Genomic DNA, 57,011 nt, shown 5'->3' with positions numbered 1-57,011 from the left:
CACCGACGGACGTCTCGTCACGGGGCAGAACCCTCAGTCGAGCAAGGCTGTAGCGAGGCAGGTGCTGGCGCTACTGCAGCCGCAGGCCGAGACGGAAGCCAAGTAGGTTATTCATCCCTACATGCCGCTTTCATGTGAAATATGAAAATCGCGGAAAACCGCTTGACCTTCAAGTCAAGTTCGACCTTGGGATGCTCCTCAGCATCAATAACGCCCGACCTGAAAATGGACTCCTGACTCAGCCCTGGAAAATGTTCTGGATAAAGGAGAATCGATTTCCACCACTCGAATGAGAAAAATTTCGCCAGGCAGATGTCTGGGCCCGCAGGCTATTCCAACTTAAACATCAAAGTATCTTCATATGAAAATCAGAAATCTTGCGGCTGCAGCAGGTGTAATCCTGAGCGTCCTCTTGAATCCTTCATGGGCCGATGGCACATCGAAAACTATGCAGGCTGAAAGCACAACCATCAACCTCGCAGGACATGAGGTTCCCGTGGTCAGAGGCGGGCTGTATGACCGCTATCGCTCGAATCCTCCGCTTTCCGTCATTCAGCAGGAGGCTCCAGACGTTGACTTGAGCTGGTTCAAGGATCTCAAGAAGGAGAAGGTAGATATTGGCTTTGAATCCTACTCGCCAAACTTCTACTACAAGAACAGCAGGGTGACGGCCATCTTCACCGCCGACTTGGACAAGCTGCGGGAACTGATGCCTGCTCAAGTCCTGGAGAGGGTTCAACCCCTTCAGGTCTGGCCGGGCAGAGGCCTCATCGCACTCACCGCCTACTCGTATGGCTATTGCGACAACGACAGCTACAACGAGATTGGTCTTTCCGTCATCACAAATCGGCCGGGTAGCTCCAATCTTGGACCGCTTACCCTGGTGAGCCAGGCGATGTCGAACGATTTCTGGGGCTACGTACTGAAGCTTCCGGTAAATACCGAACTCGCCAGGGTACGGGGTGTGGTGGGCTACAACCTACCCAAATGGCTGACCGGCATAAACTACCGCGAAACCGACAAATCGGTTGTCGTCGAGATTCTTGACAGCGAAACGGGCAAGGTCGATGTCACCCTTGAAACCAAGAAGCTGGGCGACCTTTCGAGCAAGACCTCCATGGTCACGAACAGCTTTACAAATGTCGATCAGAATGGGCGATTGACTACTGGTTATGCGATTTCCCGTCAGCTTAGTCACACCTCCAGTACAAATGCGGAGTCGGTGAACCTCACGCTTACCGAGGGGAGCTTGTCGACGTACATTAAGGCGCTGAAGCTGGGGAAGATGATGAAATACGAGTACGTGCCAGAATTCCAAAGCGCGCTGTATTCCCCCAAGCCGCTGTGATCCTTCTGTCGTTGAGTCGACGCCGGTAGCCCCAACCGCCCAGGAGGGTTAGCCTCAGTGCGACATGAAGACTGGCAAGCCTGACTGGCGCAGCAGGGCGCGGGTGGTGCCACCCAGCACCAGCTCCCTCAGCCGGGAGCGGCCATAGCCGCCCGCGACCAGCAGGCCGGCCTGAACCTTGGCCGCAAGTTGTGGCAGCACGTGGTCGGGATCGCCCTCTCCGACCAGCAGACTGGCGTGGATGCCATGGCTGAGCAGCCACGCTGTCAGCCGATCCGCGCTGTCACGATAGGCCGCTTTCTCACCGGCAGCGCTGTGCTTGCCAGCACTGACCACCAGGACGGTAACGGCGCTGGCATGCACAAGCCACGGCAGTGCGTCCGCGACCGCGCGCGCGGCCTCCCGGCCGCCGTTCCAGGCGATGGCGACATGGCCGCCAAGTCGCGGGCCGGACGCGCCCGGCACCAGCAGGATGGGCCGGCCTGCATTGAGCATCGCGTACTCCGCGACCCCGGCCAGCAGAGCCGGCACATCGGCCTGCGCCGAGGGCGCTGCGGGCAGGATGAGATCGGCGAAGCGGCCCTCGTCGGCAAGCGCCCAGCCAGACTCGGCTTCGACAACGATGTGCCGGGTGGGAATGGCCGGCGACACTTGCCCGGTCAGCGTTTCGAGTGCGTTCCTGTGAGCCGCAGCCAGCTTGTGTAAATGGTTCGCGGCAAGCACGCCGTATTGCCCGGCTTCTTCGCCCGCCCCACGAAACGGCTCCAGGTGCGTTCCTGTTGCCGTCAGTCCGACCACGCTGCCGCCGGACTTTTCGGCAAGCCGTGCTGCCGTTTCAATGCGTGCGGACCGTGCAGCATCTTCGCTCAGGTCGACAAGGATGGTTCTGAAGTCCATGACGTGATTCCACTCTTTGGTTTGACCTTGCATCATCGTGAAAACAGCACCGGTGCGGTCATTGAGTCAAGCAGCGTACGCGTGACACCGCCCAGCACCAGTTCCCGCATGCGACCGTGTCCGTAGGCACCCATCACAATCAGGTCGGCATCGAAATCCGCCGCACGCGAAAGGATGAGTTCGCCGATGGTCAGGTCAGCCCCACCAGGACCGTGTTCGATTTCCACGGCGACGCCGTGGCGCTCCAGCACGCGTGCGGCGTGGCCGACCGGGGTGGCGTCGGCTCTTGCCTCCTTGGCCGCGGTCTGTGCGCAAAGAATGCGCGCCTGCGCGCCGGCCATCAGCGGCACGGCGTCGTGAAGCGCCCGCGCCGCCTCGCGGCTGCCATTCCACGCCACGATCACGCGCGTACCCAGCGTTGGAAACGTGCCCGCGCACGGCACCACGAGCGTCGGTCGGCCGGTCTCCAGCAGCAGCGATTCCAGCAGTTGCCGGGCCACCGGCCCTTCGGTATTGCCGGGGTCGTACTGGCCGGCAACGACCAGGCCGGCCTCGCGGGCCTCGCGCAGCACCGATGCCACCGTCCCCTGCTCCGCGGCGCGCCACTCCGCGCGCACCGGCATGGCCTGGGTTGCAGCCAGAAACTGCGCGCGGACGTCTTCCCTGACCTGCTTGCGCCGGGCCAGATCGTCCGCGACATATTGCTGCGCGCCTTCCATGAGGTAGAACCAGGCAGGATCGGGAATGAAACCGGCGTACATGCCGATCAGCCGGCACTGGCTGGCCGCCGCAAGTCGCCCCGCCACTTCGAGCCGCTGCCGTGCCTGCGGATTGCTGTCCAGATGCACCAGGATGCTGTCGTAAGCCATGATCGCCCTCACCCTCAACTACAGACCAGTCTAGGCAGCAAGGCCGAGCGGCGCTTGACCCGGATCAACGGGCCAGCATGCGGCGACATGGCTCAAGTTCGTCCTCATGTGCGGTGGAGGCTACTGCGAACAAAGGTATGAAAACCCGTCAAGCCATGCGGCCATCACTTCTGTCTGCGGTCAATTTCTCGCGGCGCCTGCCCCTTCGGGTTGACCTATATCAAGCGCTTATCGAGGCCGGCGCCTACGCTGAATGCAGCGCATCGCAACGTCGAACACACCCTTGCCCTTCAGGAGATCCATCATGTACCAGCGCATCCTGCTCGCCGTCGATGGCAGCCGTTCTTCCGACCTGGCACTGAGCCAGGCCATCATCATCGCCAAGGCAACCGGGGCCGAGGTCAAGGCGTTGTTCGTGGTAGACGACAGCGATGTGTTCTTCGAGGCCAGTTACTTCAACCCCAAGGAACTGGTCGACAACATCACCGCGCACGGCCGCAAGGCGCTGGATGCCGCCTCAGCCAGGCTCAGCGAAGCAGGCGTGCGCAATTCGGTGAAACTGGATGAAAAGCCGGTGGCGCCCGGCCGGATCTCGTTGACCATTGTCACCGAAGCCGATGCGTGGAATGCCGACCTGATCGTGCTTGGCACCCACGGCCGCCGCGGCGTCCGGCGCCTGCTGATGGGCAGCGTGTCGGAAGGCGTGCTTGCCAAGACCAGCAAGCCTGTGCTCCTGGTCCGCAGCGAAGTCGAAGGTTAGGCGCGCCATGCCCCACCAAACCATGCGTGCGATGGTCTTCGAGGGCGCAGGCCTGCCGCTGCGCCTCCACCACTTGCCGGTTCCCGAACCGGGGCCCGGCGAACTTCGCATTGCAGTGGGGGCTTGCGGGGTGTGCCGGACCGACCTGCATATCGCCGACGGCGACCTGCGCCATCCCAAGCCGGTGCTCATCCCGGGACATGAAATCGTCGGACGGGTGGATTTGTGCGGCGCCGGTGTCACCGCCTTCAAGCCGGGCGACCGCGTCGGTGTGCCCTGGCTCGGACATAGCTGTGGCCATTGTCGCTACTGCCTGCGTCATCACGAGAATCTTTGCGACGCACCGTTGTTCACTGGCTATACCCGCGATGGCGGCTATGCGGAGTACGTTGTTGCCGACAGCGGCTATTGTTTCCGGATTCCGCCCGGCTACGATGACGAACACGCCGCACCACTACTCTGCGCCGGCCTGATCGGCTACCGGACGCTGCGCATGGCGGGCGCAGCCAGCCATGCGCAGCGCGTCGGCATCTACGGCTTTGGCGCCGCCGCCCACCTGGTGACGCAGATCGCGGTGGCGCAAGGCCGCGAAGTCTACGCCTTCACCCGCACGGGCGACGCAGGCGCCCAGCAACTCGCCTATCAATCCGGCGCGTGCTGGGCCGGCGCGAGCGACCTCGAGTCGCCCGTGCCGCTGGACGCCGCGCTGATTTTCGCCCCGGTGGGCGGGCTGGTGCCCAAGGCGCTGCGCGCCGTGGACAAGGGTGGCATCGTGGTCTGCGGCGGAATTCATATGAGCGATATCCCAAGCATGCCTTACCAGCTGCTTTGGGAAGAAAGGCGCCTGTGTTCCGTAGCCAACCTCACGCGTGCCGACGGCTTCGCACTGATGGATATCGCCGCCCGGACCCCGCTGCATACGCACACCACCGCGTATCCGCTGGAGCAGGCCAACGAAGCACTGGCCGACCTGCGCGAGGGCCGGCTTACCGGCGCCGTCGTCCTGAAACTCCGTCAATAGATCCCTGGCAGATAGTTCGATGAGCCGTTACCAGACACGTTTTCAGGCACGTGAGCATGCGGGCTCAGAGCTCGCCTGGGCGTTGCGCGCGTATCGGGGAACCGGTGCCCTGGTGCTGGCGATTCCGCGCGGCGGCGTGCCGGTCGGGCGCGTCGTGGCCGACGCACTGGGCGCTGACTTCGACCTGGTGATGGCGCGCAGGATCGTTCCTGGCGTAGCACTGGACGACTCTGGCGCGACATGGTGCACGGACGCAATGGACGCAAGTGGCGGCGCCGACAGCCAGCGTGATGCCCAGTTCGACCAGCTTCGCAGGCAGCGCGCCGTGTATACGCCGGTTCGCAAGCCGGCGGATCCGGGCGGTCGCGTGGTGATCGTCGTGGATGACGGCCTGGTGAGCGGCGCAACAATGTATGCGGCCCTCGCCAGCCTGCGCAAGCGGCACCCTGCCCGGCTCATATGCGCGCTCCCGATCGCCACCCCAGCCGGGCTGGACCGGGTCCGCGCGCTTGCCGACGAAGTCATTTGCCTGGATACCCCGGACCGCATCGAGAACCTCTCGCACTTCTATCATGAGTTCCAGCTGGTCAGCGACGACCGCGTCCGGCAGTTAACAGGGATACCGCCAGCGCAACCCCAGACCCACGCCCGGCCAGGTGCGGTGGCGGGCGTGCCGTCGTTGAGCAAGGCGATGCTGATTCCGTATCAGACCACTCGGCTGCGGGCCATGCTCGAAACGGCGCCGAACCCGGTCGGCGTCGCGGTGATGGTGTATGCCGGTGGCGCGCAACGCCTTGCAGCCCGAAGCCATTACCTGGCACGCAAGCTGCGCGCGAAAGGATTCGCCACCATGCTCGTGGACCTGCAGCCTGACAGCCGCGTCGACGACGCACCGGAATCGGAGGTCGATGAGCTGGTGGCAAGACTGGACCAGACTTTGAGCTTCCTGCGTACCGGGACGCCCTGCGCAAGCTTGCCTGTGGGCCTGCTAAGTACCGGCACCGCAGCGGCGGCAGCCCTGCGCTCGGCCGCGTGCGGCGCGACGCAACTCAGCGCCGTAGCCTGTGTTGCGGGGCGGCTGGATCTCGCGGGCAGCGCAACCCTGCGGCAGCTTGAAATCCCTGCCTTGCTGATATGTGCCAGCGGCAATCCGAAAGACATCCAGATCAACAATCTTGCATTCGAACAGATGCATTGTCCGCGGCAACTGAGGCTCATCCCGACCAGCGGCCGCGGATTTGAAGACCGCAGGGCCCTGGAAGACATCGCGGCACTCACGATAGGCTGGTTCGAGCGGCACCTTGCGCCCCCATCTTGTCCCCGGCTGGGTTACGGCGGATGACCTGGCGGGTTGCTCCGGGCTGTGCCTGATGCGTGAGGCTCAGCCTCAAAGACCGGGCAACAATCTCGGGACCAAGAACGGTCAGCCCGTCCTTTGGCATGGGGCGAAAGCCGGCGCGGATCTCGATACTGCAGCGCCCTTACTCCACCCGCAGCATCCGCGCCTGTATCGCCGCTGCAAGTTCCATCAGTGGCTTGGCCAGCGCCGCCTCGACAGCACCGGCATCCTGGTGCGTGGATACGCTGACGTTCAGTACATGGACGGCATATTCGTCAAATCGCAATGGTGTTGCCATGGCCACAACCTGAGGCTGCCATGACGCCACGCAGTAGCCTTTCTCATGCACGGAAGACACCGCGGCATCGATTTCGCGTCGCAGCTCCCCCCAGCCGCGGCCGCGGTTCTTGTCGGCCATGGCCCTCATCATCGCGTTGAACGCCTCAGGTGCCAGCGTTGCGAGGTGCGCGCGGCCGAGAGAGGTCAGCGCCATCGGGATGCGCTGCCCGCTCACCACCGTGCGCAGTGACTGGCGCCGGTTGTAGCGGAACGACTCCAGGTAGATCATCTCGTCTCCCTCGGCGACCGCCAGTCCGACATTGATCTTGTGCCGCATGGCAACCTCGGCCATCATCGGCGCCGCGACCCTGAGAACCTGCGAGCCGTCGCGCATGGCATGCGCCATGCTGAGGACCGGCACACCCAGCCGGTAGGCCCGGCACTGCGGGACATACTCGAGCATGCCGGTCTCAATCAGCGACTGCGTCAGGCGGCTGACGGTCGAGCGGGACAAGCCGGTGCGCTCGGCAATCTCGCTGTTGCCGAGCATGGACGCGCCGGCGCGGAAGGCGCGCAGTACGGCAATGCCACGTTCGAGCGAGCGGTTGGGCGTCGCCTTGCCTTGGCCTGGTTTGATCCGTTCGATATTGACGGTGCTGTTTGGCATGACAGGGGATCACTGCGCACCAGTGACCGTTCTGGAAAGCGGCGTCCGGTGCATGCATTTGCTGGGTTGCACCCGCCGCAGGCAATGCTACTCGATGCCGATCTCCTTGTCCTTCACCGCTTGTGTTCGTCATGCCGGTGACCGCGTTGGCGCCGGGGCGCCGCTGCTCAGCCAAACAGGCTGACCACCGGCTCCGTCTCGACGTGCCAGATCTTCTGCGCCAGCCGGCGCGCGCCATCGGCGCCTATCACCGGCGCTGCCAGTTCGATCAGCTTGCCGTCGAGGTCGGCGTCGGACAGCGGGTCCTCCGGATCGCCCTTGCGATTTGGCTGCAAGTAGTCTGCCGTGGCCCCGTCCAGGGTTTCGATCTCAATCCTTGCCGCGCGCTTGCCAGGAAACCAGCCGTCGATTTCAGGGTCGACCTCGACAGTCATGCAGTCCATCAGCCGGCGCGTCTCGCTGTCCCACAACCGTTCCGGCGTGTAGGCCGACAAGCGCACGCTGCCATGCACCAGGGCGGCGGCGACGATGAACTTGAGGCTGAACTTGGCTTCGTTCTCGCTTCTGGGGTCGAGATAGCAGGCGATATCCAGCGCCGGACGATACGTGGCGACGCGGATGCGACGGATCTGGGCGGTGTCGATGCCCAGCTTCGCTTTCAGCGCCAGCGCGCCGTCGATTGCAGCAAAGGTATGGCCGCAGCCAACGTGGTTCTTGAAGGTCAGCCGGCAAATATGGAAGTCTTGCCCAAGCGTCGATGCCAGCCCGTTCCAGTCAGGGCCGTCCGACATCGCGCGCCCCATGCCGGTCTCACCGTCGAGCACATCGAGCGAACCGGTGATGCCGGCGATGGCGGCGCGGGCGGCCAGCAATCCGGCCTCCGCTGCGCGGCCTGCGTGCAGCGGCTTGGACATCGAGTCCATGCGGAACGCCTGCTGCAGCCCGGCTGCGAAAGTCGCCGCGGTCGCCAGCGCGTGGGCAAGCTGCTCCTCGTTCGCGCCATGGATGAACGCCGCGGCGGCCGCAGCGCCGAAGGTGCCGACAGTCGCGGTGCTGTGCCAGAAGCGATAGTGCGCCCGGCCCAGCACGACGCCGATGCGCGTTGAGACCTCATAGCCGACGACGATGCCCTTGAGCAGCGTTTCGCCGCTGGCGCCCGCGTCCTGTGCCGCGGCAATGGCGGCGGCAATGGTGGCGGCGCCTGGGTGATACATGGCATCACGGAAACTGTCGTCGATCTCGGCAGCGTGGGCGGCAGCGCCATTGAGCAGCGCCGCGGCGCGCGCCGTGGCGCGTCGCCCCATTGGCAGGGTGGCGTTGCCGCGGCCAAGCTCTTCTTCCAGCACGCGCTGCAGGCGCTGGACCGCATCGGTGCCGATGCCCGGGAACAGCGCCGCATGCCAGTCGACCAGCGCGCGCTTCGCATGATGCAGCACCTCGGCTGGCAGCGGTCCTGCCTTGATGGCGCTGAAGAAAGGCCCAAAGACCTCGGTTGCGTTCAAGATAGGTTCTCCTCAGCCGGCCTGCGCCGGCGTGTCGGGGAGCTGCTGCAGCCATGCCTGCAGCAGCCGGTTGACTTGTTGGTGGGCCTCATACTGGACCCAATGCCCGGCGCCCGGCACCACGCTGACACTGACTTCGGGCGCGTCGGCTGATGCGTGCCGCGAATCGCGGGCGATCCCGGCAATCGATTCGGGCGACATGGTTACATCCGTTTCGCCCCAGATCATCAATACCGGGCCGGGAAAGCGCGCCAGCGCCTGCTGCAATCCGCCCGCACGCGAGATCGACTTGCTATGGAAGCGGGTCGCACGACAGGCACGCGTGTGGATGGCCACGGCTTCGCTGTCGATGGCGGCCGGGTCGGCGAACATGAATGCCGCCAGATTGTCGCGCATCGCCGCGGCAAGCGCGTGCGGATCTTGGCAGCGGCGCCAGTCGACCAGCGCCCGCGTCATGCGGCGCGGACCGCCATGGCCGGCCGGCCCGAGCAACGCCAGGCGACCGACATCGATATCGCCAAGGCCCGCATGGGTCGCAAGGTGCGCCGCCACCAGCGCGCCGAAGGAAAAGCCCACCAGGTCGACACGGCCAGGCGATAGCTGGGCCAGCGAGCGGGCCAGGACCTCGACGAATCCCGGCAGGTCGGCGCGCGGCGCCGCACCTGAATCGCCAAAACCCGGCATGTCTGGCACCAGTAGCCGGCGGCTCCGGGACAACGGCCCGATATTGCGCGTCCAGTGCTGCCAGTTGCCATGGCCGCCATGCAGCAGCACGCTCGCCGGGCCGTCGCCAAAGCTTCGCCAGATGATCTCGCACCCATCGACCGAGGTCACCAGGGCACCGTCGCGCTCGTTGCACATGCCAGGGTCCCGTCAGGGCTTGTCGTTGCCGGCCAGCACCGCCACGCCATCGGCGGCCACCACACCCTGCCCTTCGGGCAGCACGAACACGGGATTCATCTCCGCCTCGGCCAGCCGGTCGCCAAGCGTGGCGACCATGCGCGAGAAGGCGACGATCGCGTCGGCCAGCGCTTCCACATCCGCCTTCGGCCGGCCCCGGAAGCCCTGCAGCAGCGGGGCCGTCTTCAGGCGGCCGATCATCGCCAGCGCGGCGTCGCGGCTCAGTCCGCGCTCGCCAGGCAGCAGCCGCAGCGTGGTATCGCCGAACAGCTCGGCAGTCACGCCGCCCATGCCGAGCAGGATCGCGGTGCCGAGTGCGTCGCGGTGCATGCCGAGAATCACTTCGACGCCGCCCTTGACCATTTCCTGCACCAGAAAGCGCTGCGGCGCGATACCCGTGGCCGACTGCACGTCGCTTGCCATTCTTGCCAGCCGGCTTGCCGCCTCCGCAGGCGGGACATTGACGGCCACGCCGCCGACATCGCTCTTGTGGGTGATCTCGGCCGACAGGATCTTCAGCACGACATTGCCGCCGAAGGCTTGCGCAGCCGCCATCGCCTCGGCGCCATCGGCAACCACAACCTCCTTCGCAACCGGTACGCCGAAACCGGCGAACAAGGTCTTGGCTGCGGCTTCGTCGATCGAGCCGGTGCCATAGGCGGCGAGATCCGGCAACGGCAGCGTGGGGGTGCCCGCTTCGCCGACCGCACCGAGCTTGCCGGCACGCAGCATCGCGTCGATCGCCACCGTGCACGCCTCCGGCGCGGAAAACGCCGGCACGCCACGGCGATTGAGCAGCGATGCGACTTCCGGCGCATGCGGGCTCACGTACGCAATCACCGGTTTGTCACTATGGGGCAGGCAGTCGCGAATGGCATTGGCCATCAGGTCCGGCATGGCCAGGCTGGACGAGCCCACGATGACTGCGACCGCGTCGTAGCTCGGGCTGTCGAGCAGGATGCGGATCGCTGCGCGGAGCAGGTCGGGCTGCAGCCCGGCCAGGGTCACGTCGATCGGGTTGCGGTCGAGCGCCGCGTGGTCGCCCTTCTGCAGCGCGCGCAGCTTCGCCGCGGTCGCTTCGTCAGGGGCCGGGGTCTCGAAGCCGGCTACGCCCAGGCTGTCGGAGACCAGCGTGCCGGCACCGCCGGTCGAGGTCAGGATCGCAACACGGTTGCCCGTCAGCTTGCGCCCGGTAGCCAGGGCCGCGGGCATGTCGAGCAGGTCCGAGAAGGTCTGCGCGCGAATCACGCCGACCTGTTCAAAGAGCGCGTCATACATGCGATCCGCACCGGCCAGCGCGCCGGTATGTGACACCGCGGCGCGCGCGCCACTCTCGGAGCGGCCGATCTTGAACGCCACCACCGGCTTGCCGGCGCGCGCCGCCTTCAGCGCCGCACGGCGGAAGGTCTCCGGGTTGCGCACGCTCTCGACATACAGCGCGATCACGCGGGTGGCCGCGTCATCGGCCATGTAATCGATAAAGTCGGCCAGATCCAGGTCGACTTCATTGCTGGTCGAAACCAGCTTGGACAGGCCGATGCCGCGCGCCGCGGCGCGCGACAGCAAGGCGCCGAGGATGCCGCCGCTTTGCGACACCACGCCAATGCTGCCGGCCGGGAACTGGTCCATCTCCAGCGCGCCGCTGGCCGACAGCGGGATGTTGTCGGTCAGGTTGACCAGGCCGATGGTATTGGGCCCCAGCAGGCGCATGCTGCCGGCCGCCTCGATCAGCTCAGCCTGGCGCCGCGCGCCCTCGGCGCCGGTCTCGGTATAGCCGCTTGCCAGCACGATGGCCGCGCCCGCGCCGCGCGCCGCCAGGTCGCGCACCGCCAGGTGCGCACGCTCGGCGCCCAGCAGCACGATGCCGACGTCCGGCACTTCGGGCAGCGAGGCAATGTCGGGATAGCAAGGCAGCCCGTCGATCGACTCGACCTTGGGGTTGACCGGGTAGATCGCCCCGCTGAACCCATGCTTGCGCAGGTAGGAAACCGGGCGGCCGGCAGTCTTTGCGGGATCGGCGGATGCGCCAATCACGGCAACGCTGCGCGGCGTGACAAGTCGTTGGATGGCATTCATGTGGTCAGGCCTTGCTGGCGGTCTTGTTCAGGAAAGCCAGCACGGAGTCGCGATGCTCGGTGCTGGTGTAGCAGATGCCCTGCGCCTGGCTGCCCTGGGCGAAGACCTGGTCGGCGGGCAGTTCGAAGGACTGGTTCATGATGCTCTTGCCCAGCGCGATCGCGGTAGCCGAGCTCTGGCTCAGTTGCGCCGCCCAGCTCAGCGCATCGTCGATCAGCGCTTCGGGCTTGCTCAGGCGGTCCGCGATGCCGAGGGCCGCGGCCTCCTGCGCCTCGACCTTGCGGCCCGTGAAGACCAGTTCCTTCGCTGCCGACAGCCCTACGCGGCGCGGCAGGAAATACATGCCGCCACCGTCCGGGATCAGGCCCCGGTTGATATAGGACCAGGAGAACGACGCCGCTTCGGACGCCAGCACGAAATCGCAGCACAGCGCGGTATCGGCACCCAGCCCGGCCGCGGCACCGTTGACCGCGGCGATGGTGGGCTTGGGCATGGTGTGGAGCAGTTTCACGGTGTGGTGGACCCGCTGCTGGCGGCTCCAGCCGTTGAAGCCCACTTCGCCGATGGGCGCCTCCATGCGGCGCTGCATGCCGGCCACGTCGCCGCCGGCGCAGAAGCCCTTGCCGTTCCCGGTGAGCACCAGGGCGCGGATCGCCTTGTCCGCCGCCACGCGCTCCAGGGCGTCGATGAATTCCGAGCGCATGTCGTCGCTCATGGCATTGCGCTTGTCGGGGCGGTTAAAGGCGAGCAGCGCGATGCCCGATTCGATCTTCAGTTCAATCAGGGAATAGTTGTCCATGGTCCTGTCCGGTGCTATGTGTGCGATCTGTTTTTTTACGAGTGCCGCGCTCAGTCGGCCGTGATGTGGGCATCCTTGATGACCTTGCTCCAGCGCTGGCTCTCGGCCTTGACGTAGCGGCCGAACTCATCTGGTGTGCCGCCACTGATGGCAAGCCCCTCCTGTTCGGCGCGCTTGCGGAACGCGTCGGTGTGCACGGCCTTCTTCGCCGCGACGTTCAGTCGCGTGATCACCGCCGGCGGCGTGCCGGCCGGCACGAACAGGCCATACCAGCTATCCGCCACATAATTGGGCACACCGCTTTCCGCAATCGTCGGAATCTTGCTCAGCGCCGGCGCCTGCGAGCGCTGCGCGGTCGTGACCGCCACCGCCCGAAGCTTGCCGCTCTCCAGGTGCGGCGCCACCGCGGCTGCCGTGGCGAACATCACATCGACCTGCCCGCCGAGCAGGTCCGTGATCGCCGGGCCGGCGCCGCGATAAGGAATGTGGTTCAAGTCGACCCTGGCCATGTTCTTGAACAGCTCGCCGGCCAGGTGCGCCGAAGTGCCGGCGCCTTGCGAGGCGTAGTTGAGCTTGCCCGGCTTGGCCTTGGCGGCGGCGATCAGGTCCTGCACGGTCTTGATGGGGCTGTCCGGCTTCACCACCAGCACGTTGGGCGAGCGGCCCACCAGCATGACCGGCGCGAACGCCTTCTCCGTATCGAACGGCAGTTTCTTGTGCAGGCTCGGGTTGACCGCGTGGGCCAGCGTCGCCATCACCAGCGTGTAGCCGTCTGGCGCGCTCTTGGCCACCGCATCGGTGCCGATAATGGTGCTGCCGCCCGGCTTGTTATCGACGATGACGGGCTGGCCAAGGTCCTCGCCCATGGTAATGCCCATGGCACGCGCCACCAGGTCCGTGCCGCCGCCGGGGGCGAACGGCACCACCATGCGGATCGGCTTGTCGGGAAAGGCTGCGAGCGCCGGCAAAGGCGCTGTCGCGGCCATGAGGAACGGGATAGCTGCCTTGGCAAGCCGGCGGAACAATCCGGTGCAGAACGGATGCATGCTTTGTCTCCTGGAACGAGTCGGAACGCCGCGGCCATCACACTGCATGCACCGGGCGCGTTTCTTTGTTGGAGACAGCTTAGGCCCAGGCGGGCGATTCCACACCCCCACAATTCCACTGCATGGAATTCATGGGACGCCATCCCGCGCGGTGCCGGGCTGCCAGGCGTAGTGTTCCGCGAGATCGGCCAGACCACTGGCCGTGCCTGCCTGCAGGCCGCGCCATGCCATCTTTGCCATTTCCGACAAAGAAGCGAAGAAGGAGAAGCTATGCGAATCCTGTTTGCGGCCACCGCAGCAGTGGCGATCATGGCGGGTTGTTCGAGCCCGGCGCAACGCATGGCCGATTGCCGGGCGCAGGGAGTCGGCCGCGATGCGTGCTATACAGCCGAACAGAACCGGCAAGCGGCTATTGGCGCGGCAGCGGAGAAGCAAGCCCTGGAGAACGCGCAGAAGGCGAACGGATTGAAAAGCAAATGAGAAGTGTCGGGCGAAGACTGCTGGTAGCCTGTGGCACCCGCTTCCCGAGGCGAAGGGGAACCGCTTAACTGCACCATCGACTTCCGCGGCAACCAATGCACCGTCCGGGCCGGCTCGCAGCTCCAGACCGTCGACCAGGCCAATGTCGCAGCCGTGCTCGGCCTGAAGCCGGAACAGGTGACGGCAGGCGCAATGGCAGGCTGCTATACATACAGCAGTCCACCCTCGCCAACTGGCACCGGGCACGCCCTTGCAGCGTGCCCGGATTGCAGACGCTTACTCGACCGCGATGCCTTTCTCGCGGATCACCTTGCCCCACTTGGCATAGTCCTGCTGGATGCGCTGGCCCATCTGCGCCGGCGCCTGGTAGTTGGCAATGGCACCGGCCTTCAGCAACTTGTCCTGTACATCCTTGTCGGCCAGGATCTTGCCGACCTCGCCCGACACGCGGTCCACCACCTCCTTGGGCGTTCCCGGCGGCGCCAGCAGGCCGCCCCAGGAAACGGCGTCGTAGCCCTTGAAGCCTTGCTCGGCAATGGTCTTGACGTCCGGCAGCATGCTCACGCGCTGCGGCGAGCCGACCGCGATGGCGCGCAGCTTGCCCGCCTGGATGTGCGGCAGCGCGGCGACGAGGTCGGCGTACATGATCGGGACCTGGCCACCGAGGGTGTCGCTGATCGCGGGCACGCCGCCCTTGTAGGGCACGTGCTGCATCTCGAAGCCGCCCATCTGCTTGAGCAGTTCCATGCTCAGGTGGCCGAAGCTGCCCGCGCCGGAGCTGGTGTAGTTGAGCTTGCCCGGCTGTGCCTTGGCCTGTGCGATCAGCTTGGGCAGGTCGGTCACGTTGGGCAGCAGCGTCGAGTTGACCACCACCACGATCGGCAGGTCATAGACGGTGGCCACGGGCGTGAAGTCCTTGGTCGTGTCGTAGCCCGCCTTCTTGTACAGGTGCGGCGCCAGCAGCGTGGGCGTGGCCAGCATCATCAGCGTGTAGCCGTCCGGCGCGCTCTTGGCTACCTGCGCTGCTGCGATGGAACCCGATGCACCGGCGCGGTTCTCCACCACGACGGGCTGCTTCAGGCGCTCGGCCAGCTTCTGGCCGACGATGCGCGACGCAGTATCCGTGGGCCCGCCCGGCGGGAACGGCACGACAAGCTTGATCGGCTTGCTGGGCCAGGATTGCGCGAAAGCGCTGCCGACCAGCAGCGGCACCGCGGCCAGGGCCAGAATGGCACGACGCCGGGAGTGGACCATACGGGTGAAATTTCGAGTGCGCACGATGTTGTTCCAGGTTGAATCAGTGCAGGGGAACCCAAGCCCCCCTTGCCGGGCAGGGCTGCGCGCACGCCCATGAGCGTCCGCGCGGCGCGAATACTCAGGCTTGCTGCGGTGCCTCGGGCAGCGTCAGCACGCCGCGGGCCTGCAGATCCTGCAGTTGCTCATCGCTCATCTGCAGCAGGTTCTGCAGTACCGCCCGCGTGCCCTCGCCCAGCGTCGGCGGCGCGTTGCGGATCGGCAGGCGCTGGCCATCCAGACGATATGGGGGCGCGAACACGTGCGTGCTGCCTGCCACGGGATGGGGCATCTCGCGCAGCAGACCACCCTCGCGGGTCCGTTCGCTGGTCAAAGCCTCGTGCAGTCCCGCCACCTTGCCGCAGGGAATGCCGCAGGCGGTCATGCGCTCCAGTAGCAGGTCGCGCGCAAAGCTGCGGATCAGGCCCGTGATCAGCGGGGTCAAGGTCTCGCGGTTTCTGGCGCGCTCCACATTGGTGGCATAGCGCGGGTCCTCGACGATGTCCGGACGCTCGATGACCTGGCGGCAGAACTTGTCGAACTGGCTGTTGTTGCCCACGGCGATGATCAGCGGGCCATCGGCGGCCTCGAACATGCCATAGGGCACGATGGACGGATGGGCATTGCCATAGCGGGCGGGGTCGCGCCCGAGCAGCATGGCGTCCAGGCCGTAGTAGCCGGTGACCATCAGCCCGCAGTCGTACAGCGCCATCTCGATCAGCTGGCCCTTGCCCTTGCGCTCGCGGCGGAACAAGGCAGCCAGCACCGCCTGCGCGGCAAACATGCCGGTCATCAGGTCCACCACGGCCACACCGAACTTCAGCGGCGGCGTGTCGGCTTCGCCGTTGAGCGCCATGAGGCCGGCCTCTCCCTGGATCACCAGGTCGTAGCCGGGACGCTTGGCCTCGGGGCCGCTGCTGTTGTAGCCGGAAACCGCGCAGTAGATCAGCTCGGGCTTGATCGCCTTGAGCTGTTCGTAGCCAAGGCCCAGCTTCTCGGCCCCGCCGGTCTTGAAATTGTGGATGACCACGTCGAACTGCGGCAGCAGGTCGTAGACAATCTGCACGCCTTCCTTGCTCTGCAGATCCAGCGTGATGGACCGCTTGTTGCGGTTCATGCTGTTGTAGTAGGTGGTCTCGGTCTTGCCGATGCGCATGCCCCAGTCGCGCGTGTCGTCGCCGCGGCCGGGGTGTTCCACCTTGACCACCTCTGCGCCGAAATCGGCCAGTACCTGGCCACACAGCGGCCCCGCAAACACGCGCGAGAGGTCGAGTACGCGCACGCCCTCAAGCGGGAAATCGATGCCTTGGGATTGATCAGGCGTCTGCATTGTTGGTCTCCATGGGCTGTTTCGAGGCACGAGCCGTCTGTGAATAATCGTAGCTTATGTCGGGCTGGCGTCACGCGATGCCGGCAGGGCTGCCACAGCGCAGCACGCTGGATGGCGCGTGCCGGAATCCCGAACGTCGGTACCGGCGATGAAGACCCAGCGTATCGCCGACGACGGTGCGACAGAAGGAAGCAGAAGCTCTTCCTCGGGCGTGAAAGGTCCCCATCGCGGTCAGCCTAGCATTCTTGCTTGGATAAATGCGCTATACAATCCCTCTTCACATTGACAAAATGTTCAATAAAATTTGACAGTTGATCCTGGGGGCGGGCGAAGCGCGGTGCGCCCCCAGGCATTTGACCCATAACATTGATATTAGACGCGCGCGTCACCTTGCCCTCTTCCGGGATTCGGGCGCCTCGTCACACACCGACAATCATTCGAGGAGATTCCGTTGAAGCCGTCGAGCAAACACATTGTTGCGCTGCTGCTGGCCGTCGCCGGCACCGCCCACGCCGCCTATCCGGAGCGCCCTATCAAGCTGATCGTGCCGTTCCCGCCCGGACAGGCCACTGACATCTTCGCGCGCGCCCTGGCCGAGAGGCTGGGCAAGCAGCTCGGTCAGTCCATCGTGGTGGAAAACCGCGCCGGCGCCGGCGGCAACATCGGCATGGAAATGGCCGCGAAAGCCCCGGCCGACGGCTACACGCTCGTCATGGGCGGCAGCGCGATGGCTATCAACCAGACGCTGTACAAGAAGACCAATTACGATCCGCGTCAGGACTTCGCGCCGATCTCGGGTGTGTTCTCGGTGCCGCTGGTGTTCCTGGCCACGCCACAATCGGGCTTCACCTCATTGCGCGACCTGATCGCCAAGGCCAAGGCCGCACCGGGCAAGTACAGCTATGCCAGCGCTGGCATCGGCGGCACGCAGCACCTGTCTGCCGAGATGCTCAAAGCGCAGACCGGCGTGTTTATCGTGCATATTCCCTACAAGGGCAGCGGCCCCGCGCAGGCGGATTTCCTGGGCAACCAGATTCCGCTGATGGTCGATTCCGTGACCGCGGCCCTGCCGCTGATCCAGACCAACAAGGCCGTGCCGCTTGCTGTAACAACGTCAAAGCGCGTGCCGCAGTTGCGGTCGGTGCCAACCGTGCGTGAGGAAGGCGTACCGGGTTTCGAAGCGCTTGGATGGGCGGTGATGATGGCGCCCGCGGGCACGCCGCCGGCAATCGTCAATCAGCTCAATGCGGAGACGGTGAAGGCACTGCAATCGCCCGAACTGCACAAGTTCATTACGGATCGCGGGTCGGAGCCGATGCCGATGACTCCGGTTGAGACGGGGAAGTTTGTGGATAGCGAGATTCGGAAGTGGGCGACAGTCGTGAAGCGGTCTGGCGCAACGGCGGATTGAGGGGGCGAAGTGGTCGCCCATGCGCCATTCCTGGCGTCGCCGCCGGATGCCAGGCCAGCCGGTCGCCGCTTACAGCGGCCCCGGCAGCGTCTTCAGGCCAACCCAGAGCACCACGATGACAACATTGACCGGCACGCAGAGCGCTCCGGGCACGTAGAAGAGTGCTGACAGTGCAGGCGCGGACAGCACCAGCTCCACCATGCTACCCAGCCCGTAGCAGCAGACACCGCACCAGAGCCAGCGCCGCATGTACGTGAGCAGCCAATGTGCGCGCGCCTTGTTGAAATGCCAGGCGAGGGCTCGTTCAGCGCGGTTGCCCTTGCTGGCGTCCCGGTACAGCCAGCCGAAGAAGAAGTAGCGGTACAGCAGGGCGCGAAATGTCAGCTCTTGCGTCATCACTCATCTGGCCTCTGCCAGCCCATGGAGTGCAAAGATCTTCAAGCCCTCGCCGCATGCAGGAATGCCAGCGGCACAGGCCAATCGCCGTTCTGTTCAATATCATTGGTAGAAACGGCCGGCATGGAAGTCAAGCGTGACGCTTCCTGGGGGCATAAGCCGCCCGCGCCGAACCGGACTTTCCCCTATTTGGAGTAATCGGCCGGTCGTGCTACGCTCATCAGCGAGCGATACCCGTCCCGACGTCGTGCCCCGGTGGGGCCGCGCATCTGCAGGGCAATCCGCAGGGCGTTTCGGGCTCATTCTCATCGCTTATCCAAATTAATCTGCATTCGAACCTGAGCGGCATTTCTCCGCTCGTGGAGCCGTGCGCGCGAAAAACCGGCACGGATGACGTCGCGTCGTGACTGGCGACGCGACGTCATTTGTGGTTGGTCATCCTCTTGCGCATGCACCTCAGGGACGTGCCGGACGGGGCATCTCCGTGATCGATCGCGATCCGGGCGCCCCGGGGATACGTGCGCCCAAATGAAGCTGCGGGTCTCGAATGCGATCGCCCCCACCCCTGGCAGCAGGGATGGGCGGAAGAAGAAATGACGATGAGACCACGATGACTTACACCACCAATATCGGACGTCGACAGTTCCTCAAGATCCTTGGCGTTGGATCTGTTGCCGTCTCGGCCTCGGCACTGGGCCTGGGTACAGCCTGGGCGCAGGCGCCTGCCGGCGTGCGCCCCTACAAGCTGCTGCGTGCGAAAGAGACGCGCAACAACTGCACCTATTGCTCGGTCGGGTGCGGCCTGCTGATGTATTCGCTGGGTGACGGCGCCAAAAACGCGAAGCCCCGCATCTTCCACATCGAGGGGGATCCCGATCACCCCGTCAGCCGTGGTTCGCTCTGCCCCAAGGGCGCGGGGCTGCTGGACATCGTCCATTCGAAAAACCGGCTGCAGTATCCGGAATACCGCGCGCCAGGGTCGAAGGAGTGGGTGCGCATCAGTTGGGACGATGCGACCAGGCGCATCGCCCGCCTGCTGAAGGACGACCGCGACAAGAACTTCATCGCGCGCAACGACAAGGGCCAACTGGTGAACCGCTGGCTCAGTTCGGGCATGCTCGCCTCATCCGCGGCGTCCAACGAAACCGGGGTTCTCGACTTCAAGTTTGCCCGCTCGCTCGGCATGCTGGCGCTGGACTGCCAGGCACGCCTGTGCCACGGGCCAACGGTTTCTGCACTGGGGCCGTCCTTCGGCCGCGGCGCGATGACCAACCACTGGGTGGACATCAAGAACGCCAATGTCGTCATCGTCATGGGCGGCAACCCGGCCGAGGCGCATCCGGTCGGCTTCAAGTGGGTGATCGAGGCCAAGATCAGGAATAAGGCCAAGGTCATCGTCATCGATCCGCGCTTCAACCGCACCGCCTCGGTTGCCGACATCTTCTCGCCGATCCGGGCGGGGTCGGACACGGCCTTCCTGATGGGCATGGTCAACTGGCTGCTGCAGCACGACAAGATCCAGCACGACTATGTGCGCGCGTACACCAACGCGTCGCTGATCGTGCGCGAGGATTTCGGCTTCGACGAAGGGTTGTTCTCGGGCTTCGATCCGCAGAAGCTCGTCTACGACAAATCCTCCTGGAACTATGAGCTGGACGCGGCGGGAAATGCGAAACGCGATCCCTCGATGCGCCATCCGCGCTGCGTGCTCAGCCTGCTGAAGCAGCACGTGTCACGCTACACGCCCGAGAAGGTCGAGGAGATCACCGGCGTCCGCAAGGCCGACTTCCTGCAGATCGCCGAGATCGTCGGCTCGTGCTCGGCAAAGGACAAGACCCTGACCTGGCTTTACGCGCTCGGCTGGACGCACCACACCGGCGGCGCGCAGATCATCCGCGGCGCCGCGATGATCCAGCTGCTGCTGGGCAATGTCGGCATGTCCGGCGGCGGAGTCAATGCGCTGCGCGGGCATTCCAACATCCAGGGCTATACCGACCTTGGCCTGCTGTCGGTGCGGCTGCCGGGCTACATGGACCTGCCCACCGACAGGCAGCAGACCCTGAAGCAATACCTGGCCGATGCCACGCCCAAGGCCGTGCTGCCCGATCAGGTGAACTACTGGAAGAACCTGCCCAAGTTCTTCGTCTCACTGCAGAAGAACCTGTTCGGCAAGCATGCCACTGCCGAAAACAACTGGGCCTTTGACCTGCTGCCAAAGTGGGACCGCAGCTACGACATGCTGGCCTATTTCGACCTGATGTACGAGGGCAAGGTCAACGGCTATGTGGTCCAGGGGTTCAACCCGCTGGCGGCGATGCCTGACAAGAACAAGACCTCGGCCGCGCTGTCGAAACTGAAGTTCCTCGTGGTCATCGACCCGCTGGTGACCGAGACCTCCAACTTCTGGCGCAACGAAGGCAAGTTCAACGACGTCAAGACCGAAGAGATCATGACCGAAGTCTTCCGGCTGCCGTCGAGCTGCTTTGCCGAGGAAGACGGGACGGTCGTGAACTCCGGCCGCTGGCTGCAATGGCACTACGCGGGCCAGCAGCCGCCGGGCGAGGCGCGCCATGATCCGGCCATTCTCGGCGGCATCATGATGGAGCTGCGGCGGCTTTACGAGAAGGAAGGCGGCGCCTGCCCGGAGCAGGTGCTGCACATGACCTGGGACGAGGCGACCTATCACGATCCGCACAGCCCGCATCCCGAGGAAATGGCCAAGGAAGCCAACGGCTACGCCTTGGCAGACGTGTTCGACGAGACCGGCAAGAAGATCCTGCGCAAGGGCCAGCTGCTGGATTCGTTCGCGCAACTGCGCGACGACGGCACCACCTCAAGCTATTGCTGGATCTTCGCCGGTTCCTGGACCGAGGCGGGCAACCAGATGGCCAGGCGCGACAACACCGACACGGGCCTGGGCAACACGCCGGGCTGGGCCTGGTCCTGGCCCGCGAACCGCCGCATTCTCTACAACCGCGCCTCGATGGACGAGATGGGAAATCCCTGGGACCCCAAGCGCCAGATCCTGCATTGGAACGGCGAGAAATGGGTCGGCGCTGACGTGCCCGACTTTCCGCTCACTGCGGCGCCCGGCACGCCCGTCGGACCCTTCATCATGCTGCCCGAAGGCGTCGGGCGCCTGTTCTCGGTCGGCGGCATGATCGACGGCCCCTTCCCCGAGCATTACGAGCCGGTTGAAAGCCCGATCGCGAAGAACCCCCTGCACGACAAGGTCACGCACAACCCGACCGCCCGCATCTTCCAGAACGATGCGCAGCGGATGGGCAACCGCACCGAGTTCCCCTATGTCGCCACGACCTATTCCATCACGGAACTGTTCCGCCACTGGACCAAGCACTCGCACCTGAACGCCATGCTCCAGCCCGAGCAATTCGTCGAGATCGGCGAAAAGCTGGCCGCGGACAAGGGCATCGCCCATGGCGACACGGTGAAGATCACGACCAAGCGCGGCCATATCACTGCCAAGGCCGTGGTGACCAAGCGCATGCGCACGCTCCGGGTGGCCGGGCAGGCGGTCGATCAGATCGGCATCCCCTGTCATTGGGGCTTCGAGGGGGCGACCCGCAAGGGCTATCTCGCCAATACGCTTGCGCCCGGTGTCGGCGACGCCAATTCGCAAACGCCGGAATTCAAGGCATTCCTTGTAAACATTGAAAAAGTGGCGGGAGCGCAAGCATGAACTCGCAAAACATCATCCGTAGCTCGGCCTCGTCGGAGCTGACACCCGCCCCCCGCATCCGCGACCATCAGATGGAAGTGGCCAAGCTGATCGACGTGTCGATCTGCATCGGCTGCAAGGCGTGCCAGGTCGCTTGCAACGAATGGAACGACCTGCGCGGCGACGTGCAGGAGAATGTCGGCGTCTACGACAATCCGCGCGACCTGTCGCCCAATACCTGGACCCTGATGCGCTTCACCGAGCATGAGGACCAGGCGGGCAAGCTGGAATGGCTGATCCGCAAGGACGGCTGCATGCATTGCGAGGATCCCGGCTGCCTGAAAGCCTGCCCTGCGCCGGGCGCCATCGTCCAGTATGCCAACGGCATCGTCGACTTCCAGTCCGACCTGTGCATCGGCTGCGGCTATTGCGTCGCGGGCTGCCCCTTCGACGTGCCGCGTATTTCCAAGCTGGACAACAAGGCCTACAAGTGCACGCTGTGCTCGGACCGCGTTTCGGTCGGGCAGGAGCCTGCCTGCGTCAAGACCTGCCCGACCGGCGCCATCGCCTTCGGCTCGAAGGCAGAGATGCAATCCCTTGCCGGCGAGCGCGTGGCCGAGCTGAACGAGCGCGGCTATGCCAGCGCCGGCCTGTATGACCCGGCGGGGGTCGGCGGCACCCACGTGATGTATGTGCTGCAACATGCCGACGACCCGAAGCGTTACGCGGGCTTGCCGAAGGACCCGGAGATCAGCACAGTCGTTTCGGGCTGGAAGGATGGCCTGAAACCCGTCGCCGGCTTCGTCGGCGCGGCGGCGGTCGTGGGCATGGCGGCGCATTTCATGGCGGTCGGCCCCAACACCACCGAAACAGACGACCACGACGCCCCGACTGACGGCGCGGCATAAGCGGAGACCGGAAATGGCGACCAACAACGACAGGATCCTGCGCACGAAATTCGCCGAGCGGCTGTGTCACTGGGCAATCGTGCTCTGCTTCTTCCTTGCGGCGGTTTCGGGAATCTCGTGGTTCTTCCCGACGGTGAGCTGGCTGAGCGGCTTGCTTGGCACGCCGCAGATGGCGCGGCTGCTCCACCCGTTCCTGGGCATCGCGGTGTTCGCGGGGCTTTGCTACATGTTCTGGCGCTTCGTCGGCCACAACATGCCCGCGCGCACCGACGCGATCTGGTTCCGCCGCGCCAGGGAAGTGCTGCTGAACCAGCATGGCGGCGAACCGCTGCAGATCGGCAAGTACAACGCCGGCCAGAAGGTGCTGTTCTGGCTCATCATGGCTTCGATCCTGGCCCTGCTGGTCTCCGGCCTGATCATGTGGCGCGCCTATTTTGCCGAGTATTTCCCGATTCCCGTGCTCCGCCTGGCGATCCTGGCCCATTCCGTCGCGGGGATCGGCCTGATCCTGCTGATCGTGGGCCACATCTATCTGGCGATCTGGGTCCGCGGCTCGATCACCGGCATGGTGACGGGCTACGTCTCGCGCGCCTGGGCCAGGCAACACCATGACCGCTGGTATGGCGAGTTGCAGGCAAAGAAGTCGAAAGCGGCGCAAGCGAAGGGGAACGAGGCATGAACCAGCATCAGACCACGCCGGGAACACTGCCATCGGACGAGGCCTCCCGGCATTTCACGCCGCTGATCCAGCCGGAACTTGCCGGTCTTTACAGCCGCCGCGCCAGGCGCCTGCGCGCGCTGGCCGAAGGGCACGACCTTGCCGATTACCTGCGCCTGGCCGCCCGCGTGGCCGAGGTGCAGGCGTCGCTTGTGCCCGAGACCGGTGGTTCCGGCCCGGCAGACGCCGGGGCCATCCCGCAGGAGGGGCATTGGGGCGCCCTGCTTGATCGGTTGATCGAGCGGCTCGCGCACGATGTTCCCGCCCCGGTCGCCCCGCATCTTGCGGCGCTGCGCGCCCTCCCCGCGGATGCGCGCCTTGGCGCCGCCCAGGCGCTGACCGAGGGCCGCTTTGATGCGGTGCCGGCGGCAATCGCGCCCTTCCTCTGGGCTGCGCTCTCGCTGCAATGTGCCAGCGCCGCGCGGGCGGCGCCCGTGCCCGACAGCGGCCCGGCCGAGCACGCCTCCTGCCCGGTCTGCGGCACTGCCCCCGTGGCAAGCCTGATCCTGATCGGCGACCGCCAGGGCATGCGCTATCTGCATTGCGCGCTCTGCGAGAGCCAGTGGCACATGGTGCGGGCGAAATGCACCAACTGCGGCGAAGCCTCGGAGCTTGACTACCTCAGCTTCGACACCGCCGAAGCCACAGTACGCGCCGAAAGCTGCGGCGTGTGCCACGGCTACCTGAAGGTCATCTCACTGGAACGCGACCCGCAGGCCGAGGCCGTGGCCGATGACCTTGCCACCCTGGCCCTGGACGATGCCGTGACGGCGGAGGGCTATCAACGGACCGGGTTCAATCCCTTTGCTCTGCCGGGATGAGGCGTTGCCCGACCTGTCCTGCTGGCGACCAGATTCTTCGCCTACCCGAACGCCCGCACGCCAGTCATCCATTCGTGAAGCACGAATCCGAACAGCACCCAGCCTGCCAGCCCCGCGACCGCCACCATCGCATCGCGCGCAGGTGTCCCGGCCGGGCAGCTGGTTCCTGCTTCCCGGTCCCGCCGGCGCGCTGACACGAAGTCCGCCACCGCCCACGCCAGGAACGCGCCAAACAGCACCACTGCCGCGAGTGTGCCGTTGGCAAGCAGGTGCCCCAGGGCCCAGGCCTGCACGCCTGCCAGCATCGGATGACCAAGCGCAGCCTTGATGCGGTTGCGAGGCACATAGGCCGCCGCAATCAGCACAAAGGCCGGGATCGCGAGCAATGCGGCAACGTACCGCCCCCACACCGGCGGCGTCCAGACCACCACAGGATCCGCGCTGGCCAGGCCGTAGCCCCAGACAACCAGCGCCAGGCCGGCAATCGAAACCAGGGTGTACAAGCCTTTCCAGCGACGGGGGCCGAGCCTGGCAATCTGCGCGGTGCGCCATGGGTCGGCAACCATGCGTACCGAGTGCGAACCCAGAAAAATGAGCAATCCCAGAACCAGTACCGTCATGGTGATACCCCTTTCTCTAGCGCCCGTCCCACGCCTAAGCTAGTCACATTGCGTTGCAGCGGTCCAGCCTTGACCAGGAGGGTTTCCCATGCTTCAGAACAGTGACGCCGCGGCCAGGATTCCTGCGCAAGACCTCGCACGAGCGAGATCCTTCTATTCGAGCAAGCTCGGTCTTGAACCAGTGGAGGAACGGCCCGGCGGCCTGCGCTACAAGTGCGGCAACAGCTACTTCGTACTTTTCGAGTCGGCTGGCTCGGCCTCTGGCACTCACACACAAATGGCCTGGGAGGTCGATGACCTCCAGGCAACCGTTAGCGAGCTGCGGCAGCTGGGAGTCGTATTCGAAGAATACGATCTTCCCGGCCTCAAGACCATCAATGGGATCGCCGAGGTCCAGGGGAACTACCCGTCCAAGGGTGGCATAGGCGAGAAAGGTGCCTGGTTCAGAGACAGCGAGGGCAACCTCCTTGCCGTCGGGCAACCGATCAGGTGAGTCGATCGACCTGATGGAACTGTTCCTTCGGACACCGCAGTTCGCGTCGCCCTGAACCCGGAGAAGCAAGATGCCATACGTCACGTCCGACGGTGTTTCGATCCACTACGAGGTCAAGGGCCAGGGTTCGCCCGTGCTATTCCTGGCGGGGCTTGCGGGAGTCGGCGCATCCTGGGGACCACAGATCGACCTGTTCGCCGGGCATCACCAGGTGATCGTGCCGGATCACCGCGGCACCGGCCAGTCCGAGCGCACCGCGCGCGACATGACGATTGCGCAACACGCGCGGGACATGGCGCGGGTCATCGAGGCAGTCGGGTGCGGGCCGGTCCATGTGGTCGGGTCCTCGACCGGAGGCGCCATCGCGCAGCTGCTGGCAATCAAACACCGCGAGCGATTGCGCAGCGCGACCATTGTCTCTTCGATTGCCCGCGCGGACGCGTTCTACCGCCGCCAGTTCGACATGCGGCGACGCATGCTGACCGATTCCGGCCTGCGCGCGTCCACCGAGGCGAACGCACTATTCCTGTTCGACCCGAAATTCAGTCGCGAGCACCCGGAGCAGGTACAGGCGTGGGTGAATGCGGCATCGGCCGGCACATTCGACCCGGAGATCGGCTTTGCCCGGATCGACATGATCGTAGGACACGACGCCTTCGATGATCTTCCATCGATCACGACGCCGACGCTGGTACTGGTGGGCGAGCGCGACTTCTGCGCCCCGCCGCACTTCTCTGCGGAGATTGCAGCGCGGATTCCGGGAGCGGAGTTTGCCACCCTGGACGGTGGTCATTTCATCTTCCTCGAGAAGCCGGTACTACTGCACGACACTGTCGAAGCCTTCATTGCCAGGCACGAACGATGATCGGTTCGAGGGCGCGGCGCCAACATGCCATGTCATGGCTCGCCGCCGCCCGCCTCTGCCTGCGCCGGGGCCACCCCGTCCTCGCGCAGCCAGACAATAAACTCGGCGCCCTGTCCCACCGCGCTCTCCACGGTAATGCGGCCGCCGTAGCGCTCCACCAGCGCATAGCTGATGGATAGCCCCAGACCCGTCCCCATCTGCTTCTTGGTCGTGAAGAACGGATTGAACAGGTTGGGCAAGTCTTCTTCCCGGATGCCGTGGCCGGTGTCGCGCACATGCAGCGTCACGCCCTGCCCGTCCCAGTCGCGCGTGCCCAGCGTGAGCGTGCCGCCCTCGGGCATGGCGTGGATGGCATTGGTCAGCAGGTTGACCACCACCTGCTGCAACTCGCTGCGGCTGATGCGCACCTGGCGCGTGGTCAGGCAATCCAGCTCGACCCGGATCGACGCGCCCTTCAGCATGTGCTGGACCAGGTCGACGCAGCCGGCCGCCACTTCACTCACATCCAGGCGCTCGATATTGCCGGCGTAGGCCTCTGGCCGGACAAACTGCAGCAGCCGGCTGGTCAGCAGGTGGATACGCCGCACCTGCTCGTCGATCAGCCTCAACTCGTGCCGGACTGGCTCGGCAGCCGGGCCAAGAATCTCGCGCGCCACGTCCAGGTTGCCCTGGATAACCGCGATCGGATTGTTGATCTCATGTGCCACGCCCGCTGTAAGGTGCCCTGCGACGGCGAGCTTCTCCGACGTGATCAGCTGCTGCCGGGTGGCACGCAGCTCGGCGTTTGCGTCCTCCAGCTCGCGCGTGCGCTCCGCCACCTTGCGATCGAGCGAGTCCGCCCAGTCCCTGAGCTGGTCATTGCGCTGCCGCAGGGCCGACAGCAGCTGGTCGAACTGGCTGGCGAGCTGGCCCAGCTCGTCATCGCTGCGCACCGGGCCCACGCGCGCATCGGTGTCGCCCGCCTTCAGCGCCTGCATGGTGCCGACCATCCGCGCCATCGGCGCGAACACGCGCCTGGCCCAGAACAAGGCCAATAACGACCCCGCCACGCCCAGCAGCAGGAACAGGCCCACCAGCACCCCAAAAGCCAGGTTCTTCACCTGGCCGATGGGCCTGGCAAGATAGCCAACATAGAGCATGCCGATCCGCTCGCCGCGGCTGTCCACGATCGGCTCATAGGCGCTCATGTACCAGTCGCTGACCACGAACGCCAGGTCCAGCCATTTCTCGCCGCGCAGCAGCACCTTGTCGCGCACCTCGCGGGAGACCCGCGTTCCCAGGGCGCGCTCGCCATGGAACAGCCGCACGTTGGTGGCAATGCGCGTGTCGTCCAGGAACAGGGTCGCCGTGCCCTCGCTGCCACGAGGCAGCGATTCCGGCTGGTAGACCAGCGCGTTGATCGTGTCGATGAAGCCGAGGTTGTGGTTCAGTAGCGTGCCGCCATGCAGGATCGCCACCAGCGTTCCCGCCTGGTCAAATACCGGTGCGGCCGCGTGCATCACCATGCCGCGGCTTTCCTGGGTCCTGTCGGTCGGCGCTGCGTTGGCGGTGGGGCGTAGCGCCACCTGTGCGCGTCGGGCAAGCTCGCCGGAAACCGCGGCCAGTTGCGTGGCAGACCATGCGTCGGTGGCGGCGTCCGTGCGGCCGGCGGCGGCGCTGGCCACCACGCGCCAGGCTGCGTAATCCGCCCCTGCCGCGACAGCAGGCGCAGCGGCAAGCAGCCGCCCTTGCGGATCGAGCAACTGCAGGAAATCGAGCCCATGCGTGCGCCGCGCGTCAGCCAGGATCCCGGGCATGGCGCCGCCGCGGCGAAGTCCGTCCACCAGCGCATACGACCTCGCCTCCTGCAGGACACGGTCGCCCACGCCGCCGACCATATGCTCGAAGTACTCGTGGGCGACCAGCAGGTCGCTGTTGACCTTGTAGGCAAGCAAGGCCTGGAACGCGCGATTGCCCCACAACCCCATGATCAGCAGCAGCGCCAGCAGCGCCACCAGCAGGGGCGCGACCACGATGGATACAAGCTTGGCCCGCAGCGAGGCGCGATAGCGGCACAGCAGCGCAGCCGGGCTCAAGGACGCAGGCCCCACTGCAGGCACTTGCGGTCCAGCGTGCGGCGCGAGATGCCAAGCCGGCGCGCCGCTTCCACCCGGTTGCCGCCCTCGGCCGCCAGCACCTGCAGGATGTGCCGCCGCTCCACCGACTCCAGCAGGGTGCCGTCGTCGGCCGGCATGGCTGCATCCTCGCGCTCTTCTTCCGGAAGGTTGGCTTGAGCCGGATCGGCCTGGTGCGCCAGCAGCTCGACCGGGTATTCGCCAAGGATCAGCGCCCGCTCCACCAGGTTGCGCAGTTCGCGCGCATTGCCTGGCCAGTCGTAGCCCTTGAGCACCCGGATCAATGAGGGCGAAAGCGGCACCGCCGGCAGCCCGAGCTGGGCCGACAGCTGCTCCGAGAAATGCTCGGCCAGCGGCACGATGTCTTCCGGCCGCGTGCGCAACGGCGGGATGCCGACGGACACGACGTCGAGCCGGTAGAACAGGTCCTGGCGGAAGCGCCCGGCGGCGACCTCGTTGGCCAGGTTGCGGTTGCAGGCCGCGACGATGCGCACGTCCACGGCAATCTCGCGCTCGGTGCCGAGCGGCCGGATGCGCCGATCCTCGATCACCCGCAACAGCTTGGCCTGCATCGCCAGCGGCAGCTCCGAGATCTCGTCCAGGAACAGCGTGCCGCCGTCGGCATAGAGGAACAGGCCATGGCGCCCGCCAGCCGCGCCGGTGAAGGCACCCTTGGCGTGGCCGAACAATTCGCTTTCGATGATCTCGGGCGCCATCGCGCCGCAGTTCAGCGGCACGAACTGGCCCTGCCGTCCGCTCAGGCGATGCAGCTCGCGCGCCACCACTTCCTTGCCGGTGCCGGACTCGCCCGTCACCAGTACCGTCGATGGCATCGGTGCCACCCGCGCCACCAGCGCCACGACCTTCTTCATGGCCTCGGACTCGCCAATGAAGTGCTTCTGGATGGTGTACTTGTCCAGCTCGCGGCGCAGCAGGTAGTTCTCACGCGCGAGCCGGGTCCGGTCGAAGCAGCGCCGGATCGCATTGAGCATCTGGTCGACGCGGAACGGCTTGACGATGAAGTCCGCCGCGCCCGAGCGCAGCGCGGCAATCGCCGTGTCCATGTCGGCGAAGGCCGTCATCAGGATCACGTCGGCGGGGTTGCCGGCCGCGCGCAGTGCCTTGAGCCACTCCATCCCGCTGGCACCGGGCAGCGCCACATCGAGCAGGATCAGGTCGAAATGCCGTTGCTCCAGCAGCGCGGCACCCGCTTCGGCGCTGTCGGCCGTCACCACGCTGCCCACCTTGCCTTCGAGCGCGCGCGACAGGAACGAACGCATGCCGGCCTCGTCGTCCACCACCAGGATCGTGCGACGCTGCCAGTTGTCGGCATCGGGCGGGTTGCTTTGTCTTTCGCTCATCACTTTAGTTGTTGCGGGCCAAGGGAAGAGTCTAGCGACAGTCGGCCACCCGGCTGTATTGGGAATTAAACCGAGCCGGCCGCCGCACATGGACATTTTGGCCCGGGCAAGGGGCCTCCGTCCGGACATTTTGTCCAAGGCTGCGCCCCGGCGCGCGGGGCCGCGCGACGCAATCCATTGACGACAAAGGGATTGCGCCTTGGGCATGGCTTTTGCTGAACCACGCACTCCAGCCCGTCGCATCACGCGCAAAAAGAGGCTGCCACTTCCAGGTAGGAGACACCTTCATGTCATACCCCGCGCAAGCGCAAACGCCCTCGCAGAAGTCCCAGCACGCGTCGCCGTCCCGGCCAGCATCACGCCCGTCGGCCTTCTCCAAGGAGGCCATCATCGCCCGCCCCGGCTTCAACCGCTGGATGGTGCCGCCCGCGGCGCTGGCGGTGCACCTGTGCATCGGCCAGGCCTATGCCTTCTCGGTCTTCAACGAACCGCTGACCCGGATCCTTGGCGTCACGCAGTCCGCGCCGGGCGACTGGCAACTGACCACGCTGGGCTGGGTGTTCTCGCTGGCGATCTTCTTCCTCGGCATCTCTGCCGCCTTTGCCGGCAAGTGGCTGGAGAAGGTCGGGCCGCGGCGCACCATGTTCACTGCGGCGTGCTGCTTCGGCGGCGGCTTCCTGGTGTCGGCGCTGGGCATCTGGCTGCATCAGATCTGGCTGCTCTACCTGGGCTACGGCGTGCTGGGCGGAATCGGGCTGGGGCTGGGCTACGTATCGCCCGTGTCCACGCTGATCCGCTGGTTCCCCGACCGCCGCGGCATGGCCACCGGCATGGCGATCATGGGCTTCGGCGGCGGCGCGATGATCGGCGCGCCGCTGTCGGTCGCGCTGATGAACACCTTCAAGAGCGCGACCAGCGCGGGCGTGGCTCAGACCTTCCTGGTGATGGGCGTGGTCTACTTCATCTCGATGTCGATCGGCGCGCTGGCCATCCGCATCCCGGCCCCGGGCTGGGCGCCCCCGGGCTACGTTCCCACCACCAAGGCCCGCAAGATGGTCACGCACGCCAACGTGCATATCGACCAGGCGCTGAAGACGCCGCAATTCTACCTGCTGTGGGTGATCCTGTTCCTGAACATCACCGCCGGCATCGGCGTGCTGGGCCAGGCTGCGGTGATGATCCAGGAAACCTTCAAGGGCAGCATCACTGCGGCAGCCGCCGCCGGCTTCGTCGGCCTGCTCAGCATCGGCAACATGACGGGGCGCTTCCTGTGGAGCTCCGCCAGCGACTACTTCGGCCGCAAGATCACCTATGCCATCTTCTTCGCCTTCGGCGCCGCGCTGTACATGGCGGTGCCGGCCGTCGGCTCGTCCGGCAACGTGGCCCTGTTCGTGGTCTGCTACTTCCTGATCCTGACCATGTATGGCGGCGGCTTCAGCACCATTCCCGCCTACCTGGCCGACATGTTCGGCACGGCCTACGTCGGCGGCATCCATGGCCGCCTGCTGACCGCCTGGGCCGCTGCCGGCATTGCCGGCCCGGCGCTAGTCAACTACATCCGCGAGCACAAGCTGGCCATGGGTGTGCCCAGGTCAGAGGTCTATGTCGACACCCTGCACATCATGGCCGGCCTGCTGGTGGCGGGGTTCGTCTGCAACCTGCTGATCCGGCCGGTGCATGAGCGCCACCACCTGCGCGAAGCCACCAGCGCAGCCTGAGCGCCACCCCGGCTTCCGATACCAATACACAGGAGACACCACCGTGCAAGACGACCGTACTTTCGGCAAGACGCTGCTGCTGCTCGCGTTCTGGGCATACGTGCTGATCCCGCTGGGCGCGGGGATCTGGTCGACCCTCGGCAAGGCCATGAAGCTGTTCAGCTGAGCGCTCGCGCCGGCCATCCGCTGCGTCCTGATCCATCTTCGCAGCGCACACCCGAGTGCCTCCTGACTGGTGCCGCGGGATCCTGTCGCATGACTGTGATCCCGCGCAATCGCGTCATCTGTACCGGTGGCGCGAAGTGCCTGGCAAGCGCTGCTTCCGGCCTGAAGAACTGAGCTTGAACGGTTCCGCAAGAACTGTATCCCTAGCGGGCAGGCTGTAGTCCTTACGCTTGTCCGTAGTCTCGCGCGACACGCCGTCGTGCCGGCGGCCACCCCACGGAGAGCACATCGATGTACGGACTCACAGCCCTGGAACTCGCTCGAATCCAGTTCGGATTCACGGTTTCCTTCCACATATTATTTCCCGCCATCACGATCGGGCTGGCATGTTTCCTGGCGTTCCTGGAAGCACGCTGGCTCTACACCAAGGACACGGTGTACAGGACCCTGTACCAGTTCTGGATCAAGATCTTCGCGTTGAACTTCGGCATGGGGGTCGTTTCCGGCCTGGTCATGGCCTATGAGTTCGGCACCAACTGGTCTGGCTTCTCGCAGTTTGCGGGGAGCGTCACCGGACCGCTGCTGACCTACGAGGTGCTGACCGCCTTCTTCCTGGAAGCGGGCTTCCTGGGCGTGATGCTGTTCGGCTGGAACCGGGTCGGGCCGGGGCTGCATTTCTTCTCGACGGTGATGGTGGCGCTCGGCACCATGATTTCCTCCACCTGGATCCTGGCATCCAACAGCTGGATGCATACGCCGGCCGGCTACGTCATCGTTGCCGGCAAGGTGGTGCCGACCGACTGGCTCGAGGTGATCTTCAACCCGTCGTTCCCCTACCGCCTGGCGCACATGGTGATCGCCGCGCTGCTGTCCACGGCACTGTTCGTGGCGGCATCCTCGGCCTGGCAGCTGCTGCATGGCCGCGCCGTGCCCGCCGCCCGCAAGATGCTGTCGATGGCGCTGTGGATGGTGCTGATCGCTGCGCCGATCCAGGCGGTGGTGGGCGACGCCCACGGCCTCAACACGCTGGAGCACCAGCCCGCCAAGATCGCGGCGATGGAGGGGCACTGGGACACCGCGGCCAAGGATGACAAGGGCGGCTTCCCGCTGATCGTCTTCGGCATCCCCGACATGGAACGCGAGGAAACCCGCTACGCCATCGAGATTCCGCGCCTCGGCAGCCTGATCCTCACGCACAGCCTTGACGGCCAGATCCGCGGCCTGAAGAACTTCCCCAAGGAAGACCGCCCCAATGCCACGGTGCTGTTCTTCACCTTCCGCATCATGGTTGCCCTGGGCGTGGCGATGATCCTGTTCGGCCTGCTGGGCTGGGTGCTGCGCCGCAACGGCGCCCTGTACCGGTCCAAGGCTTTCCTGCGCCTCGCGGTGCTGATGGGCCCCGCCGGCCTGATCGCGCTGCTGGCCGGCTGGATGACCACCGAGATCGGCCGCCAGCCGTGGGTGGTCTATGGCCTGCTGCGTACCCATGATGCCGTTTCCGCGCATGCGGCCGGCCCGGTGGCGCTGTCGCTGGCGCTGTTCGTGGTGATCTACTTCGTCTGCTTCGGCGTGGGCATCCGCTACATGCTCAAGCTGGCCAGCGCCGGCCCCGCCCCCGACGCGCACCCGCACGAAGAGCCGTCCTACGGCCCCGGCAGCGTCGTCCCCGCCGCCATCGCCGCGGCTTCCACACCCAACCCGATGGCCCCGCACGGCCAGCGCGAATCCTGAACAGGTGATCAACATGGGTATCAACCTTCCGGTTATCTGGGCCGCCCTGATCTTCTTCGGCGTGATGATGTACGTCATCATGGACGGATTCGATCTTGGCATCGGCATTCTCTTTCCCTTCGTCGGCGACCGTCATGACCGCGACGTCATGATGAACACGGTGGCCCCGGTCTGGGACGGCAACGAAACCTGGCTGGTGTTGGGCGGCGCGGCGCTGCTGGGCGCCTTCCCGCTGGCCTACTCGGTGCTGCTCAGCGCCTTCTACCTGCCGCTGATGTTCATGCTGATGGGGCTGATCTTCCGCGGCGTGGCCTTTGAATTCCGCTTCAAGGCCAGCGACCGCAGCCGCCCATACTGGGATGCCGCGTTCACGTGGGGATCGGTGCTCGCCGCCTTCTTCCAGGGCGTGACACTGGGCGCCTATATCGACGGCATCGCCATGGAAGGCACCACCTTCACCGGCGGCGCGCTCGACTGGCTGGCGCCGTTCCCGGTCTTCTGCGGCGTGGGCGTGGTGATCACCTATGCCTTCCTCGGGGTCACCTGGCTCATCATGAAGACCGAGGGCCGCCTGCAATGGACCATGCTGCGCGTGACCAACGTGCTGACCGGCGTGATGCTGGCAATGGTCGCGGCGGTGAGCGTGTGGACGCCGCTGACCCATCCGGAGATCGCGCAACGCTGGTTCGCGCTGCCCAACCTGTTCTTCTTCCTACCGGTCCCGCTGCTGGTGCTGTTCTCGGCCTTCGGCATCTACCGGTCCCTGCGCAAGCACCCGAACGTGTCGCCGTTCCTGTATGCGCTGCTGATGATCTTCATGGGCTATACCGGGCTTGCCATCAGCATCTGGCCCAATATCATCCCGCCGTCGATCTCGATCTTCGATGCGTCGTCGCCCCCGCAAAGCCAGGGCTTCGCGCTGGTCGGCACCCTGTTCATCGTGCCGATCATCCTGGCCTACACCTCCTGGTCCTATTACGTGTTCCGCGGCAAGGTCAAGCGCGGGGAGGGGTATCACTGATGGCCAGGATCCTGCAATCGCGGCTGGCGGCCCGCCTGGGCTGGCTGCTGGCCCTGTGGCTGGCGGGGGTCGGCACGGTCTTTGTCTGCGCCAGCCTGATGAAGCTGCTGATGCGCGCAGCCGGGCTTGCCAACTGAAGCCATGCCGTCCTCTGGCCCGCTCTCCCGTCCCGCGCTGCCCGCGCGCACCGCCGGCGTGTTCGACACGCTCGCGGCAGCCTGGGCGGGACGCCCCGACCTTGCACCCTGGCTGCATTCGCTGAAGGTGTTCGGCGCGGCGATGCTGGCGCTCTACGTGGCGCTGGCGCTCGGGCTGCCGCGGCCCTACTGGGCCATGGCCACCGTCTACCTGGTGTCCAGCCCGCTGGCCGGCGCCACCTATGCCAAGGGCACCTACCGCGTCTTCGGCACGCTGCTGGGCGCGGTGTGCGCGGTGGCGCTGGTGCCCTGGCTGGTCGACGAGCCGGTGCTGCTGATGGCCGCGATCGCGTGCTGGACCGGCACCCTGCTCTACCTGTCCTTGCTGGAGCCGGCGCCGCGCAACTACATCTGCCTGCTGGCCGCCTATACGCTGCCGATCGTGGCGCTGCCGACGGTCACCAACCCGGCCACGGTCTTCGACGTGGCCCTCACCCGCATCGAGGAAATCGTCATCGGCATCGTCTGCGCCAGCGTGGTCAGCGCGGTGGTGTTTCCCTCGCGCACCACGCCGGCGCTGGCCGCGCGCGCGTCGGCGTGGCTGGACCACGCCTCGCGCTGGATCACCGACGTGCTGGCCGCCGGCGCCAGCGCGGGCCAGCGCCATGACAGCTTCAGCCTGCTGGCCGCCGATATCCTGGCAATGGAAACCCAGCTGGCGCAGCTGACCTATGAAGCCGACGGCGCCCTGACCCTGCGGCGCGCACGTGCCCTGCACCAGCGCATGACGGCGCTGCTGCCGCTGGTGCTGGCGCTGGCCGATGCCGCCAGCGCCTTGCGCCGGCATCCGGCGGGCATGCCTGACACCGTCGCGCAGCGCATGCGCGCCACGCTGGCCTGGATCGCCGGCGACGCCGGCGCGTCCCGGCCCCCGCCTTCCTGGTACCCGGCAGGCACCACGCCCGCCGCACCCGCGGACTGGCATGCACGGCTGGTCGCGGCGACCTGCACCTACCTGGATGGACTGGGCGATCTCTGGCAGGACTGCCGCCTGCTGCAGGCCAGCCTGCGCCAGGGCGGAAGCGAGCCCACCGCGCTGCGGTACCGCGTGGAACCCGCCGGGCAGGCCCGGCACCATGACCACGCGCAGCTGGTGTTCCGCGGCGCCACCGCCGGCTCGGCCACCTTCGTCGCGGGCCTGCTGTGGATGGTGTCGGGCTGGGTCGACGGTGCGGTCCCGGTCGGCCTGGCCGCGCTTGCCAGCTGCTTTATCGCCACCACCGCGGAGCCGCGGCTGATGGCCGGCCGCGTGATCGCGTGGAGCATCGGCTGTGCGCTGCTGTCCTGGTATTACCAGTTCGTGGTGCTGCAGCTGGCCCATGACTTCGGCTCGCTGGCCGCCCTGCTGTCCGGGCCGTACCTGGTCATCGGCGCCATGACGACGCAGCCGCGCAATGCGCTGTTCGGCGTGTTGCTGGCGGTCACGGCGGCGTCGTTCCCGGGCCCGCAGCACCTGACCGCGGCCAGTTTCGCCGGCATCTTCAACAGCAGCCTGGCAAGCCTGGCGGCGCTGGTGTTCTCCGCCTTGTGGGCGGTCCTGATGCAGCCCTTCGGCCAGCAGCTGGTGGCCTACCGGCTGGCCAGGGCCAACTGGAACGAGATCGCGCTGGCGGCGCACCCGCGCGCGCCGGTCAACAGCGCACGGCTGCGTGGCCGCATGCTGGACCGGCTGCTGCGCCAGTGGCCGCCATTGACCCGCCGCAACAATGCCAGCGGCAGGCAGGCCGGCAGCGCCGTTGCCGACTTCCTGGTCGAATCCGCCGCGCTCGCGCTGCGGCGCGCCCCCGCTGGCGTGCCTGCGCCGCACCGCCGTGCCGTGGAGCGCGTGCTGGCCGGCGTGGCACGCCACTACCGCCAGTGCGCGCGCGCCGGCCATGCCCGCCCGCCCGCTCCGGCACTGGCGGCGCTGATCGACGCGGCCTTCGTGGCGCTGGCCTCGTCGGCGCACGGCAGCCCCCGCACCGCGCTGGCGGCACTGGCCACCCTGCGGCTGGCCCTGTATCCGCCTACCGAAGGAGAGCCCCATGCACGCCACTGAGTTCGACCTGTACGGCGTCTTCGTGCCGGCCACCGTGGTGTGGATGCTGGCCGCGTTCGCGGTAACCGCCGGCGTGCGCGCCGTGCTCGCCCGGATCGGCTTCTACCGCATCGTCTGGCACCGGTCCTTGTTCAATTTCTCGCTCTATATCCTCGTACTGGGCGCGATCGTCGCGCTCGTCTGGCAGGCTCCATCATGATTCGCAAGCTTTCGCTGCTCGGCCCGGTTGCGGTGACCCTGGCGGCCGTGGTCGCCGCGGCGCTGACCGCCTGGCATTTGTGGCAGTACTACACCGAGGCGCCCTGGACCCGCGACGGCCATGTGCGCGCAGAAGTGATCCAGGTCGCGCCGGATGTCTCCGGCCTGGTCACGGCCGTGCTCGTCGGCGACAACGCCCGGGTGCAACGCGGCCAGGTCCTGTTCGTGGTAGACCAGGAGCGCTTCAGCCTGGCCCTGAAACAGGCCCAGGCCGAAGCCGCTTCGGCGCGCGCCGCGCTGGCACTGGGCCGGCGCCAGGCGGCGAACGCGGCCGCCGTGGCTGCCGCGCAGGCGCGCATCGACGAAGCCGATGCCGCGGTGGACGTGGCCAGGCTCAACCTGGCCCGCTGCCGCGTGACCAGCCCGGTCGACGGCCATGCCAGCGACCGCCTGCCGCGCGTCGGCGACTTTGCCACCCGCGGCAGGCCGGCCCTGTCGGTGGTGGCCAGCGGCTCGCAGTACGTGGAAGGCTATTTCGAGGAAACCAAGCTGCCCGCGATCCGCGTCGGCAGCGCCGCCGAAGTACATATCATGGGCCAGCGCACTCCCTTGCGCGGACATGTGCAGAGCATTGCGCCCGGCATCGAGGACCAGGACCGCGCCATCGGACCCAACATGCTTCCCAGCGTCAACCCGACCTTCAACTGGGTGCGCCTGGCGCAGCGCATACCGGTGCGAATCGCACTGGACCAGGTGCCGGCCGGCGTCCATCTGATCGCCGGCCAGACCGCGACGGTGCGCATCCGGGCGCCGCGAGAATGAGGCGCCCGACGCAGCCATACCGGCCCCGCCGCAACTGTTCTGCTTCCGCTCCTGCCGATTTGTACGCCTGCCGGGCGGCCATCGGTCCCTACCATGGACGGCATGGCATGCGCCATGCCCCACCCCATTGCCCCCGGGAGATTCGCCATGCAAGCAGCGCTTGTGCAAGAAATGCCCGCCGCCCGCAGTCCTGAGGCGCCCGCGCCGGACCATGCATCACCCGCCTGCCGGGACCAGCTGGGCCGTCCGCTGCGCGACCTGCGGCTCTCGGTAATCGACCAGTGCAACTTCCGCTGCACCTACTGCATGCCCAAGGAGCGCTTCGGGCGCGACTATCCGTTCCTGTCGCCCGAGCAGCGCCTGTCCGATGCGGAGCTGCTGCGCATCGTGCGCGCCTTTGTCGGCCTGGGCGTCGAGAAGGTGCGCCTGACCGGCGGCGAGCCGCTGCTGCGCAAGGGCATCGAGTCGCTGGTCGAACGCATTGCGGCCATGCGTACCCTGGATGGCCGGCAGGTGGAAGTGGCCATGACCACCAACGGCAGCCTGCTGGCCCGCAAGGCGCGTTCGCTGCGCGACGCGGGCCTGGGCCGGGTCACGGTCAGCCTGGACAGCCTGGATGACCAGATCTTCCGCGCCATGAACGATGTCGATTTCCCGGTCGGGCGCGTGCTGGAGGGCATCGACGCGGCCATCGCGGCGGGCCTGGCACCAGTCAAGGTCAACTGCGTGGTCGAGCGCGGCACCAACGACGCGCAGGTGCTGCCGATGGTCGAACACTTCCGCGGCAGCGACGTCACGCTGCGCTTTATCGAATATATGGATGTGGAAGGCCCGAGCGGCTGGTCACAGTCACGCGTCGTCCCGTCCGGCGAGATCCGCGGCATGGTCGAACACGCGCATGCGCTGCTGCCGGTCACCCGGCGCGACGGCGAAACCGCCAGCAACTACCTGCTGGCGGATGGCAGCCTGAAGCTGGGCTTTATCTCCAGCGTTTCGCACCCGTTCTGCGGCGATTGCACCCGCGCACGCGTTTCGGTCGACGGCCGGCTTTACCTGTGCCTGTTCGCCACCAGTTCTGTCGACCTGCGCCAGCACCTGGGTGCCGCGCGCCCCGATGAAGCCGTTGCGGACGCGGTCCGGCAAGCCTGGCAGGCCCGCGGCGACCGCTACTCCGAGCTGCGCGCGGACCGGCTGGCCAGCGGCAAGCGCCAGTACCCGACGGTGCGCATGTCGCTGGTAGGGGGCTGAGCCGCGGGCGCGGCTTTCGGTCACTCAGTCAGGATTCGGGAAAGCCTGCGCGGCAAGCTCCGCGCCGGCTGGCGTCAGGCTCGCGTGACCGCGGCCTTCCTGGTCGATCGCCACGTCCGCCAGTCCGGCGGCTTGCAGCTGCGTCAACACGCGCCGCAGCACGCTCATCGGCAGTTGTGCCCGCTTCGCGATCTTGGCCAGCGACCAGGGGCTGCCGCCACTCTCGCGCCCAGCCTGCCACAAGACCTGGAGCGCCGCGACCATGGCGGGATCGATGTCAGCGTCTTCCATGCTGGTGCTCCTCCTCGCCCGGCTCGCGGCTGCGCGCCAGCAGGTGCTGCGCGATCTTGCCCAGCGTCTGCACGGCGGACTCGATGCCGGGCGACCATTCCCCGCTGTAGTTCAGCCGGATGCAATGGCGGTAAGTGGCCCCGGGCGCAAACATATGCCCGGGCGCAATGGTGATGCGGTGCTCCAGCGCGGCGTGGTACATCTCCATCGCATCGATGCCCTCCGGCAGCTGCACCCACAGCACATAGCCCCCCGCAGGGCGCGACGGGGTGGTGCCGTTCGGGAAGAACCTGCGCACCGCGGCGGCCATGATGTTGGCCTGCTGCGCATAGGCCTTGCGCACCCGCCGCAGGTGGAAGTCGTAGCCGTCGTTCTTCAGGAACTCGGCAATCGCCAGTTGCGGAATGGCGGGCGTGGTCAGCGTGTTGAGGAACTTGAGCCGTTCCACCGCCTCGCGGTAGCGGCCCGGCAGCGCCCAGCCGATCCGGTAGGCATTGGTCAGCGTCTTGGAGAATGAGGAGCAATGCAGCACGATGCCGGCCTTGTCAAACGCCTTCAATGAACTGGGATGGGCCTCGCCGTAATAGAGCTCGCCGTAGACGTCGTTCTCGATGACGGGGATGTCCTTCTCGGTCAGCATGGCCACCAGCGCGCGCTTCTTCTCATCGGGCATCTGGAAGCCGAGCGGGTTCTGGAAATTGGGCATCACCATGCAGGCGGCCACGCCCTTTTCATCGATCAGCCGCGCCAGCTCGCCGAGGTCGATGCCTTCCACCGGATCGGTCGCCACCTCGATGGCGCGCATGCCCAGCCGCTCGATGGCATGGAGCATGGCGTAGAAGGTTGGCGACTCCACTGCGATGGTATCGCCCGGCCTGGCCACCGCCTGCAGGCAGAGGTTGATGGCCTCGGTCGCGCCGATGGTAACGATCACCTCGTTCGGATCGATGGCGTAGCCGTTCTCCAGGTAGCGGCGCGAGATCTGCCGGATCAGCTCGGGGCTGCCGGGCGGCAGGTCGTCGAGCATGGTCCACTTGGCATAGCGGCGCGCGATATTGTTGGCGTACTGGTTGATGCGCTGCCACGGAAACAGCGAAGGGTCCGGATAGGGCGAACCGAGCGGCACGGCATCATCGGAACGGATCGACCGCAGCGTGGAAAGCACCAGCGCGCTGACATCCACCGCCGAGGGCTTGGCACTGGGCCTGGACGGGCGCAACTCGACCACCGGCTCCCCCGGCCGCGCGCGCACGAAATAGCCGGACTGCGGCCGGCTTTCGATGATGCCGCGGCTCTCCAGCAAGACGTAGGCCCGGATCACCGTGGTGATGCTCATGCGGTGGTGCTGGCTGGTCTGCCGCACCGAGGGAATCCGCTCGCCGGGCAGCAGCACACCCTGTTGCACCAATGCCTCGATGTCCGCAGCCAGTTTTTCATATAGTTTCACGCTGCGCTCCCCTTCCCATGTCCCTTGCGCCCGGCCGGTGCCTGGTCCGGCCCTTGCGCCGGGCTGCTGTCAGCTGAGCCAACGATGAAGATCATAGTACGGCAGGGGCAGATTTTGGAGTTGTCCGGCGCATTGGGGTTCGACCCGCACAAAGCCGCTGGCCTGGCCGAGCGCCGACACCGAGGCGGCACCCTGCTGTGCATTGACCTGCACGAAGCTCTCGCGGCCGCCGAGGTTGCCGAGTTCGCCCACGCGCCAGAAGGCATCGCCGCGGTGCGGGCGGGTGCCCGCCAGCGCCGCCCTGACCCGGCCTATCGGCGGGAACAGCTCCGCGCGCCCCTGCAGGCGGCGCAGCAGCGGCGTCACCAGCAGCGCGAAGGTGGCATAGGCTGCTGCCGGATTGCCGGGCAGGCACACCACGGGCTTGCCGCGCAGGCGCCCAACCGTGACCGGCTTGCCGGGCTTCATGTTGACGCCACGGCAAAGCAGTTCGCCGCCCGCCGAAGCCAGCGCCGCCGCCACCAGGTCGCGCTGGCCGACCGAGGCACCGCCGGTGACCAGCACCAGGTCGGCGTCGGCGGCAAGTTCCCGCAGCATGTCGTGCAAGGCGCGCTCGTCGTCCTGCACGTGGCGGTGGCAACTGACCACGGCGCCCATCGACTGCACCAGCGACTCGAGCATCGGGCCATTGACGTCATGCACCTGGTACACGTCACGCGGCTCGTCGTGCGCCGCCACCTCGTCGCCCGAAGTAAGGATGGCCACTTCCACCAGCCGGCAGACCGTGGCCTCCGTCAGTCCCTGCGACGCCAGCGCGGCAATATGCCCCGCATGCAGCAGGGTTCCCGCCGACAGCAGCAGGTCGCCCCGGCGGGCGTCCTCGCCCTTGCGCCGGATATGCTGGCCCGCCACGGGTGCGCGCGCGCAGACGACGCCGCGATAGGTCTCCTCGGCATTCTCCAGCGCGACCACGGCATCGGCGCCGGGCGGAATCACGCCGCCGGTGTAGATGCGGATGGCCTGGCCGGGCAACAGCGGCTGCGGCTGCGTGCCGGCGTAGACGACCTGCTGCAGCGGCAGGCAGGCGTCAGCGCGGCAGTCTGCGCAGCGCACCGCATAGCCATCCATGGCGCTGCGGTCCGCCGCGGGCGTATCCATGACCGCGGCCACGTCGCCGGCCAGCACGCGGCCGGTCAGCAGGCCCAGCCACACGGTTTCGGTCTGCTGCACGGGCTCCGCACACATCGCGAAGACCGCCTGCGCCTCGTCAAAGTTCAGCATGCTGCGCCTCCGCGGGTGGCGTCCAATACGGCGCCGGTATAGTCGACATAACCATCCTTGCGGCAGAAGCTGAGCAGGCGCAGGCCGGCCTGCTCGGCGATGCGTATCGCCAGCGAGGTCGGCGCCGAGATCGTCGCCAGCATCTGGATATTCATGCGCGCCACCTTGCGCACCAGTTCATAGCTGGCGCGGCTGGACAGCAGCACGAAGCCGTCGTCCATCGCCACGCGCTGCATCGCCAGGTGGCCGATCAGCTTGTCCAGGCCGTTGTGGCGGCCCACATCCTCGAACACGTGCAGGATCTCGCCGCCCGCATCACACCAGGCCGCCGCGTGGACACCGCCGGTGGCCTGCATCAGCCGCTGGTGCGACGGCAGCGCCGCGACCGCGCGCTCGATCATCTCGCGCGACGGCGTCAGCCGGGTGGCCGGCTCGGGCATGCGCGCGGGCTCCAGGTCGAGCAGTTCGATGCTCTCGATGCCGCAGACGCCGCAGCCGGTGCGGCCCGCCAGCGCACGCCGGCGGGCCCGCATGGTGGCAAAGGCGTGCTCGCTGATCTCCATCTGCACCTCGGCGCCGTGCCGGTGCACGTGCACTTCCAGGTCGTGGATCTCGGCATTGCGCCCGACGATGCCCTCGGTCAGCGAGAAGCCGACCGCGAACGCCTCCAGGTCCAGCGGCGTGGCCATCATCACGGCGTGCGAGATGCCGTTGTACACCAGCGCCACCGGGAGTTCTTCCGCCACGTTGTCCGTGGCCGGCTGCACCACGCAGTCCTTGTGCCGCACGATGCGGCGCGCTTCATAGCCTGAGTGTTCGACCAGTTCGGTGCATTCCATGGGGGTCTCTTGAAGAAAATTGATGCAGCGCTTGCATGCTGTCGGTTTTCTCCCCTCTCCCGCTGCGCGGGAGAGGGGAGTGTTCGCGAGGGGTAATGGCTAGCGTTCGCGGCGGTGGTGCACGAACGCAGGATCAGCCTGCCACAGCCGCGGGCTGGCGACGGGACGGCGTCAGCAACACCGGCACCGACTTCGACGTGGGCGTGCCGCAGCCATCGCCCGTGCTTTCCAGCGGCACCAGCGGATTGGTCTCGGGGTAGTAGGCCCCCAGGCAGCCTTGCGGGATGTCGTATTCGACCAGCACGAAGTCCTCGACCTGGCGCTGCACGCCGTCGTCCCAGACACTGGTGATGTCGACGTGCTGGCCCGCCTTCAGGCCAAGCCGCGCCAGGTCAGCGGGGCTGATGAAGACCACCCGGCGCAGGCCGAACACGCCGCGGTAGCGGTCGTCCAGGCCGTAGATCGTGGTGTTGTACTGGTCATGCGAGCGCGTCGTCATCATCACCATCAGCTTGTCGCCATACTTCTGGCGGGCCCGGCTGATGGGAGTGTCCTTGTCGATGCGGTTGACCAGGAACTGCGCCTTGCCCGACGGCGTATGCCAGACCCGGTTGCATGCCGCCGGCGTCAGGTGGAACCCGCCCGGCACCGCAACGCGCGCGTTGTAGCTCTCGAAGCCGTCGATCACCTGCTCGATGGCGTCGCGGATGCGGGCGTAGTCCTGCGCATACCAGAGCCAGTCGATCTTCTCCGAGCCCAGCGTGGCGGCTGCCATGCGCGCGACGATGGCAATCTCCGACAACAGGTGCGGCGACGCCGGCGCGTTCATGCCAAACGAGATATGGACCATGCAGACCGAGTCCTCGACCGTCACGCCCTGCGCCACGCCGTCCTGCTGGTCGATCTCAGTGCGGCCCAGCGTCGGCAGGATCAACGACTCCTTGCCGTGCACCAGGTGGCTGCGGTTGAGCTTGGTGGCGATATTCACGGTCAGGTCGCACTGGCGCAGGGCCTCGAAGGTGCGCGGCGTATCCGGCGTGGCAGTGGAGAAATTGCCGCCCAGGCCGACAAAGACCTTGACCTTGCCCTCGAGCATCGCCGAGATGGTATGGACCACGTCATAGCCATGCTTGCGCGGCGGCTCGAAGCCGAAGGCGGCCTGCAGGCGGTCCAGGAATTCCGGCTCGGGCTTCTCTTCGATACCCACCGTGCGGTCGCCCTGCACGTTCGAATGCCCGCGCACCGGCAGCAGCCCGGCGCCGGGGCGGCCGATGTTCCCGCGCATCATCATCAGGTTGGACAGGATCTGCACCGTCGGCACTGAGTGCTTATGCTGCGTCAGGCCCATGCCCCAGCAGGCGATCACGCGCTTGCCCCTGGCGTAGACCTGGGTCAGCGCATCGATATCTTCCTGCGGCACGCCCGACTCGGCGACGATGTCGGCCCAGCTCTCCGCGCGCAGGTCTTCGATGAAGTCGCCGAAGCCGATGGTGTGCTCGCGCACGAAATCCACGTCGATCAGGCGCTCGCGGCCGTGCCGGATGGCCTCTTGGTCGAGTTCGTCCAGGCGCTTGGCCATGCCCTTGATCAAGGCAAAGTCGCCGCCCAGCTTGGGCTGCACGAACATCGAGGCGATCTTGGTGCTGGAGCCGGTCAGCATCTCTACCGGGTGCTGCGGGCTGGTAAAGCGCTCCACCCCGCGTTCGCGCAGCGGGTTGATCGAGACAATGGTGGCGCCGCGCCGCGCGCACTCGCGCAGCTCGCCCAGCATGCGCGGATGGTTGGTGGCCGCGTTGTGGCCGAACAGCAGGATGGTGTCGGCATGCTCGAAGTCATCCAGCACCACGGTGGACTTGCCCACGCCGATGGTCGGCGGCAGGCCCCGGCTGGTGGCCTCGTGGCACATGTTCGAGCAGTCGGGGAAGTTGTTGGTGCCATAGGCACGCACGAACAGCTGGTAGAGGAATGCAGCCTCGTTGCTGGCGCGCCCCGACGTATAGAATGCCGCCTGGTTCGGATCCGGCAGCGCACGCAGGTGGCGCCCGATCAGCGCAAAGGCCTCGTCCCAGGCGATCGCACGGTACTTGTCGGTCTGCGCGTCATAGACCATGGGGTGCGTCAGCCGCCCGTGCTGCTCCAGCTCATAGTCCGTCTGCGCCATCAGCGACGTCACCGTGTGCTGCGCAAAGAACTCGGGGGTCACGCGCATGCTGGTGGACTCGGCGGCCACGGCCTTGACGCCGTTCTCGCAGAACTCGAAGGTGGAGGCGTGCTGCCGGTCCGGCCAGGCACAGCCGGGGCAGTCGAAGCCATCGGCCTGGTTCTGCTTGAACAGCATCTTGTACTTGCCACCGGCAACCTTCTCCTTGATCAGGTTGATGGCAACGTACTTCAGCGCACCCCAGCCGGCGGCGGGGTGGGTGTAGGGGGCGATGTGGCCTTTTTCAGGGGTCGGGGAGCTCATTGGCGTGGTGTCCTGTAACGACGGGGGCGCTGTCCGGCGGCCTGCCAGTGCTGTGACGGGCGGGGACCGGATCGTTGCGGTGTCACCAGATTAGATTTCCCGGGTGCCCCCGGGTACATACAAAGGGGCGCTTGCCCGGGGAGTACAGTTGCTTCAGACCAGCGGGAACGCCTTCACCAGGTGCCGCAGCAAGCTGTCAGCCACCGGGGACAGGTGCCGGCCGGCCCGGGTGATGATGTGGATGCGGCTGTTGTTCAGGATGGGATTGGCCAGCGGCAGCGACACCAGTTGCCTGAACTGCGGCTCCTTCAGCGCCACCGAGCGTGCCGTCATGATGTAGCCCAGCCCCATCGCTGCATATTCCCACAGCACCTTGAACGAGTTGGTGACAAGCATCGGCTTCAGGGTGACGTGCTCGTCCAGTTCCGCCGCCTGGATATGCTTGCGCACACCAAACGATTCCGTCAGCGCCGCTCCCTGGTGCGGCGCCAGGTCCGCCAGCGTCAGCGCGCGGCGTCTGCGCGCCAGCGGATGGTCTTTGCGCACATGCACGCGGATCGGCGACAGCCGTGAATAGTGCGAGCGCAGGCGCACATCGTCGGGCGGCTGAAAGACGAAGCCGATATGCGCCAGGTCCTCCAGGATATGCCGGACCGTTTCATCGGTGCCGGCCACCTGGATGCTGCAGCTCACGTCCGGATGCTTGCGCAGGAAGCCCTGCAGCACGGGCTCCAGCACCAGGTCGACGAAGCCTTCGCCAAAGACCAGCTCCACGTGGCCGCGCCGCGCATTCTTCAGGTTGTTGACCTCGGCCAGGAAGGTATCGTTCAGGTCCTGCTGGCGCCGGGCAAACAGCGCCAGCAGGCGCCCGGCATCGGTGGCGACAACACCCCGCCCGCGCCGCTCAAGCAAAGTCAGCCCGGTGTCCTGCTCCAGTTTCGCCACGGCGCGGCTCACCACCGACGGGTCCAGCTCAAGCACCTCGGCCGCGCCGCGCACCGTGCCGGTCTCGATGATCTGCAGCAAGCACAGCGCCCGCTTGCGGTCCAGCACATCTTCCATGTCTTCCTCCTCTGGCTCGCGACGCCGCCTCGGGACGGCAGCGCGGATTTTTTAATGTTGCAAATTATGCAACGTTTCTCCCTCATCATTGTCATGGTTTCGGCAAGCGCCTGCGTGGAGAATGCTGTGGACGACCACGCTCCGATACCGCCATGAACCAGGCCCCGCTTGCCGATCTGCACCAATCCATCCAGACCCTGTCGCCGGAGTTCGTTGAGATCCGCCGAAAGATCCATGCGCACCCCGAACTGGCCTTTGAAGAGCGCCAGACCAGCGACCTGGTCGCCGGGCGGCTGGCGGCATGGGGCTACGAAGTGCATCGCGGCATGGGCACCACCGGTGTCGTGGGCAGGCTCAGGAAGGGGCAAGGCAGCAAGGCGCTGGGCATCCGTGCCGACATGGACGCGCTGCCGATCCAGGAAAAGACCGGCCTGGACTACGCCAGCACCATCGCCGGCAAGATGCACGCCTGCGGCCATGACGGGCACACGGCGATCCTGCTGTGCGCCGCCAGGTACCTGTCCGAGTCCGTTGATTTCAATGGCACGCTCAACCTGATCTTCCAGCCGGCCGAGGAGAACGAAGGCGGTGCGCTGCGCATGCTGGAGGATGGGCTGTTCGAGCAATTCCCCTGCGACGAGATCTATGCGCTGCACAATTCCCCGGGTCTGCCGGTCGGCCAGATCGGGGTCATCGCCGGCCCTGCCATGGCCTCGTTCGACCGCGCCACGGTCACGCTGCGCGGCCGCGGCGCCCATGGCGCCATGCCCCATCATGGCATCGACGCCATGCAGTGCGCCGCCAGCATCGTGCTCGGACTGCAATCGATCGTCAGCCGCGAGATCGATGCGCTCAAGTCGGCGGTCATTACCGTGGGCTCCATCCAGGCCGGCACGACCTACAACGTCGTGCCCGATAGCGCGACGATCAAGATCGGCGTGCGCACGCTGGACCCCCAGGTGCGCACGCTGGTCGAAGCGCGCATCAGCGAATTTGTAGCCGCCCAGGCCCAGAGCTTCCGGCTGCAATCCGAGGTCGTCTACGAACGCAAGTACCCCGTACTGGTCAACCACGACGCGCAGACCGAGCGCGCCCGCCAGGCCGCGATCCGGCTGGTGGGCGCGGACAACGTGGTCGAGCGCCCGCCGGTGATGGGGAGCGAGGACTTCGCCTACATGCTGGAACACCGGCCCGGTGCCTACATCCGGCTCGGCAACGGCCTCGGTGAAGATGGTGGTTGCATGGTCCACAACCCCTTGTACGACTTCAATGACAAGGCCCTGCCTGTCGGCGCCGCATTCTGGGCGCACCTGACGCAAAGCTATCTGGTTTGAACAACTATTCTTCGGGGACATCCACCATGGCTTCACTGAACCGCCGCCGCTTCCTTCAATACGCCGGTCTTTCCGCCGGCACCTCCGTGCTGGCCAGCCTGCCGGCCTTTGCCGCAGACAACTTCCCCGCCAAGTCGCTATCCCTGGTGGTGCCCTACCCGGCCGGTGGTGCGAGCGACACTTCGGCGCGCATCTTCGGGGAATCCATCAGCAAGAGCGTCGGGCAGCAGGTGGTCGTCGAGAACTACGGCGGCGGCACCGGGCTGATCGGCGCCAACAAGGTGCTGGGCGCGCCGGCCGATGGCTACACCTTCTTCCACGGCTCGATCAACGAGGTCTTCCTGGCCCCCATGCTCAACCCGGCGGCGCGCTACAAGCCGCAGGACTTCCAGCTGGCCGCGCCCATCAGCGACGCCAACATCGTGCTGATGGTCAGGAACGGCATTGCCGTGGATACCCTGGACAAGTTCCTGGACTATGCGAAGCAAAGCAAGGGCAAGCCGCTGACCTACGCCACGGTCGGCATCGACTCCATCTATCACCTCATGGGCGATGCCCTGGCTGCCCGGCTCGGCGTGCCCTTCCTGCACGTGCCTTACAAGGGCGGCGCACCAGCGCTGCAAGGGCTTGCCGGCGGCGAGGTCGACTTTGCCATCCTGCCCTACCAGTCCAGTTTCGACAGCATGCAGCAACAGGGCCGGCTGAAGGTGCTGAGCAGCTTCGCCAAGGCCCTGCCCCCGGCGCTCAAGCATATTCCGCTGATCTCGCAAAGCCGCCTGGTGCCCGACTTCGAGTACTCGATCGGCGGCGGCTACTTCGTCAGGCAGGGCACGCCCGCGAGCCGGGTGGCGGTGCTGCGCAAGGCGATTGGCGAAGCCCTGGCCAAGCCCGAGATCCGGGCCAAGCTGGAAGCCGAGGGACGTACGGTCGCACAGCCAATCAACAGCCAGGAGCAGGCGAATCAGGTCTTCGACCAGTACCTGGGACGTGTCACGCAACTGATCCGGAACGTGGGCCGCAAGACCAACGCGTCCTGAAGTCATGTCGCAGCGCGCGCCTTAGCTGGCCGGCCAGGCTGCCTTGGGTGACACACCCGCGGCAAGCCGTTCCGCCAGGAAGGCCTGCATTGCCGCCCAGGACCGGCGGTCCGCCGCCGCATCATAGGCAATGCCACGTTCCGGAAGATTCGCCCCCTCGAACGTGAATGCGTGCCGGGCATGGCCATAGGCATGCAGCTGCCAGTCCGCGCCGGCGCCGGTCAGCTCCACTGCAATGCCGAGAACGTCGTTCGGCGGCGCGACCGGGTCTTCCCAACCATGCAGGAGCAGGATGCTGGAGGTGATGGGTGCTTGCGGGCCGATCCGCGGCGGGTGGAGCACCCCGTGAAAGCTGACGGTAGCCAGCAGGTTCGCCGGGGCCGCGCGCGCCAGGTCCAGGGCGCACAGGCCGCCGAAGCAATACCCGAGCGCAGCCATGCGCTGTGCATCGACCCCGGGAAACCTGGTGGCCGCATCGAACCCGGCCAGCAGGCGCCGGCGCAACAAGCGGCGATCGGCCATCATCGGGCCCATGAGATGCGCGTTGTCTCCCAGCTCGTCACCACGGACGCCCTTGCCGTACACGTCTGCGGCAAAGCAGATGTAGCCCAATGCCGCAAGCCGGTCGGCGCAGCGGCGCATCGCGGCGTTGAGTCCGCTCCATTCGTGCGCCAGCAGCACGCACGGCGTGCGTTGCGCCAGCCCGGCGGGCCGCGCTACATACCCTTCGAAGACAGTCGTGCCATCCGTGTACTCGACCAACGATCGTTCCAGCGGCAGATTCCCAGCGTCCATAGCATTCTCCTTTCGAGCCGCCAGCATGCGGCAGGCGGGGAACGCTGTATTGAACGTTTGGGACGCCAGGTGTTGCGCGTCAGAGATAGAACGCCGGGGCATCGTCTGGCAGGCGTCCGAAGTACTCGGCAAGCGGCGATGGCCCGTTGCGCGCATAGTCGCCCGGCGTCTGGGCCAGGCGCCGCCGCCAGCTCCGGATCTGATGCGGCTGGTCGCTATAGCCTGACAGCGCGTCGCCCTCGCCGCGCTGCACGGCCTGGATGCTGGACTGCAATCGCTCCAGGTCCATCAGCTGCTTGGGGCCGAGGCCAAGGTGCCGCTCGAACCAGCGGTTCAGCAGGCGCCGGTTGACGGCGGTCAGGCTGGCGACTTCCTGCACCTGGCGTCCCTGGCGCAGCAGCGCATGCGCCGCCCTGATCGTCGCCAGTTCCGCAGCCGGCCGGATAGCCGTCATGCGCCGCAGCAACCACGCGTCCAGCCGGCAGGCAACCCGCGCCGGCGTCCAGGCGGCGCTCAGGTCGGCACTGAGCGCATGGGCCGCGCCGTCCCCAAGGTATCCGGCGAGGTCCAGCAGCTGGTCCTTGCAGTCCGGCCCAATGCCGGGGAACAGCCGCGCCAGGCCCGCGCCACTCAGCATCGCCATGACGAAATAGGTGTCCGGCCACGACCGCCATTGCCGGCTGGTCGACTGGAAGCCCAGCAGCGAGACCTGCGGCACGGTCTGGCCGCCCTCCATCGCATTCGGGCGCCCGAAGTTGACCGAGAGCACCGCCCCGGGGTACGGGCAGGTCATGATCCGCCTGCCCGCGTAAACACCCGCCAGGTCCTCGACGAACCAGTAGCCGTTGACGTAGGGCGCCAGGGCGGCGCAAGGAGCAATCACCTGGAACATAGCGGACGTGTCGTGGCATGCGCCGGGAACAGGACAGCCGTACCTTTATCACAAGGCGCGCCGCCGCGGCGCCCACCGTCAGCCGGTCCCTCGTCCAGCACTGCCTTGGTGGCCGAAGCCACTTGCGATGGGCGGCTTTGGGGATTCTAATCCTACGGAGGAGGCGTCCCGAGGGGGGTCCCATGGGCAAGTTACAATATGCGGATCTGAGAACGTTGACGCCATGCCAGCCTCGCAGTCAGGAAGCACCGGCTTGCCCATGATCCTGTTCGGCGCTTTCGATCGCCACAACTTCGGCGACCTCCTTCTGCCGCATGTGATACGAAGCCTGATCGGGCAGGCCAACCCGTTCTACGGGGGCCTGGCCGAGCGCAACCTGAGAATCCATGGCGGCCATCGGGTCCACACCCTGGCGCGGCTGGCAGCCACCGTGGGCGACAGCGCCGTCGATGTCATCCATGTGGGTGGCGAAACCCTGACCTGCTCGCTCTGGGAGGCGGCCGTGATGCTGCAGCCGCCCGAGCAGGCCCCGACGGTGGTGGCGCTGCTCGATGCCCGGCCGCACGAGCGGACGGCCTGGGCCCAGGCGCAGTTGGGCGTACGGGACCTGGTCCCCTACCTGTTGCCGGCCGGTATCTTTGCCAATGTCCGGCGTGTCATTGTCCACGCCGCCGGCGGCATTGAACTGGGATCGGTTGAGCCTGCCATGCGGGCCGAGGTGGTGGCCAAGCTCGGGGCCGCCACCAGCGTCGGGGTACGGGACCATCAAACCCGGGCCATGCTCGCGCAGAACGGCATTGCCTGCCGACTGGAACCCGATCCGGCCGTGCTGGTGGCCGAGCTGTTCGGCGACCGCATCCGCCGGCGCGCCCGCCAGGGCGAGTGCGCCCGCATCGTGTCAGGGCTCTCGGGCGGGTACCTGGCCGTGCAGTTCAGCGCGGATTTTGGCGACGACGATACCCTTTCACAGCTGGCGGCCCAGCTCGAACGTATCGCCCGGGCCAGGACCCTGGGCGTGGTCCTGTTTCGCGCCGGCGCCGCGCCCTGGCACGACGACCTGGCTTGCTACCAGCGCCTGGCGGCACGGCTGCGCGGCACGCCTGTGGTCCTGTTCGACTCGCTCAATCTATGGGATATCTGTGCGCTGATTGCGCGCAGCCGGGGCTTTGTCGGCAGCAGCCTGCACGGCAGCATTGTCGCCGGCGCCTTTTGCCTGCCACGGCTTGGCCTGCTCCGGCCCGCACAAGCTCCTGGCACCAGCAAGCAAGTCGCCTTTGCCGCCGCCTGGGGCGCGGCCGGGGCGCCGGCCGCGGTGACCGTTCAGGATCTTGCGGCCGGCCTGGACGAAACGATGGCAACCCGGACCGCGCAGCGTAGGGAATTGGCGTCGGAATGGGCCAAGGCATGCAGGACCGCATTCCAGCTGGTTCAGGAGAACTAGTGCCCTCCCGCGAGGTACCGGCTTGCCGGCAGAAGCGCCCGCCCGAGACGCAAGTCCCCGGTAGACGAAAAAAGCGGGCTTCCGAAGAAGCCCGCCCGGTTTGCTGCTAAACGCCTGTGTATCTGCCGGTCAGGCTGGCACCTGCGTCCCCGCCGCCGCCTTCTCCTTCGAGAAGAGACTCCTGGAGGTAGCAACATGGCTGGCCAGCACCGGCCGCAAGACCATGATCGCCAGGAAGGCCGCGCTCAGGTCCATGGCCGCAACCGTGTAGAGGACCGTCGACCAGGTGCCGCTCGCCTCCATCATCAGGTTGCCGACCGGCACGAACAATGCGCCGATACCCTTGGCCGTGTAGAGCACGCCGTAGATCTTGCCGATGTGCTTGGTGCCGAAGGCATCGCCGGCCAGTGCCGAGAACAGCGAGTAGACCTCGCCCCAGGCCAGGAACACCACGCCCGACAGGATCAGGAAGGCGTACGGGTTGCTGCCGAAGTAGCCGAGCGCGATGATGCCAAGGCCTTCCAGGGTGAAGGCGATGACCATGGTCTTCTCACGGCCGATGTTGTCCGAGATCCAGCCGAACAATGGACGCGAGATGCCGTTCATGATCCGGTCGAGCATCAGCGCGAGCGGCAGTGCGGCCATCACGAAGAAGTGCAGGTCGACCTTGAACTCCTTCACACCCAGGTCCTTGGCGATGACGCCAAGCTGGGCCACGGCCATCATGCCGCCGGTGACGACCAGGATGAACATCACAAACATCAGCCAGAACAGCTTGGTGGACATCGCTTCCTTGAGCGTGTAGTCGCGCGTGGCCTGGACCAGCTTCTGCGATGCCTTCACCTCGCTGCCCTTCGGTGCGCGCAGGAACCACGCCGCGACAAAGGCGAGGCCGCCCTGCAGCAGGCCGAAGAACAGGAAGGTGTGCTGGAAGCCCTGCGACTCGATCATGGCCGCGATGGGCAGGATGGTCGCCGCGGAACCGGCGCCGTAACCGCCCGCGGTCAGGCCCACGGCAAGGCCACGGCGGTCCGGGAACCACTTGAGCGCGTTGTTGATGCAGGTGGCGTAGATCGAGCCCACGCCAAGGCCGCCAACGGCTGCGCCGACGTAGAAGCCCATCAGGGTAGTGGCCTGGGAGTTGATGCACCATGCCGCGCCGATGAAGACCGCGCCGAAGGCGACCATCATGCGCGGGCCGAACTTGTCGATGAAATAGCCTTCGATCGGCGCCAGCCAGGTCTGCACAAGGACGAAAACGGTGAAGGCGATCTGGATGCTGGCGCGCGACCAGCCGTAGGTACCCTGGATCTCAGGGACGAACAAGGTCCAGGCGTACTGGATATTGGCGGTGGCGATCATGCAGACCACACCGACAATCAATTGCAGCCAGCGTGTGCCTTCCGGGACCTGGCGATTAGCGCCCAGCGCTGCCGATGGATTACTCATTTGCGCGCTCCTTGAATCATTTGGCCATTCAATTGCGGGAATGCGGGCGGGTATGCGGACGCACTGCGCCTCAGCATAAGGGTGGCTGCTGGCATTTCATGTCTCCTGTGTCATTGGCATTTATTTGCCTCTTATTCCGACGCCGACCTGAGGTCTCCGCCCTCACCTCTCTCAAGTTCGGAGTGGCGATGGGATACACAGTATGTGATATATCAAGTAAGTCAAGCGAAAGGGATGGCAGGGTTTTCACTGAATTTATGATGGCTTACGATGGGTTCTGGATATTCACGCTGAATATGCATCATCGACACGGGAAGAGGCTCTTGCCTGGCACTGCCGGATACCCATGAAATCCTTTACTGGAGCCACTTCTAGGCGAATCGCTGTCGATAGATGAGGGTTCGTTTTGAATGGATGAGCAAAAGGACTTAAATCTCATCATTACGAATTTGTCATATTTGAAAGTGATCCTTCCGGCCAGGTAGCCATGATTACGAAAATGTCATGATTACAGAAATGTCATGATTTTGACTGCGCCGGATGATGAGCAAAATAAATCAGAGCGATTAATACCGCATAAGCAGACCCACGCCCCCAAAAAAAATGCCCGCAGGCAAGCCTGGCGGGCGTAGGCATGATGCGTGACATCAGCCGCAGCATGTAGATGGAGTTATAGGCGATTATTGGAGCCGGGCAAATAAATAAAAACGCTTAGTCCGTGGTCGCGGCCAGGAACTCTCGAAAACCCTGACGGATTTGCCGGAAAAACCTGAATGCCATTTGGGCAGATTCAGAAGATGGCATTTTTGTCATGCGGGATTTCGATTTGCGGGCGATGCGCTGCGGCCTGGGCCGGCAAGCACTGTAGACAAGATCATCCGGGCTAACCGCAAAAGTAGATAAAACGGTAAGTGCTGTAGAACTCCTGGAAGGCCGGGCGACCAGGTCGCCCACCCATTGCTATAGACAGAATAGAAAGCATTTTGGAGAAAAGTAGATGTTTTGGTAAACCCTGTAGGAACTCTGGTAAGCTCCCGGCAAACCGGCACCCAGGAATTGCGACCATCTATGTCTCATGCGCCACTTGGCTACGACGCGCTTATCCGCAAGTTCGGGTTGCGCGTGCCGCCGCTGCGCTCGACGTCCGCCCTTGCCGACAAGACCGGGGTCCTCAGCACGCACACCGGACCGGACGGCACCACGCGCACCGTGTATCCAAGGAACCGCTACCGCGGCGGCGACACGACCGTGGACCACCTGACTTTCGCGCTGAAGAAGGAGCAGCTCGACCTGACCGTGCTGGCGGCGCTGTTCGAGCATGCGCCAGCGGTGCAGGCGGTACGGGAGTGGCTGGCGGCCACCCCGACCTCGCGCTATGCGAGGCTGAGCGCGTTCTATGCCAAATGGCTTGCCGGGGCGCAATTCGACTACAAGCTGCCGGCCGGGGCGCCCAGGGTACTGGCGCTGGACGAGAGCCGGTACCTGACCGGCCCGGCAACGCCGGACCTGCAGTTCGGTATCCAGAACAACCACCTCGGCCCGGCCGCGTTTTGCCCCCTGGTACGCCGCACCGAGAAGCTGGCGCAGTACATAGCCGCCGACCTCCCCGGCCGTGTGGCCGCGGCCATCAAGCGGCTCGAGCCAGAGTTGCTGGCGCGCGCGGTGGACTACCTCTACCTCGCGGAGACACGATCGACCTACTCCATTGAGCACGAGATCCCCGATAACCAGCGGGTCGCCAAGTTCAGGCGGCTGCTGGAGTATGCCGGCAATCCCGCCCCGCTGACCGAAGCGCAGCTGTGCGAGTGGCAGAACGAAATCATCTCGGGGCTGCGCGCCGAATTCTCCTATCGCGACAAGCAGAACTGGCTGTCCCGCGGCGGGCGCATGCGCAACATCGCTGACTATATTCCCCCGCCGCCCGGGCAGCTTGGCGCGATGATGGACGGGATTGCCGCGGTCGCGGGCCTGGTCGAGGCACAGGCGGCAAACCCCATCGTGGCCGCGGCGTGCGTATCGTTTGGCTTTGTCTTCGCCCACCCGTTCTACGACGGCAACGGCCGGCTCCATCGATTCCTCATCCACCATTTGCTGCGCCAGGCCGGTGTCACGCCCGATGGCGTCGTGCTGCCGGTGTCGGCACGGATGCTCAAGCAGATCGATACCTATGCCGCGCTGCTGAAGTCCTATTCCGCCCCGCGGACGGCCCTGCTCAACTACGCGCTGGATTCGGACAGCGACACCATCCTGATCAAGTCGCCACAGCCCGGCTGGCTTTACGCATCCTTTGATGCGACGGCGCTGTGCGAATTCGTCTTCGAATGCATCGAGCAGTGCGTCGAGCAGGACCTTGCGCAGGAGCTCCAGTACCTGCGCGCCTACGATGCCAGCGTCGCACGCCTGGAAAGCTGGCTCGACCTGCGCCAGTCACGCCTGTCGAACCTGATCGACCTGATCGTCCAGAACCACGGCGAGCTGTCCAGGCGCAAGCGCAAGCTGTTCGAAGACATCACGGACGACGAGCTCGCCCGCATTGAAGCCGTCGTGCGCGACGAATTCACGGAATACCTCGAGCTCAACGGCAGCCGCTGAAGCGGCGGCACAGCATTGGCACTGCCCGGTGCCGCCACCATGGGGCGGCACCGGCGCCACTATGTATCGCTCTGTATCCCGGGCCGCGGCAGACATGAAAGCTTGCACGGATGCCGGGGCGCGGAAACAGCCCGGATACGTGCGGACGGTGGAATGCGTCTATCGCCAACACCGGGAGTTCTCCGCCATGTCCGTCGCCGCCATCCATCCGCCGCCACCCTGCTCCTGCCATCGTGCCTGCCACGGCACCGCGCACGCCGACGGGAGCCGTCCATGATCGACGCCTTCCTTGCCTTCGCCGCCGGCGTGCTGACCATTGCCTCGCCCTGTGTGCTGCCGGTGCTGCCCATGCTGCTGGCCGGCTCGGTGGGCGAATCCGGCCGGCTGCGCCCGCTGGCGATCGCGCTTGGCTTCGTCAGCGCCTTTTCCGCGCTGGGCATAGTCTTTGGCGCACTGTCCAGCGCCTTCAGCGAAGCCCCAGGCGTGGTGCGCAACGCGGCCATCCTGTTGCTGCTGGGTGCCGGCCTGTCACGGCTCTGGCCGGCGGGCTTCGAGCGCCTGGCGGCCCCGTTCGCCGGCGTGGTCGACCGCCTGGCGGGCGTCGGCGGCCGGACCGGCACCGGCGTGGCCGGCGGCTTTGTGCTGGGCATGACGCTGGGCGCGGTGTGGACCCCGTGCGCCGGGCCGGTGCTGGCGTCGATCCTCGCGCTGGTGGCCAAGGCGCAAGACCTGCATCGCGCTGCCGGCCTGCTGGCGTTGTTCGCGGCTGGCGCGGCCATCCCGATGCTGGGCATTGCCTATGGCGGCCAGTTCGCCACCACTCACGTGCGCCGGCTGGCGCGTCACACGCACCGGCTGCAGCAAGGCTTCGGCGTGCTGGTGGTGGCGACCGCCATCGCCATGTACTTCCAGTACGACACCCTTGCCGTCGCCTGGCTGACCTCGCTTTTCCCTGCC

Annotated in this window: 50 protein-coding genes (2 of these 50 cut by a window edge); 27 read left to right on the top strand and 23 right to left on the bottom strand. The window is 66.1% G+C overall.

What is annotated here, in order from left to right; translation table 11 throughout:
• Together AC3WVS_RS01240 and AC3WVS_RS01235 are read left to right on the top strand one after the other, a co-directional pair.
• A protein-coding gene (locus AC3WVS_RS01240) for a type 1 glutamine amidotransferase domain-containing protein (RefSeq protein ID WP_492317028.1) crosses the window boundary here: on the top strand, positions 1-106 show its end. It extends 413 nt beyond the left edge of the window; the window shows 106 of its 519 coding nt (coding positions 414-519); the start codon falls outside the window, past its left edge; it ends in the stop codon at positions 104-106.
• Positions 107-361: 255 nt separating this feature from the next.
• The gene (locus AC3WVS_RS01235) at positions 362-1,348 is read left to right on the top strand and encodes an acetoacetate decarboxylase (ADC) (protein WP_492317027.1); all 987 of its coding nucleotides are present in this window, start codon (positions 362-364) and stop codon (positions 1,346-1,348) included.
• Between the two features lie 54 nt (positions 1,349-1,402).
• On the opposite strand, the gene AC3WVS_RS01230 is transcribed toward AC3WVS_RS01235, so the two are convergent.
• Positions 1,403-2,245 carry a universal stress protein gene (locus AC3WVS_RS01230; RefSeq protein WP_492317026.1) on the bottom strand — a complete coding sequence of 281 codons (843 nt, stop codon included), beginning with the start codon at positions 2,243-2,245 and terminating at the stop codon, positions 1,403-1,405.
• Positions 2,246-2,277: 32 nt separating this feature from the next.
• Complete coding sequence (locus tag AC3WVS_RS01225; protein ID WP_492317025.1) at positions 2,278-3,114, bottom strand: universal stress protein; 837 nt, start codon at positions 3,112-3,114, stop codon at positions 2,278-2,280.
• A 304-nt stretch (positions 3,115-3,418) separates the two neighbouring features.
• Between AC3WVS_RS01225 and AC3WVS_RS01220 the strand changes: the two genes are divergently transcribed.
• The 3 genes from AC3WVS_RS01220 to AC3WVS_RS01210 are packed head-to-tail and all read left to right on the top strand — an operon-like array spanning position 3,419 to position 6,237.
• Positions 3,419-3,874, top strand: coding sequence for a universal stress protein (locus AC3WVS_RS01220; RefSeq protein WP_010809284.1), 456 nt, complete (start codon positions 3,419-3,421; stop codon positions 3,872-3,874).
• Positions 3,875-3,881: 7 nt separating this feature from the next.
• The gene (locus AC3WVS_RS01215) at positions 3,882-4,895 is read left to right on the top strand and encodes a zinc-dependent alcohol dehydrogenase family protein (protein WP_492317024.1); all 1,014 of its coding nucleotides are present in this window, start codon (positions 3,882-3,884) and stop codon (positions 4,893-4,895) included.
• A gap of 19 nt (positions 4,896-4,914) precedes the next feature.
• On the top strand, positions 4,915-6,237 hold the full coding sequence (locus tag AC3WVS_RS01210; protein WP_492317023.1) for a phosphoribosyltransferase: 1,323 nt from the start codon (positions 4,915-4,917) through the stop codon (positions 6,235-6,237).
• A 139-nt stretch (positions 6,238-6,376) separates the two neighbouring features.
• Here the strand turns inward: AC3WVS_RS01210 and AC3WVS_RS01205 are convergent, their stop codons facing one another.
• The 6 genes from AC3WVS_RS01205 to AC3WVS_RS01180 all read right to left on the bottom strand — a co-directional run bounded on the left by AC3WVS_RS01205 (position 6,377) and on the right by AC3WVS_RS01180 (position 13,503).
• Complete coding sequence (locus AC3WVS_RS01205) at positions 6,377-7,180, bottom strand: IclR family transcriptional regulator (protein ID WP_492317022.1); 804 nt, start codon at positions 7,178-7,180, stop codon at positions 6,377-6,379.
• 167 nt (positions 7,181-7,347) lie between these two features.
• Positions 7,348-8,682 (bottom strand): MmgE/PrpD family protein, encoded by a 1,335-nt coding sequence (locus tag AC3WVS_RS01200; protein ID WP_492317021.1) that lies wholly within the window; start codon positions 8,680-8,682, stop codon positions 7,348-7,350.
• 12 nt (positions 8,683-8,694) lie between these two features.
• Positions 8,695-9,543: an alpha/beta fold hydrolase gene (locus AC3WVS_RS01195; protein WP_492317020.1), complete on the bottom strand. Its 849-nt coding sequence runs from the start codon at positions 9,541-9,543 to the stop codon at positions 8,695-8,697.
• 12 nt (positions 9,544-9,555) lie between these two features.
• Positions 9,556-11,658: an acetate--CoA ligase family protein gene (locus tag AC3WVS_RS01190; RefSeq protein WP_492317019.1), complete on the bottom strand. Its 2,103-nt coding sequence runs from the start codon at positions 11,656-11,658 to the stop codon at positions 9,556-9,558.
• A gap of 4 nt (positions 11,659-11,662) precedes the next feature.
• Complete coding sequence (locus AC3WVS_RS01185) at positions 11,663-12,457, bottom strand: enoyl-CoA hydratase/isomerase family protein (protein ID WP_492317018.1); 795 nt, start codon at positions 12,455-12,457, stop codon at positions 11,663-11,665.
• Positions 12,458-12,507: 50 nt separating this feature from the next.
• Complete coding sequence (locus AC3WVS_RS01180) at positions 12,508-13,503, bottom strand: tripartite tricarboxylate transporter substrate binding protein (protein ID WP_492317017.1); 996 nt, start codon at positions 13,501-13,503, stop codon at positions 12,508-12,510.
• 270 nt (positions 13,504-13,773) lie between these two features.
• Here AC3WVS_RS01180 and AC3WVS_RS01175 point away from each other — a divergent pair, with 270 nt between their 5' ends.
• Positions 13,774-13,983 carry a hypothetical protein gene (locus AC3WVS_RS01175; RefSeq protein ID WP_492317016.1) on the top strand — a complete coding sequence of 70 codons (210 nt, stop codon included), beginning with the start codon at positions 13,774-13,776 and terminating at the stop codon, positions 13,981-13,983.
• A 276-nt stretch (positions 13,984-14,259) separates the two neighbouring features.
• Here the strand turns inward: AC3WVS_RS01175 and AC3WVS_RS01170 are convergent, their stop codons facing one another.
• Positions 14,260-15,237 (bottom strand): Bug family tripartite tricarboxylate transporter substrate binding protein, encoded by a 978-nt coding sequence (locus AC3WVS_RS01170; RefSeq protein WP_492317179.1) that lies wholly within the window; start codon positions 15,235-15,237, stop codon positions 14,260-14,262.
• A 121-nt stretch (positions 15,238-15,358) separates the two neighbouring features.
• Positions 15,359-16,606: a CaiB/BaiF CoA transferase family protein gene (locus tag AC3WVS_RS01165; protein WP_492317015.1), complete on the bottom strand. Its 1,248-nt coding sequence runs from the start codon at positions 16,604-16,606 to the stop codon at positions 15,359-15,361.
• 451 nt (positions 16,607-17,057) lie between these two features.
• On the opposite strand from AC3WVS_RS01165, the gene AC3WVS_RS01160 reads away from it, so the two are divergent.
• On the top strand, positions 17,058-18,017 hold the full coding sequence (locus AC3WVS_RS01160) for a Bug family tripartite tricarboxylate transporter substrate binding protein (protein ID WP_492317014.1): 960 nt from the start codon (positions 17,058-17,060) through the stop codon (positions 18,015-18,017).
• 69 nt (positions 18,018-18,086) lie between these two features.
• Here the strand turns inward: AC3WVS_RS01160 and AC3WVS_RS01155 are convergent, their stop codons facing one another.
• The gene (locus tag AC3WVS_RS01155) at positions 18,087-18,413 is read right to left on the bottom strand and encodes a hypothetical protein (protein ID WP_492317013.1); all 327 of its coding nucleotides are present in this window, start codon (positions 18,411-18,413) and stop codon (positions 18,087-18,089) included.
• Positions 18,414-19,023: 610 nt separating this feature from the next.
• On the opposite strand from AC3WVS_RS01155, the gene fdnG reads away from it, so the two are divergent.
• From fdnG to fdhE, 4 genes are read left to right on the top strand one after another with little or no spacing between them, the layout of a single operon-like run.
• Complete coding sequence (fdnG, locus tag AC3WVS_RS01150; protein WP_492317012.1) at positions 19,024-22,113, top strand: formate dehydrogenase-N subunit alpha; 3,090 nt, start codon at positions 19,024-19,026, stop codon at positions 22,111-22,113.
• Positions 22,110-23,000: a formate dehydrogenase subunit beta gene (gene fdxH / locus AC3WVS_RS01145; RefSeq protein ID WP_492317011.1), complete on the top strand. Its 891-nt coding sequence runs from the start codon at positions 22,110-22,112 to the stop codon at positions 22,998-23,000. Before fdnG ends, fdxH begins: the two co-directional genes overlap by 4 nt.
• 13 nt (positions 23,001-23,013) lie before the next feature.
• Positions 23,014-23,679, top strand: a complete 666-nt coding sequence (locus tag AC3WVS_RS01140; RefSeq protein WP_492317010.1) for a formate dehydrogenase subunit gamma — start codon at positions 23,014-23,016, stop codon at positions 23,677-23,679.
• A complete protein-coding gene (gene fdhE / locus AC3WVS_RS01135) occupies positions 23,676-24,539 on the top strand; it encodes a formate dehydrogenase accessory protein FdhE (protein WP_492317009.1) in 864 nt (287 codons plus the stop codon). Before AC3WVS_RS01140 ends, fdhE begins: the two co-directional genes overlap by 4 nt.
• Before the next feature lie 41 nt (positions 24,540-24,580).
• Here fdhE and AC3WVS_RS01130 read toward each other — a convergent pair whose 3' ends face one another.
• Positions 24,581-25,159 carry an NnrU family protein gene (locus AC3WVS_RS01130; protein WP_492317008.1) on the bottom strand — a complete coding sequence of 193 codons (579 nt, stop codon included), beginning with the start codon at positions 25,157-25,159 and terminating at the stop codon, positions 24,581-24,583.
• An 88-nt stretch (positions 25,160-25,247) separates the two neighbouring features.
• On the opposite strand from AC3WVS_RS01130, the gene AC3WVS_RS01125 reads away from it, so the two are divergent.
• On the top strand, positions 25,248-25,652 hold the full coding sequence (locus tag AC3WVS_RS01125; RefSeq protein ID WP_492317007.1) for a VOC family protein: 405 nt from the start codon (positions 25,248-25,250) through the stop codon (positions 25,650-25,652).
• Between the two features lie 70 nt (positions 25,653-25,722).
• The gene (locus tag AC3WVS_RS01120) at positions 25,723-26,517 is read left to right on the top strand and encodes an alpha/beta fold hydrolase (protein ID WP_492317006.1); all 795 of its coding nucleotides are present in this window, start codon (positions 25,723-25,725) and stop codon (positions 26,515-26,517) included.
• A gap of 32 nt (positions 26,518-26,549) precedes the next feature.
• On the opposite strand, the gene AC3WVS_RS01115 is transcribed toward AC3WVS_RS01120, so the two are convergent.
• Both AC3WVS_RS01115 and AC3WVS_RS01110 read right to left on the bottom strand, forming a co-directional pair.
• The gene (locus AC3WVS_RS01115) at positions 26,550-28,592 is read right to left on the bottom strand and encodes a sensor histidine kinase (RefSeq protein WP_492317005.1); all 2,043 of its coding nucleotides are present in this window, start codon (positions 28,590-28,592) and stop codon (positions 26,550-26,552) included.
• A complete protein-coding gene (locus AC3WVS_RS01110) occupies positions 28,589-29,992 on the bottom strand; it encodes a sigma-54-dependent transcriptional regulator (RefSeq protein WP_492317004.1) in 1,404 nt (467 codons plus the stop codon). The genes AC3WVS_RS01115 and AC3WVS_RS01110 overlap by 4 nt, the downstream gene beginning before the upstream one ends.
• A gap of 287 nt (positions 29,993-30,279) precedes the next feature.
• On the opposite strand from AC3WVS_RS01110, the gene AC3WVS_RS01105 reads away from it, so the two are divergent.
• From AC3WVS_RS01105 to moaA, 9 genes are all read left to right on the top strand, one after another.
• The gene (locus tag AC3WVS_RS01105) at positions 30,280-31,710 is read left to right on the top strand and encodes an L-lactate MFS transporter (protein WP_492317003.1); all 1,431 of its coding nucleotides are present in this window, start codon (positions 30,280-30,282) and stop codon (positions 31,708-31,710) included.
• A 43-nt stretch (positions 31,711-31,753) separates the two neighbouring features.
• Positions 31,754-31,876 carry an MFS transporter small subunit gene (locus AC3WVS_RS01100; RefSeq protein ID WP_010809255.1) on the top strand — a complete coding sequence of 41 codons (123 nt, stop codon included), beginning with the start codon at positions 31,754-31,756 and terminating at the stop codon, positions 31,874-31,876.
• Positions 31,877-32,166: 290 nt separating this feature from the next.
• On the top strand, positions 32,167-33,606 hold the full coding sequence (locus AC3WVS_RS01095) for a cytochrome ubiquinol oxidase subunit I (RefSeq protein WP_492317002.1): 1,440 nt from the start codon (positions 32,167-32,169) through the stop codon (positions 33,604-33,606).
• 13 nt (positions 33,607-33,619) lie between these two features.
• Positions 33,620-34,627 (top strand): cytochrome d ubiquinol oxidase subunit II, encoded by a 1,008-nt coding sequence (gene cydB / locus AC3WVS_RS01090; protein ID WP_492317001.1) that lies wholly within the window; start codon positions 33,620-33,622, stop codon positions 34,625-34,627.
• Positions 34,627-34,764 carry a DUF2474 family protein gene (locus AC3WVS_RS01085; protein WP_492317000.1) on the top strand — a complete coding sequence of 46 codons (138 nt, stop codon included), beginning with the start codon at positions 34,627-34,629 and terminating at the stop codon, positions 34,762-34,764. Before cydB ends, AC3WVS_RS01085 begins: the two co-directional genes overlap by 1 nt.
• 4 nt (positions 34,765-34,768) lie before the next feature.
• Positions 34,769-36,862 carry an FUSC family protein gene (locus tag AC3WVS_RS01080; RefSeq protein WP_492317178.1) on the top strand — a complete coding sequence of 698 codons (2,094 nt, stop codon included), beginning with the start codon at positions 34,769-34,771 and terminating at the stop codon, positions 36,860-36,862.
• Positions 36,849-37,061, top strand: a complete 213-nt coding sequence (locus AC3WVS_RS01075; protein ID WP_018313632.1) for a DUF1656 domain-containing protein — start codon at positions 36,849-36,851, stop codon at positions 37,059-37,061. Before AC3WVS_RS01080 ends, AC3WVS_RS01075 begins: the two co-directional genes overlap by 14 nt.
• On the top strand, positions 37,058-37,882 hold the full coding sequence (locus AC3WVS_RS01070; RefSeq protein WP_058696775.1) for an HlyD family secretion protein: 825 nt from the start codon (positions 37,058-37,060) through the stop codon (positions 37,880-37,882). Before AC3WVS_RS01075 ends, AC3WVS_RS01070 begins: the two co-directional genes overlap by 4 nt.
• Before the next feature lie 147 nt (positions 37,883-38,029).
• A complete protein-coding gene (gene moaA, locus AC3WVS_RS01065) occupies positions 38,030-39,130 on the top strand; it encodes a GTP 3',8-cyclase MoaA (protein ID WP_492316999.1) in 1,101 nt (366 codons plus the stop codon).
• A gap of 24 nt (positions 39,131-39,154) precedes the next feature.
• On the opposite strand, the gene AC3WVS_RS01060 is transcribed toward moaA, so the two are convergent.
• The 6 genes from AC3WVS_RS01060 to AC3WVS_RS01035 all read right to left on the bottom strand — a co-directional run bounded on the left by AC3WVS_RS01060 (position 39,155) and on the right by AC3WVS_RS01035 (position 46,514).
• The gene (locus AC3WVS_RS01060) at positions 39,155-39,421 is read right to left on the bottom strand and encodes a transcriptional regulator (RefSeq protein ID WP_492316998.1); all 267 of its coding nucleotides are present in this window, start codon (positions 39,419-39,421) and stop codon (positions 39,155-39,157) included.
• On the bottom strand, positions 39,408-40,868 hold the full coding sequence (locus tag AC3WVS_RS01055; RefSeq protein ID WP_492316997.1) for an aminotransferase-like domain-containing protein: 1,461 nt from the start codon (positions 40,866-40,868) through the stop codon (positions 39,408-39,410). The genes AC3WVS_RS01060 and AC3WVS_RS01055 overlap by 14 nt, the downstream gene beginning before the upstream one ends.
• Positions 40,869-40,937: 69 nt before the next feature.
• The gene (locus tag AC3WVS_RS01050) at positions 40,938-42,149 is read right to left on the bottom strand and encodes a molybdopterin molybdotransferase MoeA (protein WP_492316996.1); all 1,212 of its coding nucleotides are present in this window, start codon (positions 42,147-42,149) and stop codon (positions 40,938-40,940) included.
• Positions 42,143-42,988 carry a formate dehydrogenase accessory sulfurtransferase FdhD gene (fdhD, locus tag AC3WVS_RS01045; RefSeq protein WP_492316995.1) on the bottom strand — a complete coding sequence of 282 codons (846 nt, stop codon included), beginning with the start codon at positions 42,986-42,988 and terminating at the stop codon, positions 42,143-42,145. Before fdhD ends, AC3WVS_RS01050 begins: the two co-directional genes overlap by 7 nt.
• A 133-nt stretch (positions 42,989-43,121) precedes the next feature.
• Complete coding sequence (locus tag AC3WVS_RS01040; protein WP_492316994.1) at positions 43,122-45,452, bottom strand: FdhF/YdeP family oxidoreductase; 2,331 nt, start codon at positions 45,450-45,452, stop codon at positions 43,122-43,124.
• Between the two features lie 153 nt (positions 45,453-45,605).
• Positions 45,606-46,514, bottom strand: a complete 909-nt coding sequence (locus AC3WVS_RS01035; RefSeq protein WP_436223262.1) for a LysR family transcriptional regulator — start codon at positions 46,512-46,514, stop codon at positions 45,606-45,608.
• A gap of 152 nt (positions 46,515-46,666) precedes the next feature.
• On the opposite strand from AC3WVS_RS01035, the gene AC3WVS_RS01030 reads away from it, so the two are divergent.
• Positions 46,667-47,848, top strand: coding sequence for a M20 aminoacylase family protein (locus AC3WVS_RS01030; protein WP_492316993.1), 1,182 nt, complete (start codon positions 46,667-46,669; stop codon positions 47,846-47,848).
• Positions 47,849-47,874: 26 nt separating this feature from the next.
• Positions 47,875-48,885: a tripartite tricarboxylate transporter substrate binding protein gene (locus AC3WVS_RS01025; protein ID WP_492316992.1), complete on the top strand. Its 1,011-nt coding sequence runs from the start codon at positions 47,875-47,877 to the stop codon at positions 48,883-48,885.
• A gap of 21 nt (positions 48,886-48,906) precedes the next feature.
• On the opposite strand, the gene AC3WVS_RS01020 is transcribed toward AC3WVS_RS01025, so the two are convergent.
• A complete protein-coding gene (locus AC3WVS_RS01020; protein ID WP_492316991.1) occupies positions 48,907-49,680 on the bottom strand; it encodes a dienelactone hydrolase family protein in 774 nt (257 codons plus the stop codon).
• Positions 49,681-49,759: 79 nt separating this feature from the next.
• Positions 49,760-50,572 carry a helix-turn-helix domain-containing protein gene (locus tag AC3WVS_RS01015; RefSeq protein WP_492316990.1) on the bottom strand — a complete coding sequence of 271 codons (813 nt, stop codon included), beginning with the start codon at positions 50,570-50,572 and terminating at the stop codon, positions 49,760-49,762.
• 223 nt (positions 50,573-50,795) lie between these two features.
• On the opposite strand from AC3WVS_RS01015, the gene AC3WVS_RS01010 reads away from it, so the two are divergent.
• The gene (locus tag AC3WVS_RS01010; RefSeq protein WP_492316989.1) at positions 50,796-52,013 is read left to right on the top strand and encodes a polysaccharide pyruvyl transferase family protein; all 1,218 of its coding nucleotides are present in this window, start codon (positions 50,796-50,798) and stop codon (positions 52,011-52,013) included.
• 129 nt (positions 52,014-52,142) lie between these two features.
• Here the strand turns inward: AC3WVS_RS01010 and oxlT are convergent, their stop codons facing one another.
• Positions 52,143-53,462: an oxalate/formate MFS antiporter gene (gene oxlT, locus AC3WVS_RS01005; protein ID WP_492316988.1), complete on the bottom strand. Its 1,320-nt coding sequence runs from the start codon at positions 53,460-53,462 to the stop codon at positions 52,143-52,145.
• A gap of 1,068 nt (positions 53,463-54,530) precedes the next feature.
• Between oxlT and AC3WVS_RS01000 the strand changes: the two genes are divergently transcribed.
• Positions 54,531-56,054: a Fic family protein gene (locus tag AC3WVS_RS01000; RefSeq protein WP_492316987.1), complete on the top strand. Its 1,524-nt coding sequence runs from the start codon at positions 54,531-54,533 to the stop codon at positions 56,052-56,054.
• 273 nt (positions 56,055-56,327) lie between these two features.
• Positions 56,328-57,011 carry the 5' portion of a cytochrome c biogenesis CcdA family protein gene (locus AC3WVS_RS00995; RefSeq protein ID WP_492316986.1) on the top strand. 18 nt of this gene lie beyond the right edge of the window, so the window shows 684 of its 702 coding nt (coding positions 1-684); the start codon lies at positions 56,328-56,330; its stop codon lies off the right edge, out of view.

This window comes from Cupriavidus sp. CPT47-8839-RL05A (assembly GCF_058792255.1).
Note: the sequence above shows the minus strand (reverse complement) of the source record. Positions and strands in the feature narration are given on the sequence as shown.

Coding starts and splice junctions, on each gene's coding strand:
- AC3WVS_RS01235 (WP_492317027.1), top strand. CDS start 362: ATGAAAATCAGAAATCTTGCGGCTGCAGCAGGTGTAATCCTGAGCGTC.
- AC3WVS_RS01230 (WP_492317026.1), bottom strand. CDS start 2,245: ATGGACTTCAGAACCATCCTTGTCGACCTGAGCGAAGATGCTGCACGG.
- AC3WVS_RS01225 (WP_492317025.1), bottom strand. CDS start 3,114: ATGGCTTACGACAGCATCCTGGTGCATCTGGACAGCAATCCGCAGGCA.
- AC3WVS_RS01220 (WP_010809284.1), top strand. CDS start 3,419: ATGTACCAGCGCATCCTGCTCGCCGTCGATGGCAGCCGTTCTTCCGAC.
- AC3WVS_RS01215 (WP_492317024.1), top strand. CDS start 3,882: ATGCCCCACCAAACCATGCGTGCGATGGTCTTCGAGGGCGCAGGCCTG.
- AC3WVS_RS01210 (WP_492317023.1), top strand. CDS start 4,915: ATGAGCCGTTACCAGACACGTTTTCAGGCACGTGAGCATGCGGGCTCA.
- AC3WVS_RS01205 (WP_492317022.1), bottom strand. CDS start 7,180: ATGCCAAACAGCACCGTCAATATCGAACGGATCAAACCAGGCCAAGGC.
- AC3WVS_RS01195 (WP_492317020.1), bottom strand. CDS start 9,543: ATGTGCAACGAGCGCGACGGTGCCCTGGTGACCTCGGTCGATGGGTGC.
- AC3WVS_RS01190 (WP_492317019.1), bottom strand. CDS start 11,658: ATGAATGCCATCCAACGACTTGTCACGCCGCGCAGCGTTGCCGTGATT.
- AC3WVS_RS01185 (WP_492317018.1), bottom strand. CDS start 12,457: ATGGACAACTATTCCCTGATTGAACTGAAGATCGAATCGGGCATCGCG.
- AC3WVS_RS01180 (WP_492317017.1), bottom strand. CDS start 13,503: ATGCATCCGTTCTGCACCGGATTGTTCCGCCGGCTTGCCAAGGCAGCT.
- AC3WVS_RS01175 (WP_492317016.1), top strand. CDS start 13,774: ATGCGAATCCTGTTTGCGGCCACCGCAGCAGTGGCGATCATGGCGGGT.
- AC3WVS_RS01170 (WP_492317179.1), bottom strand. CDS start 15,237: ATGGTCCACTCCCGGCGTCGTGCCATTCTGGCCCTGGCCGCGGTGCCG.
- AC3WVS_RS01165 (WP_492317015.1), bottom strand. CDS start 16,606: ATGCAGACGCCTGATCAATCCCAAGGCATCGATTTCCCGCTTGAGGGC.
- AC3WVS_RS01155 (WP_492317013.1), bottom strand. CDS start 18,413: ATGACGCAAGAGCTGACATTTCGCGCCCTGCTGTACCGCTACTTCTTC.
- fdnG (WP_492317012.1), top strand. CDS start 19,024: ATGACTTACACCACCAATATCGGACGTCGACAGTTCCTCAAGATCCTT.
- fdxH (WP_492317011.1), top strand. CDS start 22,110: ATGAACTCGCAAAACATCATCCGTAGCTCGGCCTCGTCGGAGCTGACA.
- AC3WVS_RS01140 (WP_492317010.1), top strand. CDS start 23,014: ATGGCGACCAACAACGACAGGATCCTGCGCACGAAATTCGCCGAGCGG.
- fdhE (WP_492317009.1), top strand. CDS start 23,676: ATGAACCAGCATCAGACCACGCCGGGAACACTGCCATCGGACGAGGCC.
- AC3WVS_RS01130 (WP_492317008.1), bottom strand. CDS start 25,159: ATGACGGTACTGGTTCTGGGATTGCTCATTTTTCTGGGTTCGCACTCG.
- AC3WVS_RS01125 (WP_492317007.1), top strand. CDS start 25,248: ATGCTTCAGAACAGTGACGCCGCGGCCAGGATTCCTGCGCAAGACCTC.
- AC3WVS_RS01120 (WP_492317006.1), top strand. CDS start 25,723: ATGCCATACGTCACGTCCGACGGTGTTTCGATCCACTACGAGGTCAAG.
- AC3WVS_RS01110 (WP_492317004.1), bottom strand. CDS start 29,992: ATGAGCGAAAGACAAAGCAACCCGCCCGATGCCGACAACTGGCAGCGT.
- AC3WVS_RS01105 (WP_492317003.1), top strand. CDS start 30,280: ATGTCATACCCCGCGCAAGCGCAAACGCCCTCGCAGAAGTCCCAGCAC.
- AC3WVS_RS01095 (WP_492317002.1), top strand. CDS start 32,167: ATGTACGGACTCACAGCCCTGGAACTCGCTCGAATCCAGTTCGGATTC.
- cydB (WP_492317001.1), top strand. CDS start 33,620: ATGGGTATCAACCTTCCGGTTATCTGGGCCGCCCTGATCTTCTTCGGC.
- AC3WVS_RS01085 (WP_492317000.1), top strand. CDS start 34,627: ATGGCCAGGATCCTGCAATCGCGGCTGGCGGCCCGCCTGGGCTGGCTG.
- AC3WVS_RS01080 (WP_492317178.1), top strand. CDS start 34,769: ATGCCGTCCTCTGGCCCGCTCTCCCGTCCCGCGCTGCCCGCGCGCACC.
- AC3WVS_RS01075 (WP_018313632.1), top strand. CDS start 36,849: ATGCACGCCACTGAGTTCGACCTGTACGGCGTCTTCGTGCCGGCCACC.
- AC3WVS_RS01070 (WP_058696775.1), top strand. CDS start 37,058: ATGATTCGCAAGCTTTCGCTGCTCGGCCCGGTTGCGGTGACCCTGGCG.
- moaA (WP_492316999.1), top strand. CDS start 38,030: ATGCAAGCAGCGCTTGTGCAAGAAATGCCCGCCGCCCGCAGTCCTGAG.
- AC3WVS_RS01060 (WP_492316998.1), bottom strand. CDS start 39,421: ATGGAAGACGCTGACATCGATCCCGCCATGGTCGCGGCGCTCCAGGTC.
- AC3WVS_RS01050 (WP_492316996.1), bottom strand. CDS start 42,149: ATGCTGAACTTTGACGAGGCGCAGGCGGTCTTCGCGATGTGTGCGGAG.
- fdhD (WP_492316995.1), bottom strand. CDS start 42,988: ATGGAATGCACCGAACTGGTCGAACACTCAGGCTATGAAGCGCGCCGC.
- AC3WVS_RS01040 (WP_492316994.1), bottom strand. CDS start 45,452: ATGAGCTCCCCGACCCCTGAAAAAGGCCACATCGCCCCCTACACCCAC.
- AC3WVS_RS01035 (WP_436223262.1), bottom strand. CDS start 46,514: ATGGAAGATGTGCTGGACCGCAAGCGGGCGCTGTGCTTGCTGCAGATC.
- AC3WVS_RS01030 (WP_492316993.1), top strand. CDS start 46,667: ATGAACCAGGCCCCGCTTGCCGATCTGCACCAATCCATCCAGACCCTG.
- AC3WVS_RS01025 (WP_492316992.1), top strand. CDS start 47,875: ATGGCTTCACTGAACCGCCGCCGCTTCCTTCAATACGCCGGTCTTTCC.
- AC3WVS_RS01020 (WP_492316991.1), bottom strand. CDS start 49,680: ATGGACGCTGGGAATCTGCCGCTGGAACGATCGTTGGTCGAGTACACG.
- AC3WVS_RS01015 (WP_492316990.1), bottom strand. CDS start 50,572: ATGTTCCAGGTGATTGCTCCTTGCGCCGCCCTGGCGCCCTACGTCAAC.
- AC3WVS_RS01010 (WP_492316989.1), top strand. CDS start 50,796: ATGCCAGCCTCGCAGTCAGGAAGCACCGGCTTGCCCATGATCCTGTTC.
- oxlT (WP_492316988.1), bottom strand. CDS start 53,462: ATGAGTAATCCATCGGCAGCGCTGGGCGCTAATCGCCAGGTCCCGGAA.
- AC3WVS_RS01000 (WP_492316987.1), top strand. CDS start 54,531: ATGTCTCATGCGCCACTTGGCTACGACGCGCTTATCCGCAAGTTCGGG.